The sequence below is a fragment of the Azospirillum sp. UENF 112521 genome (assembly GCF_058780665.1).
Genome location: NZ_JBSNCI010000002.1, coordinates 110,949 through 168,285, shown reverse-complemented (window position 1 = coordinate 168,285; position 57,337 = coordinate 110,949). Strand labels below are relative to the sequence as shown.

45 protein-coding genes, 3 tRNA genes and 1 pseudogene (1 of these 49 running past the window's edge) are annotated in these 57,337 nt (G+C 69.8%); 21 read left to right on the top strand and 28 right to left on the bottom strand.

What is annotated here, in order from left to right; translation table 11 throughout:
* Positions 1-155: 155 nt before the first annotated feature.
* The 7 genes from rpsT to ACWPN8_RS02900 all read right to left on the bottom strand — a co-directional run bounded on the left by rpsT (position 156) and on the right by ACWPN8_RS02900 (position 4,535).
* Positions 156-416, bottom strand: coding sequence for a 30S ribosomal protein S20 (gene rpsT / locus ACWPN8_RS02930; RefSeq protein WP_109095874.1), 261 nt, complete (start codon positions 414-416; stop codon positions 156-158).
* Positions 417-611: 195 nt separating this feature from the next.
* Positions 612-1,388: an enoyl-CoA hydratase gene (locus tag ACWPN8_RS02925; protein WP_109095875.1), complete on the bottom strand. Its 777-nt coding sequence runs from the start codon at positions 1,386-1,388 to the stop codon at positions 612-614.
* Between the two features lie 130 nt (positions 1,389-1,518).
* Positions 1,519-1,983 (bottom strand): hypothetical protein, encoded by a 465-nt coding sequence (locus ACWPN8_RS02920; protein WP_492239858.1) that lies wholly within the window; start codon positions 1,981-1,983, stop codon positions 1,519-1,521.
* Between the two features lie 12 nt (positions 1,984-1,995).
* Positions 1,996-2,838, bottom strand: a complete 843-nt coding sequence (gene mutM / locus ACWPN8_RS02915) for a bifunctional DNA-formamidopyrimidine glycosylase/DNA-(apurinic or apyrimidinic site) lyase (RefSeq protein WP_492239857.1) — start codon at positions 2,836-2,838, stop codon at positions 1,996-1,998.
* 249 nt (positions 2,839-3,087) lie between these two features.
* Complete coding sequence (gene pip / locus ACWPN8_RS02910; protein ID WP_492239856.1) at positions 3,088-4,038, bottom strand: prolyl aminopeptidase; 951 nt, start codon at positions 4,036-4,038, stop codon at positions 3,088-3,090.
* A gap of 145 nt (positions 4,039-4,183) precedes the next feature.
* Positions 4,184-4,260: transfer RNA gene (locus ACWPN8_RS02905), tRNA-Arg, on the bottom strand.
* Between the two features lie 198 nt (positions 4,261-4,458).
* Positions 4,459-4,535, bottom strand: a tRNA-Arg gene (locus ACWPN8_RS02900).
* Positions 4,536-4,767: 232 nt separating this feature from the next.
* Between ACWPN8_RS02900 and gpt the strand changes: the two genes are divergently transcribed.
* Together gpt and ACWPN8_RS02890 are read left to right on the top strand one after the other, a co-directional pair.
* Positions 4,768-5,262, top strand: coding sequence for a xanthine phosphoribosyltransferase (gene gpt, locus ACWPN8_RS02895; protein ID WP_012975236.1), 495 nt, complete (start codon positions 4,768-4,770; stop codon positions 5,260-5,262).
* Between the two features lie 172 nt (positions 5,263-5,434).
* On the top strand, positions 5,435-7,102 hold the full coding sequence (locus ACWPN8_RS02890) for a hypothetical protein (RefSeq protein ID WP_109095878.1): 1,668 nt from the start codon (positions 5,435-5,437) through the stop codon (positions 7,100-7,102).
* A gap of 19 nt (positions 7,103-7,121) precedes the next feature.
* On the opposite strand, the gene ACWPN8_RS02885 is transcribed toward ACWPN8_RS02890, so the two are convergent.
* From ACWPN8_RS02885 to ACWPN8_RS02870, 4 genes are all read right to left on the bottom strand, one after another.
* On the bottom strand, positions 7,122-7,949 hold the full coding sequence (locus ACWPN8_RS02885; RefSeq protein ID WP_492239855.1) for an ABC transporter permease: 828 nt from the start codon (positions 7,947-7,949) through the stop codon (positions 7,122-7,124).
* Positions 7,946-8,896, bottom strand: a complete 951-nt coding sequence (locus ACWPN8_RS02880) for an ABC transporter permease (RefSeq protein ID WP_492239854.1) — start codon at positions 8,894-8,896, stop codon at positions 7,946-7,948. Before ACWPN8_RS02880 ends, ACWPN8_RS02885 begins: the two co-directional genes overlap by 4 nt.
* 37 nt (positions 8,897-8,933) lie before the next feature.
* Entirely contained in the window at positions 8,934-10,430 is a 1,497-nt protein-coding gene (locus tag ACWPN8_RS02875; RefSeq protein ID WP_492239853.1) for an ABC transporter substrate-binding protein, read from the bottom strand.
* A gap of 112 nt (positions 10,431-10,542) precedes the next feature.
* Positions 10,543-12,372, bottom strand: coding sequence for an extracellular solute-binding protein (locus ACWPN8_RS02870; RefSeq protein ID WP_492239852.1), 1,830 nt, complete (start codon positions 12,370-12,372; stop codon positions 10,543-10,545).
* A gap of 164 nt (positions 12,373-12,536) precedes the next feature.
* Between ACWPN8_RS02870 and ppa the strand changes: the two genes are divergently transcribed.
* Positions 12,537-13,094: an inorganic diphosphatase gene (ppa, locus tag ACWPN8_RS02865; protein ID WP_012975242.1), complete on the top strand. Its 558-nt coding sequence runs from the start codon at positions 12,537-12,539 to the stop codon at positions 13,092-13,094.
* A gap of 26 nt (positions 13,095-13,120) precedes the next feature.
* On the opposite strand, the gene ACWPN8_RS02860 is transcribed toward ppa, so the two are convergent.
* Complete coding sequence (locus tag ACWPN8_RS02860; protein ID WP_492239851.1) at positions 13,121-14,167, bottom strand: NAD(P)H-binding protein; 1,047 nt, start codon at positions 14,165-14,167, stop codon at positions 13,121-13,123.
* A gap of 100 nt (positions 14,168-14,267) precedes the next feature.
* Between ACWPN8_RS02860 and ACWPN8_RS02855 the strand changes: the two genes are divergently transcribed.
* Positions 14,268-15,203 carry a LysR family transcriptional regulator gene (locus ACWPN8_RS02855; RefSeq protein WP_492239850.1) on the top strand — a complete coding sequence of 312 codons (936 nt, stop codon included), beginning with the start codon at positions 14,268-14,270 and terminating at the stop codon, positions 15,201-15,203.
* 2 nt (positions 15,204-15,205) lie between these two features.
* Here ACWPN8_RS02855 and ACWPN8_RS02850 read toward each other — a convergent pair whose 3' ends face one another.
* Positions 15,206-16,156 (bottom strand): L-lactate dehydrogenase, encoded by a 951-nt coding sequence (locus ACWPN8_RS02850; RefSeq protein WP_492239849.1) that lies wholly within the window; start codon positions 16,154-16,156, stop codon positions 15,206-15,208.
* A 287-nt stretch (positions 16,157-16,443) separates the two neighbouring features.
* Here ACWPN8_RS02850 and ACWPN8_RS02845 point away from each other — a divergent pair, with 287 nt between their 5' ends.
* Positions 16,444-19,155 carry a bifunctional acetate--CoA ligase family protein/GNAT family N-acetyltransferase gene (locus ACWPN8_RS02845; protein WP_492239848.1) on the top strand — a complete coding sequence of 904 codons (2,712 nt, stop codon included), beginning with the start codon at positions 16,444-16,446 and terminating at the stop codon, positions 19,153-19,155.
* Between the two features lie 318 nt (positions 19,156-19,473).
* On the opposite strand, the gene modD is transcribed toward ACWPN8_RS02845, so the two are convergent.
* From modD to ACWPN8_RS02820, 5 genes are read right to left on the bottom strand one after another with little or no spacing between them, the layout of a single operon-like run.
* Entirely contained in the window at positions 19,474-20,304 is an 831-nt protein-coding gene (gene modD / locus ACWPN8_RS02840; RefSeq protein WP_492239847.1) for a ModD protein, read from the bottom strand.
* Between the two features lie 28 nt (positions 20,305-20,332).
* On the bottom strand, positions 20,333-21,328 hold the full coding sequence (locus ACWPN8_RS02835; protein WP_109095887.1) for a magnesium transporter CorA family protein: 996 nt from the start codon (positions 21,326-21,328) through the stop codon (positions 20,333-20,335).
* Entirely contained in the window at positions 21,325-22,230 is a 906-nt protein-coding gene (folD, locus tag ACWPN8_RS02830; protein ID WP_376958039.1) for a bifunctional methylenetetrahydrofolate dehydrogenase/methenyltetrahydrofolate cyclohydrolase FolD, read from the bottom strand. The genes ACWPN8_RS02835 and folD overlap by 4 nt, the downstream gene beginning before the upstream one ends.
* A gap of 1 nt (position 22,231) precedes the next feature.
* On the bottom strand, positions 22,232-22,585 hold the full coding sequence (locus ACWPN8_RS02825) for a DUF167 family protein (protein ID WP_174474097.1): 354 nt from the start codon (positions 22,583-22,585) through the stop codon (positions 22,232-22,234).
* Between the two features lie 2 nt (positions 22,586-22,587).
* Positions 22,588-22,872 (bottom strand): YggT family protein, encoded by a 285-nt coding sequence (locus tag ACWPN8_RS02820; RefSeq protein ID WP_492239846.1) that lies wholly within the window; start codon positions 22,870-22,872, stop codon positions 22,588-22,590.
* Between the two features lie 306 nt (positions 22,873-23,178).
* Between ACWPN8_RS02820 and ACWPN8_RS02815 the strand changes: the two genes are divergently transcribed.
* Positions 23,179-23,254 (top strand) — tRNA-Ala (locus ACWPN8_RS02815).
* Between the two features lie 41 nt (positions 23,255-23,295).
* On the opposite strand, the gene ACWPN8_RS02810 is transcribed toward ACWPN8_RS02815, so the two are convergent.
* The 6 genes from ACWPN8_RS02810 to trpB form a co-directional block, all read right to left on the bottom strand.
* The gene (locus tag ACWPN8_RS02810) at positions 23,296-23,538 is read right to left on the bottom strand and encodes a hypothetical protein (protein WP_492239845.1); all 243 of its coding nucleotides are present in this window, start codon (positions 23,536-23,538) and stop codon (positions 23,296-23,298) included.
* Between the two features lie 272 nt (positions 23,539-23,810).
* Complete coding sequence (locus tag ACWPN8_RS02805; protein ID WP_492239844.1) at positions 23,811-24,635, bottom strand: DUF3800 domain-containing protein; 825 nt, start codon at positions 24,633-24,635, stop codon at positions 23,811-23,813.
* 311 nt (positions 24,636-24,946) lie between these two features.
* On the bottom strand, positions 24,947-26,320 hold the full coding sequence (locus ACWPN8_RS02800; RefSeq protein WP_492239843.1) for a bifunctional folylpolyglutamate synthase/dihydrofolate synthase: 1,374 nt from the start codon (positions 26,318-26,320) through the stop codon (positions 24,947-24,949).
* Between the two features lie 38 nt (positions 26,321-26,358).
* The gene (gene accD, locus ACWPN8_RS02795; RefSeq protein WP_109095892.1) at positions 26,359-27,393 is read right to left on the bottom strand and encodes an acetyl-CoA carboxylase, carboxyltransferase subunit beta; all 1,035 of its coding nucleotides are present in this window, start codon (positions 27,391-27,393) and stop codon (positions 26,359-26,361) included.
* A 155-nt stretch (positions 27,394-27,548) separates the two neighbouring features.
* Positions 27,549-28,409, bottom strand: coding sequence for a tryptophan synthase subunit alpha (trpA, locus tag ACWPN8_RS02790; RefSeq protein ID WP_109095893.1), 861 nt, complete (start codon positions 28,407-28,409; stop codon positions 27,549-27,551).
* Between the two features lie 20 nt (positions 28,410-28,429).
* On the bottom strand, positions 28,430-29,647 hold the full coding sequence (gene trpB / locus ACWPN8_RS02785; protein WP_109095894.1) for a tryptophan synthase subunit beta: 1,218 nt from the start codon (positions 29,645-29,647) through the stop codon (positions 28,430-28,432).
* Positions 29,648-29,874: 227 nt separating this feature from the next.
* Here trpB and ACWPN8_RS02780 point away from each other — a divergent pair, with 227 nt between their 5' ends.
* On the top strand, positions 29,875-30,747 hold the full coding sequence (locus ACWPN8_RS02780; protein ID WP_492239842.1) for a response regulator: 873 nt from the start codon (positions 29,875-29,877) through the stop codon (positions 30,745-30,747).
* Positions 30,748-30,762: 15 nt separating this feature from the next.
* On the opposite strand, the gene ACWPN8_RS02775 is transcribed toward ACWPN8_RS02780, so the two are convergent.
* A complete protein-coding gene (locus ACWPN8_RS02775) occupies positions 30,763-30,972 on the bottom strand; it encodes a cold-shock protein (protein ID WP_109095896.1) in 210 nt (69 codons plus the stop codon).
* A 335-nt stretch (positions 30,973-31,307) separates the two neighbouring features.
* On the bottom strand, positions 31,308-32,723 hold the full coding sequence (locus ACWPN8_RS02770; RefSeq protein WP_109095897.1) for a sigma-54-dependent transcriptional regulator: 1,416 nt from the start codon (positions 32,721-32,723) through the stop codon (positions 31,308-31,310).
* A 236-nt stretch (positions 32,724-32,959) separates the two neighbouring features.
* On the opposite strand from ACWPN8_RS02770, the gene coaBC reads away from it, so the two are divergent.
* The 4 genes from coaBC to ACWPN8_RS02750 all read left to right on the top strand — a co-directional run bounded on the left by coaBC (position 32,960) and on the right by ACWPN8_RS02750 (position 41,136).
* Positions 32,960-34,195, top strand: a complete 1,236-nt coding sequence (coaBC, locus tag ACWPN8_RS02765) for a bifunctional phosphopantothenoylcysteine decarboxylase/phosphopantothenate--cysteine ligase CoaBC (protein ID WP_492239841.1) — start codon at positions 32,960-32,962, stop codon at positions 34,193-34,195.
* Positions 34,196-34,241: 46 nt separating this feature from the next.
* A complete protein-coding gene (dut, locus tag ACWPN8_RS02760; protein ID WP_109095899.1) occupies positions 34,242-34,709 on the top strand; it encodes a dUTP diphosphatase in 468 nt (155 codons plus the stop codon).
* 160 nt (positions 34,710-34,869) lie between these two features.
* On the top strand, positions 34,870-38,667 hold the full coding sequence (locus tag ACWPN8_RS02755; RefSeq protein WP_492239840.1) for a hybrid sensor histidine kinase/response regulator: 3,798 nt from the start codon (positions 34,870-34,872) through the stop codon (positions 38,665-38,667).
* A gap of 174 nt (positions 38,668-38,841) precedes the next feature.
* On the top strand, positions 38,842-41,136 hold the full coding sequence (locus ACWPN8_RS02750; RefSeq protein ID WP_492239839.1) for a PAS domain-containing sensor histidine kinase: 2,295 nt from the start codon (positions 38,842-38,844) through the stop codon (positions 41,134-41,136).
* Between the two features lie 97 nt (positions 41,137-41,233).
* Here ACWPN8_RS02750 and ACWPN8_RS02745 read toward each other — a convergent pair whose 3' ends face one another.
* The gene (locus ACWPN8_RS02745) at positions 41,234-42,271 is read right to left on the bottom strand and encodes an NAD(P)/FAD-dependent oxidoreductase (RefSeq protein ID WP_492239838.1); all 1,038 of its coding nucleotides are present in this window, start codon (positions 42,269-42,271) and stop codon (positions 41,234-41,236) included.
* 341 nt (positions 42,272-42,612) lie between these two features.
* Here ACWPN8_RS02745 and ACWPN8_RS02740 point away from each other — a divergent pair, with 341 nt between their 5' ends.
* From ACWPN8_RS02740 to trxA, 7 genes are all read left to right on the top strand, one after another.
* Positions 42,613-43,065, top strand: coding sequence for a hypothetical protein (locus ACWPN8_RS02740; protein ID WP_492239837.1), 453 nt, complete (start codon positions 42,613-42,615; stop codon positions 43,063-43,065).
* 67 nt (positions 43,066-43,132) lie between these two features.
* Complete coding sequence (tsaE, locus tag ACWPN8_RS02735) at positions 43,133-43,618, top strand: tRNA (adenosine(37)-N6)-threonylcarbamoyltransferase complex ATPase subunit type 1 TsaE (protein WP_492239836.1); 486 nt, start codon at positions 43,133-43,135, stop codon at positions 43,616-43,618.
* On the top strand, positions 43,615-44,643 hold the full coding sequence (locus tag ACWPN8_RS02730) for an aminoglycoside phosphotransferase family protein (protein ID WP_492239835.1): 1,029 nt from the start codon (positions 43,615-43,617) through the stop codon (positions 44,641-44,643). Before tsaE ends, ACWPN8_RS02730 begins: the two co-directional genes overlap by 4 nt.
* Before the next feature lies 1 nt (position 44,644).
* On the top strand, positions 44,645-45,379 hold the full coding sequence (locus ACWPN8_RS02725; RefSeq protein WP_492239834.1) for a nucleotidyltransferase family protein: 735 nt from the start codon (positions 44,645-44,647) through the stop codon (positions 45,377-45,379).
* 75 nt (positions 45,380-45,454) lie between these two features.
* Complete coding sequence (gene addB / locus ACWPN8_RS02720) at positions 45,455-48,418, top strand: double-strand break repair protein AddB (protein ID WP_492239833.1); 2,964 nt, start codon at positions 45,455-45,457, stop codon at positions 48,416-48,418.
* A gap of 172 nt (positions 48,419-48,590) precedes the next feature.
* A complete protein-coding gene (addA, locus tag ACWPN8_RS02715; RefSeq protein ID WP_109095908.1) occupies positions 48,591-52,112 on the top strand; it encodes a double-strand break repair helicase AddA in 3,522 nt (1,173 codons plus the stop codon).
* A 148-nt stretch (positions 52,113-52,260) separates the two neighbouring features.
* Entirely contained in the window at positions 52,261-52,584 is a 324-nt protein-coding gene (gene trxA, locus ACWPN8_RS02710; protein ID WP_098740783.1) for a thioredoxin TrxA, read from the top strand.
* A 93-nt stretch (positions 52,585-52,677) separates the two neighbouring features.
* Here the strand turns inward: trxA and ACWPN8_RS02705 are convergent, their stop codons facing one another.
* On the bottom strand, positions 52,678-53,523 hold the full coding sequence (locus ACWPN8_RS02705) for a tetratricopeptide repeat protein (protein WP_492239832.1): 846 nt from the start codon (positions 53,521-53,523) through the stop codon (positions 52,678-52,680).
* A 122-nt stretch (positions 53,524-53,645) separates the two neighbouring features.
* Here ACWPN8_RS02705 and ACWPN8_RS02700 point away from each other — a divergent pair, with 122 nt between their 5' ends.
* The 3 genes and pseudogenes from ACWPN8_RS02700 to dnaN all read left to right on the top strand — a co-directional run.
* Positions 53,646-54,521, top strand: coding sequence for an SDR family oxidoreductase (locus tag ACWPN8_RS02700; protein ID WP_492239831.1), 876 nt, complete (start codon positions 53,646-53,648; stop codon positions 54,519-54,521).
* Positions 54,522-54,690: 169 nt separating this feature from the next.
* Entirely contained in the window at positions 54,691-56,472 is a 1,782-nt protein-coding gene (locus tag ACWPN8_RS02695) for a hypothetical protein (RefSeq protein ID WP_492239830.1), read from the top strand.
* A gap of 181 nt (positions 56,473-56,653) precedes the next feature.
* Positions 56,654-57,337, top strand: a pseudogene (gene dnaN / locus ACWPN8_RS02690) (DNA polymerase III subunit beta); it runs 446 nt beyond the window's last position.

Genomic DNA, 57,337 nt, shown 5'->3' with positions numbered 1-57,337 from the left:
GTTCTCATTGACCGCATGACCGATCCCGAATCTCATACGCGATCCCAAGAACAATCTAAGACAATTGTCGAGCATCCGCACATTTACTTTAAACGCAAAAAGCCGCGCCCCGAGTCACGGGCGCGGCTTTTTGAAAGCAGCGTATGAAAGCTCTATCAGAGAGCCTTGATCGCAGCCGACAGACGCGACAGCTTGCGCGACACAGTGTTCTTGTGCAGCACGCCCTTCGACACGCCGCGCATCAGCTCCGGCTGAGCGGACTTGAACGCCTCGGCGGCGGCGGACTTGTCGCCGCTCTGGATCGCGCCCTCGACCTTCTTGACGAAGGAACGGATGCGGCTGACGCGGGCACGGTTGACTTCCGTGCGACGCTCGGTCTGACGAATGCGCTTTTCAGCGGACTTATGATTGGCCATGGAAACCCTACTCCGAACGACACGGCTGTCGTGATGCGAGCGCGCCTTATACGCGGCAGCGCACCGCGAGTCAAGGCGTGGACGCCCGATGATTTTGACTAATCGTACTTCAACGACATCTTGATGGGATCTGGACCGTCCCCCGCAAGATGCAGGGGACGGCTCCAGCGGCAGAGTCGAAGCTGGCGCGACGACTCAGCGGTTCTTCCAGCCGGCCTGGCGCTTCTCGGCGAATGCGGCCATGCCTTCCTTCTGGTCTTCGGTGGCGAAGGTCGAGTGGAACAGGCGGCGCTCGAAGCGGATGCCCTCGGCCAGCGTCGATTCATAGGCGACGTTGACCGCCTCCTTCGCCATGGCGATGACCGGCTGCGACAGCGAGGCGATCTTGGTGGCGACCTTCACCGCCTCCTCGACCAGCTCGGCGGCCGGGACGATGCGGGAGACGAGGCCGCAGCGCTCGGCCTCGGCGGCGTCGATCATGCGGCCGGTCAGCACCATCTCCATCGCCTTGGACTTGCCGACGAAGCGGGTCAGGCGCTGGGTGCCGCCGGCGCCGGGGATGGTGCCGATGGTGACCTCGGGCTGGCCGAACTTGGCGGTGTCGGCGGCCAGGATGAAGTCGGCCATCATCGCCAGCTCGCAGCCGCCGCCCAGCGCGAAGCCGGCGACCGCGGCGATGGTCGGCTTGCGGCACTTGGCCAGCCGCTCCCACTTCGCGGTGATGAAGTTGGAGTTGTAGACATCCATATAGGAGAAGCCGGCCATCTCCTTGATGTCGGCGCCGGCGGCGAACGCCCGCTCCGACCCGGTGACGACGATGGCGCCGATGGCTTGATCGGCCTCGAAGGCGTCCAGCGCCTGGCCCAGCTCGGTCACCAGCTGGTCGCACAGCGCGTTCAGCGCCTTCGGACGGTTCAGCGTAATCAGCCCGACCGGGCCGCGCGTCTCGACGAGGATGGTTTCATAGGACATGGTGGCGGACATGGCTGCAGCACTCTCCCGATGGGGCGAGCCCGGTTGCTTCCGGGACTCGTGGTTGTTGAGGGTGTTCGATGGCGACGAATGGCAAGGGCTGCCGCGAGTATGGCGGGTGTTCCCGCGATCAGCGCGGCGTCAAAGTGAAGCGGACGGCTGTCCCGGTGGCGGTCCCAGTGGCGGTCCCGGTGGCGGCTTTCGCCTTCTGGGCGGCCTGCGGGAACTCCAGCCGCAGCTCCTCGCCGTCGCGGACGAAGACGCGGTCGGCGGTCCGGCGCCAGCCCAGCTGCGGCAGGGTCTGGTCGTAGAAGGCCAGCACCGCCTGTCGCGGCACCTCGCCCGACAGCACGGCCTGGACGATCCGCCCACCCGGCTTGTCGAAGACCAGCGGCTCCGATTCGGCGGACGCCAGCCCGGGCATCACCGGCACATCGGTGGTGCCGGGGACGAAGGGCCCGGACTCGGCTGCGGCAAGCTGGGCCGCCAGTGCCGAAGGAATGGGAATGAGGAAGCTCCCCAGGCCCGCAACTGCGGGGCCGGCAAGGAGGAAAGCGGCGGACGCCGCCCGGAGCATGGCCGGTAGAGCCGTCATGCCCCAGCTATATCACCGTTGGCGCGCCGCACAAAAGAAAGTCGAGCGGCCCGACTGTACAATCCGCTGAACGCCCCCCGTCCGGGCACGGTCGCAGTCGCAGTCGGGGCAACCCTCCCCCTCCCGGTCGTAGACGGCGAACTGGTGCTGGAAATAGCCCAGCTCTCCCGACGCCTGCCGGTAGTCGCGCAGCGACGAGCCGCCGGCGGCAATCGCGCGCTCCAGCACCTCGCGCACCGCGACGGCGAGGCGGTCGACCTCTGCGGGCGTCAGGCTGGCGGCGGTCCGGGTCGGCAGGATGCCGGACTGGTAGAGCGCCTCCGACACATAGATGTTGCCCAAGCCGGCGACGATGCCCTGGTCGAGCAGGGCGGCCTTGATCGGGGTGATCTTGCCGGCCAGACGGCGGGCGAGGTCGGGGCCGGAGAATTCGTTGCCGAGCGGCTCCGGCCCCAGGTTGCGCAGCATCGGGTGGTCGCCCAGCGCGTCGGCCACCGTCAGGTCCATCAGCCCGAAGCGGCGGGCGTCGTTGAAGGTGACGATGGTGCCGGCATCGGTCTCGAACACCACATGATCGTGCTTGTCGAAGGCGTCGGGGCGTTCCGGCGCGATGATCATCCGGCCGGACATGCCGAGATGGGCGATCAGCACGCCGCCGTCGTCCAGATGCATCAGGATGTATTTGGCGCGCCGCCGCACCGACGTGACCACACGCCCGGTCAGCCTTTCGCAGAAGCGCGGCGGAAAGGGGATGCGCAGGTTCGGCCGCCGCTGCTCCACACGGACCAGCCGCCGGCCTTCGAGATGCGGGGCGAGGCCCCGGCACACCGTCTCGACTTCGGGAAGTTCAGGCATCGGCAGAGTGTGGGGTGGGAGGGGGATTGGTGCAAGGGCGGTTGCCTGAAGAGTGCGGGAGCGGCGGGCAAGATCTCCACGGATTTCACGGATTGAAACACGGATTTCACGGATGTGGCGTCCCGAAGCCGCTGCTGCCGGAACAGTCCCAAGCGGCGCCAAGCTCAAAAAAAATCCGTGAAATCCGTGTCTAAATCCGTGAAATCCGTGTCGATCTTGCCCCACCTCAGCGATTCCCCGAAGCTCCCGTCACCGATACTCTTTAAACCGCTCCGTCGCCTGGATCAGCGCGGCGCGGATGCCGGGCTCCATGGCGGAATGGCCGGCGTCGGGGACGATGCGGTAATCGGCTTCCGGCCAGGCGCGGTGCAGCGCGTCGGCGGAGATCACCGGGCAGACGATGTCGTAACGGCCCTGGACGATCACCGCCGGCAGATGGCGGATGCGGTCGACGTCGCGCAGGAGCTTGTCCTCCGGCGTGAAGCGGTTGGAGCGGAAGTAATGCGCCTCGATCCGCGCCAGCCCCAGGGCGTGGCGGTCCTCGCCGCTGGCCGCGATCAGGTCGGGCGACGGCAGAAGCGAGGAACAGCTTCCCTCATAGATGCTCCACACCCGGGCCGCGGCCATGCGCACCGCCGGGTCGGACGAATCGAGCCGCTTCCAGAACGCCTCCAGCAGGTCGCCGCGCTCGTCCTCCGGGATATGGCCGGCGAAGGCGGCCCAGGCCTCGGGGAAGAGGATGCGCATGGAATAGAGGAACCAGTCGATCTCGCTCTTCCGCATCAGGAAGATGCCGCGCAGGATCAGGCCCAGGCAGCGGTCCGGGTGGGTCTGGGCATAGGCGAGCGCCAGGGTCGAGCCCCAGGAGCCGCCGAACAGGTGCCAGCGCTCGATGCCGAGATGGCGGCGCAGCGTCTCGATGTCCTCGACCAGCCGCTCGGTGGTGTTCTCGCGCGTTTCGCCCAAGGGCGTGGAGCGGCCGGCGCCGCGCTGGTCCATCACGATGATGCGGTAATGGGCGGGATCGAAGAAACGGCGGTGGGTGGGCGAGGCGCCGGCCCCCGGACCGCCATGCAGGAACATCACCGGCACGCCGCGCGGGTTGCCCGCCTGCTCCCAATAAACCGTGTGGATCCCGTCGACGGCAATCGTGCCGGTCTGGAACGGGTCGATGGGCGGATAGAAGTCGCTGCGGGGCATGGCCATGCATCCAGTGGTGCGGGCCCCGAGTGTAGTGGAGCCACCGGGGCTTGCGCCAGCGCGACGAGGCTCATCGGCGAACCCCCAAACGACAAAGGCCGCCCGGAGGCGGCCTTGGGTGTCGATCACTGTGCTTTTGGGAGGATGGCGCGCCCGAAGAGATTCGAACTCCTGACCCTCAGATTCGTAGTCTGATGCTCTATCCAGCTGAGCTACGGGCGCCTTATCCACAGAACTTGTCTGCCAAGCATCTCGCCGTCGAAGTATCCCCCGGCGTCGAGGCGCGCAACCTACTCAAATCCGTCATCGAAGGCAAGCGGTTTTCGCGAAGAAAAACACCGGAGCCCAGCGGCGGATTTCGACGATGTCCCAGACGACAAAGGCCACCCAGGAGGTGGCCCGTGCGTCGAACGGGAAGGATGGCGCGCCCGAAGAGATTCGAACTCCTGACCCTCAGATTCGTAGTCTGATGCTCTATCCAGCTGAGCTACGGGCGCTTTATCCATCGTCTGTCCCGGCGTCGGCGGCAGGCCGTCGGCGTCGAGGCGCGCAACATACTCAGAAGCCCCCTGCCCCGCAAGCGCTTTTTTCACGAATTTTCGCCCCGCCAGCAAGCCCCCTGCGGCAGCCCCTGCGACCGCGGGGCCCGGACGGCCGAATCGCCCCGGATTGCCGGGCGGCGGCGGCTGGGTTATACAGTCCACTTGCTGTTTTTGGAGAGTCAGTACCGTGGCCGAAGCCCCCTTCAACAAGCATTTCCCGGTGTCCTGGGAAGAGCTCCACCGCAATGCCAAGGCGCTGGCCTGGCGCCTGATCGACCGCGGCCCGTGGAAGGGCATCATCGCGATCACGCGCGGCGGCATGGTTCCCGCGGCGATCATCGCGCGCGAGCTTGAGATCCGCATGATCGACACCGTCTGCGTCTCCAGCTACGACCACCAGCAACAGCGCAACGCGACGATCCTGAAGGGCGTCGAAGGCGCCAAGGCCGGCGACGGCGAGGGCTGGCTGATCATCGACGACCTGGTGGACACCGGCAAGACGGCGGAGATCGTGCGCAAGATGCTGCCGAAGGCGCATTTCGCCACCGTCTACGCCAAGCCGGCCGGCCGGCCGCTGGTCGACACCTTCATCACCGAAGTCAGCCAGGACACCTGGATCCACTTCCCCTGGGACATCGAGCTGCAATTCTCGCAGCCGATCGCCAAGCAGCGGAACGGCTGACCGGCCCCCTGGACCGGCCCCCGACCGGGGCGCGCCCTTCCCGTCCGGTCCCATCCGGCCGGGGAAGGCGCGCCCGGTTCATTACATAAAAATTTACAGTTTGCGTCCTAAATGACGCGCGGCGGAGCGCCTGCGCCCGCCGACGCCTTCAACATCGCGTGGCGGCCCGCGCATGAGCGACGATTTGACCGGCGACCTCCGCCCGGACGAGCTGCACCCAGACGAACTGCGCCAGGACGAGTTGCGCCAGAAGATCGACGCCCTGGTGACGCGGCTGCCGGCCAGCCTCGTCTACAGCCTGCTGAGCGAGATCGAAGGCATGGACAGCGAGCCGACCGACCGGGTCCAGCTCGTCCGCCAATATGTCATCGAGTATCTGAACCGCCAGCGCACCAACCGCGCCCGCCGCCTGTTCACCAACCTGTTCGAAGCCTTCCTGATCGACGACGACGTGCTGTACCACTCCGGCGTCTCGGTTCCCGGCATGCTGCAACGGGTCGATGTCGGCGCCCTGTGGGAGGCGCTGAGCCGCGACGCCTTCCCCCTGCTGGCGGTCGAGGCACAGGAAACGCTGGACGAGATGGCGCGCGGCGACGTGATCGACCGCATCCTGCGCTCCCCCGTCGCCATGGTGATGAAGGAGCGGATGCGCGTCGCGTCGGTGAAGCATCTCGACGCCGTGCTGGCGAACAAGAAGGCGGTGGACGAGCTGCTGGCCGGCATGTCGCGCAACCGGCCGCGCCGCACCCGCCTGATGTCGGGCTTCCTGGAAAAGACGCCGCACATCGACCTCGCCACGCTGCGGCTGATGCATCTGATCCTGACCAACGCCGAGGGGCCGGTGAAGCCGGTTGCCGACCGGCTGGAGGATTTCCCCGCCAGTTGCAGCGGCGAGACGGAGGCGAACCGGCTGGCCGACCTGCTGCTGGACGCCACCGAATCGCTGCGCGACCGCTGCGGCGACGATCTGGCGGCCATGCTGCCGCTGTCGGTGCTGTCGGTGAAGCGCAACTATCCGGTGGCGGCGCTCTATATCCGGCAGAGCGGCGTCGATCCCGGCCGCGGCGACGCCATGACCGCGGCGCTGACCGGCCATTTCATCGGCGTCACCCGCGCGCTGACCGCGGCGCTGAGCGTCGTCCTGAAGCTGAACGAGCGGGTCCCCGGCTCCGCCATCCGGCCCAGCGCCAAGGAAAAGGCGCGGCTGGAGGCGCTGGTGCAGCGGCTGGACCAGCTGGTCCACGCCGCGACCTCGGCCGGGCTGATGGAGGATCGGCGCAGCGAGCCGGCCTTCCGCAACGCCTGGACCCAGGCGGCGAAGATCATCGGCAGCCGCGTCGCCGCGGTGGCGATGGAACGCTCCGCCCAGGCCGCCGCCGCCCGGCGCCAGCCGGTGATCGACCATGCCGACATCGTCTGGCTCGACCGGCTGCTGTGGCGCTGGCAGGCGATGTCGCGCGACTTCGGCTTCGAGACCTACGATCTGGTGAAGTGGCGCGAAACCCTGCTGGAGGAGCTGCGCGCCAACGTCGAGAAGGCGATGAAGTTCGAGGAAACCGACCCGCTCGACGAGCGGATGGAGCATCTCCTGCGCATCAACGCCATCGCCGGCGTGTTCGGCCAGCGGGTCAGCGCCTGGATTCCCACCTTCAGCCACAACATGACCCGCCTGCTGTCGCACCGTCTGGAGCGCGGCGGCGCGCTTGGCGACGACGAGCAGGCGATCATCGACGACCTCGTCGCCACGGCGCGCACCGAGGTGGGCAAGTCGCGCTATTGGAAGAGCAACGAGCTGATGGACCTGATCGAACTGTCGGAGCGGACGCGGCAGGCGGGGTGAGGGGTCATATCAGCCCGGCTCACATCACTCCCGAAGACCGGTGCCGCGGGTCGAGCCAGTCGCGCAAGCCGTCGCCCAGCATCGTCAGCCCCATGACACTCAGCGCAATCGCGACGCCGGGAAACACCGCCTGCAACGGGGCGGTGAACAGGTGGGTCTGGGCATCGCCCAGCATCTTGCCCCAGCTGGGACTGGGCGGCTGGATGCCGAGGCCGAGATAGCTCAGCGCCGCCTCGTTGACGATGGCGACGGCGAACAGGACGGTGGCCTGGACCACGACGATGCCGGCGATGTTGGGCAGCACATGCACCAGCGTCACCGACAGCGGTCCCCGCCCCAGCGCCAGCGCCGCCCCGACGAAGGGCCGCCGCCACACCGCCAGCGCGGCGCCGCGGGTGACGCGGGCCAGCACCGCGGCGTTGAACAGCGCCAGCGCCACGACGACGTTGACCGCCCCGGCGCCCAGGGCGGCGGTCAGCAGGATCGCCGTCAGCACGGCGGGAAAGGCGAAGACCAGATCGCCCAGCCGCGCCACAACCTCGTCCCCCCAACGTCCCAGCGCGGCGGCCAACAGCCCCAGCGGCACCCCGGCCAGCAGCCCCAGCCCGACCGCGGCGGCGCCGACGGCCAGCGAGTTGCGGGCGCCGACCATGATCATCGACAGCACGTCGCGCCCGAAATGGTCGGTGCCGAGCCAATGGGCGGCGGTGGGCGGCTTCAGCCGGGCGACCACCCGCACCTGCTCCGCCGGGTAGGGCGTCCACAGCAGCGACAGAAGCGCGATGGCGACCAGCAGCAGGGTCAGCCCGGCGCCGAGATGGAGGGAGAGCGGAAGGCGGCGCCTCATGACGCCCCCCCTTTCGGGCGCGGGTCGGCCAGCGCGCAGGCGATGTCGACCAGGGCGTTCACCAGCACGACGAACAGCGCCAGCAGCACGACCACCCCCTGCACCACGATCAGGTCGCGCTGGCCGATGGCCTGATAGAGCAGCCGGCCCAGCCCCGGCAGGGTGAAGACATTCTCCACCACCACGGCACCGGCCACCAGGAAGGAAATCTGCAATCCCAGCACCGTCGCCACCGGGATCAGGGCGTTGGGCAGGGCATGGCGCAGCAGGACGGCCATGCGGCCCACCCCCTTGGCGCGGGCGGTGCGGATATGGTCCTCGCCCAGCGTGTCGAGCACGGCGGTGCGGGTGACGCGGGCGAGGATGGCGGCCTCCGGCACCGCCAGCGCCAATGCCGGCAGCAGCAGGGCGTGCAGCGCCGGGCCGACGCCGCCGCTCCAGCCGGGAAAGCCGCCGGCCGGAAACCAGTGCAGGGTCAGCGAGAACAGCAGGATCAACAGGATGGCGATCCAGAAGCTGGGCATCGACACGCCGAGCTGCGCGAAGCCCAGCACCGCCCAGTCGCTCCCCCTGCCCCGCCGCGCCGCCGCCAGCAGCCCGAGCGGCAGGGCCAGCATTGTGCTGAGGACCAGCGACAGCAGCGACAGCGGCAGGGTGACCGCCAGCCGCTCCGCCACCAGATCGGCCACCGGGCGGGCATAGGTCAGGCTGACGCCGAGGTCGCCGCGCGCCAGCCCGCCGGCCCAGTGCAGGTAGCGGGTAAGGATGGGCTGGTCGAGCCCCATCTGGCTGCGCAGCGCGGCCAGCGTGTCGGGCTGGGCATTGACGCCCAGCATCAGCAGCGCCGGGTCGCCGGGAACCAGTTGCAGCACCGTGAAGACCACGATGCTGGCCAGCCAGACGGTGACGATCAGGCTGGCCAGCCGTCGCAGCAGGAACGCAAGCACGCGGGTCTATCCTTACCTTGGCCTTACTTGCCTTGCGTTATTTCCAGGACACGCCGGTGACGTCGTTGGCCTGGACCGGGCGGTTCACCCACATGCCGGTCAGGCCGGCCTTCTGCACCGTCACCGACGGCAGCATGAAGAGGAAGCCGTTGACCGCATCCTCCGCCAGGACCTTCTGCTGCTCGCCGTAGAGGGCGTTGCGCCGGCCCGGGTCCTGGGTGCGATTCAGCTCGTCGTTCAGGGCGTTGAAACGCTCGCTCTTGTAATTGAAGTAGTAGTCGGGCCGGGCGTAGATGTCGATGTCCAGCGGCTCGGTGTGGGCGATCATGGTCAGGTCGTAATCCTTGCCCTTGAACGTCTTTTCCAGCCAGGCCGCCCACTCCACCGGCTCGATCTTCGCCCGGATGCCGACTTCGGCCAGCATGGCGGCGACCAGCTCGCCGCCGCGGCGCGCATAGGGCGGCGGCGGCAGGCGCAGCGTGGTGTCGAAGCCGTTCGGATAGCCCGCCTCGGCCAGCAGCGCCTTCGCCTTGGCCGGGTCGTAGGGATACATCCCGGTCAAATCGACATAGCCTTCGCGGTGCGGCGGGAAATGGCTGCCGATGGCGACGCCGTTGCCATAGAGCACGCCCTCGATCAGCGTCTGGCGGTCGATGGCATGGGCCATGGCGCGGCGGACGCGGACATCGTCGAAGGGCTTGCGGGCGTTGTTGGTCGACAGCAGCGTCTCGCCCTCCGTCGAGCCGACCATGACCGTGAAGGCCGGGTCGTTGCGGAATTCCGGCAGGGCTTCATAGGTGCTGAACAGGGTGAAGGCGTCGATGTCGCCGGCCTTCAGCGCCGCCACCTGGGCGGCCGGGTCGCTGATGAAGCGGAAGGTGACGCGGTCGATCTTCGGCTTCGCCCCGTCATAGTCGGGGTTGCGCACCAGCACGACGCGGTCGCCGGCGACCCAGCGGTCGAACTTGAAGGGGCCGGTGCCGACGGGCTTCTGCTTGTTGGTCGCCGCCGATTCCGGGGCGACGATGGCGGCGTCGCCGCTCGCCATGTGGAACAGGAACAGGCCGTCGGGGCGCGACAGGGTGACGACCGCCGTCTGCGGGTCCGGCGTCTCCACCTTGGCGATGGGGGCGAAATAGGCCTTCTGCGCGTTGACCGACTCGGCGGCGCGGGCACGGTCGAGCGTGAACTTCACGTCGGCGGAATCGGCGGTCGTGCCGTCGTGGAACTTGGCGTTGGGACGCAGGGTGAAGCGGTAGGTCAGCCCGTCTTCCGACACGCTCCAGCGCTCCGCCAGTCCGGGCACCAGCTTGCCGTCGGCATCGACGCGCAGCAGCGGCTCGAACAGGTTGGCGTAGGTGACCTCCTTGATCGCCCCGGCCGCACCGGCGGTCGGGTCCAGATGCGGCGGCTCCAGCGCCATGCCGACGACGAGGTCGGTGCGCGGCTGGGCCAGCGCCGCCTGCGATGCGGCGGCCAGCGCCATCATGGCGGCGAAAGCGGCAAGGGTGACGCGCTGCTTGGCGGTCGGCATGGTTGGCAAACTCCCCCGTCTCGTCGTTACCGACGTTGTCTTTGCCGCGATGATGCGGTGCGGCGAGGGAGAGCGCAAGGGAAGCCGCCAGCCGTTTTCATTGTCTCTTCCGCTATTCCACCCACCAGCTTTCAATCATCGGGCCATAGAGCGGGGTGATGGCGGGGCGGTGCAGGGTCGCCCAGCGGGCGATGCGGTCGACCGGGCTGTGATAGAGCGGAACCATGTAATGCCCCCACAGCAGAACCCGGTCGAGCGCCCGCACCCGGCCGACCAGGGATTCCCTCGTGGTGGCGGCGGCGATGGAACGGGCCAGCGCATCGACCACCGGGTCGCGGATGCCGGCAAGGTTGCGGCTACCCTCCTGCCCGGCCGCATCGGATCCGTAATAATAGAGCTGCTCGTTGCCCGGCGACAGGCTGGACGCCCACCAGCGCATGGTCATGTCGAACTCGAAACGCTCCAGCCGGGCCTGGAACTGGGCGCTGTCCACCGTACGGACGCGGGCCGCGATCCCCAGCGGCTCCAGCGAGCGGGCGAATTCCAGCGCCACCCGCTCCTCCGACGGATCGGACAGGAGGATTTCGAAAGCGAAAGGATTTCCCGCATCGTCGGTCAGCCGGCCGTCGCGCACCCGCCAGCCGGCCAGCTCCAGCAACCGCAGCGCCTCGCGCCGGTTGGCGCGCAGGCCGCCCGGCCCGTTGCCACTACCTTTGCCGCTGGCGTTGCCGCTACCGTTGCCGGCTTCCGGCAGGGTGACGGGCTTGGTGAAGAGATCGGGCGGCAGGCGGTCGCGGAAGGGCGCCAGCGCCTGCAACTCCTCCCCCTCCGGCAGGCCCCGGGCGGCAAGCTCGGAATTGGGATAGTAGCTGGCGGTGCGGGTCAGCAGGCCGTGGAACAGGCTGCGGCCGATCCAGTCGAAATCCGGCGCCATCCCCAGCGCCCGGCGGACCCGGACATCGGCGAACAGGGGACGGCGGGTGTTGAAGATCAGGCCGCGCGCCGGTTCGGGGCGGTGGTTGGGCAGTTCCTCCCGGACGATGCGGCCGTCACGCAGGGCGGGACCGTCGTAGCCGGTGGCCCATTTGGCCGGATCGCTTTCGTAACGAACGTCTCCCTGCCCGGCCTTGAAGGCTTCCAGCGCCACCGAATCGTCGCGGTAATAGTCGAACTCCAGCCGGTCGGCGTTGAACTGCCCGACCCGCACCGGCCGGTCGCGGCCCCAATAATCGCGCACCCGCTCATAGACGATGCGGCGGCCGGGATCGACCGACGCGACGCGGTAGGGGCCGCTGCCCAGGATCGGCTCCAAGGTCGTGCGGCTGAAATCGCGCCCCGCCCAGAAGGCCTTGGAATGGATCGGCATCAGCCCCATCAGCAAGGGCATCTCGCGGTCGATGGTTCCGTCGGGGTTGGCGGCGAAGGCGAAGCGGACGGTCTGGGGGTCGGGCGCCTCGGCCGCCGTGACCTTGGCGTAGAACAGGCGGCGGTTGGGGGTGCCGTCCCGCCGTTGCGCCTCCAGCGAGAACAGCACGTCGGCGGCGGTCAGCGGCGTGCCGTCCTGCCAGCGCGCCTTCGGGTCGATGTGGAAGGTGACGGCGGAGCGATCGTCCTCCACCTCGACCCGGTCGGCCAGCAGCCCGTAGAGCGAGAAGGGCTCGTCCCACGAGCGCGTCAGCAGCGTCTCGAAGACGTAGCCCATGCCCAGCGCCGGCACGCCCTTGACGATGTGCGGGTGCAGGCTGTCGAAGCTGCCGGTCACCGCCTGCCGGATGGTCCCGCCCTTGGGTGCGGCCGGGTTGACGTAGGGAAGGGCGGTGAAGTCCGCCGGCAAGGCCAGATCGCCATGCATGGCGATGCCGTGACTGGGCTGGCCGGCCAGACCCGGATAGGGCGACAGCAGGGCCAGAAGGGTGAAAAAAAGAAGGATCGGACGGGGCATGACCGGCAGGGTTGCCGCTTTGCCGCACCTGCGCAAGAGCCCGCGCAAGTTCCTTGGACTCAGGGTGCGTTCCGCCTAAACTCCCGCCCCGCGTGGCGCCGGACCGGGCATCGGCGCCAAAACAAGAACGTGCCCTGAATACGCCAGTCGAAGGAACGCGATACATGGATCTGAGCAAGCTCGCCGCGGGCAAGAACGTGCCCTGGGACGTCAACGTCGTCATCGAGATTCCGATCGGCGGCCAGCCGGTGAAGTACGAGGTCGACAAGGACTCGGGCGCAGTGTTCGTCGACCGCTTCCTGCACACCGCGATGTTCTATCCCTGCAACTACGGCTTCATCCCGCACACCCTGTCGGGTGACGGCGACCCGGTCGACGTCTGCGTCGTCGGCCAGCACGGCGTCGTCCCGGGCGCGGTCCTGCGCTCGCGTCCCATCGGCGTCCTGTACATGGAGGACGAGGCCGGCGAGGACGAGAAGCTGCTGGCCGTTCCGGTCGACAAGCTGCACCCGTTCTACACCGACGTGAAGAACTACACCGACCTGCCGGCCATCGTGACCGAGCAGATCGCCCACTTCTTCGAGCACTACAAGGATCTCGAGAAGAACAAGTGGGTGAAGGTCCGCGGCTGGGGCAACGCCGAAGAGGCCGCCAAGAAGATCGAGGAAGGCCTCGCCCGCGCCCTGGAAGCCAACAAGGGCAACCCGGGCCCGGTGGTCTGAGGGTTGATGGTTTGAACCTTGCGGCCTCAGCCTTGTCGGCTTGAGGTCGCAAGGTCGGGTATGCGTCTCCCCGTCTCCGGCATAGCCGCCGGCTGAGCGGGGAGATGCCCCAGCCCTTCGAGGGTCCGGCGCACCGCGAGGTCCAGGGGCGTGTGCGGTTCCCCGCCCAGGAAGGCCAGCAGGCGCCGGTTGTCCAGCCGCACCGGACGTTGCCAGAGATAGCGCATCTCGCCGAGTTCGCGGAACAGCGGCACCGCCACGCCGGCCAGCCGCAGCAGCCACCAGGGCATGCGCCGCACCGGCAGATCCGGCTTGCCAAGGGCATGCGCGATGGCCGCGACCATCCGGCTTCCATCGGCATCCCAATGGCCGTCCATGTGAAACATCGCGTCGTCGCCCAGCTCCGCCTCGCGGTCGAGCAGGCGCATCGCCGTTTCCGCCACGTCGGGCAGATAGGCCCACTGATGGCCGACCCCCGGCCGGCCGGGCTGGTTGATGCGGGTCGGCGGCTTGCCGGGCGTCAGCAGGCCCTGGCTGAACCAGCTGTTGGCGGCCCTGGGTCCGAAGAAGTCGCCGCAGCGTAGGATCAACAGCCGCGCACCCTGTTCCACCGCAAGATGAAGACGGCGCTCCATCTCCACCCGGATGGCGCCCTTGCGGGTCAGCGGGGCCTGCGCCGCGGTTTCCGGGATCAGCGGGAAGACGTCGGGACCGTAATTGTAGACGGTGCCGGGCAGCAGGATGCGGGCATTGTTGGCGACGGCGGCGGCGATGCTGTTGTCGACCATGGGTAGAACCAACCGATCCCAATCCTTGTAGCCGGGCGGGTTCACCGCATGGACGATCAGCGCCGCCCCCTCGGCCGCCGCCCTCACGTCGGCGGCGTTCATCGCGTCACCGACCACCCATTCGATGCCGTCCGGCTGTGGCTGCCCTTGTTTGGCCGGCTTGCGGCGCAACCCGCGCACGGTCCAGCCGCGCGCCGCCAGTGCCCGCGCCAGTTCGCCGCCGATCCCGCCGGTCGCCCCCAAGACCAGAGCGGTCCTGCCTTTACCGGTCATCTGTCCTGCCATCGCTGCCTCCATCGCCTTCCGCTTGGTGATGGAGAAGGATGGACCTGGGGGCGGGCTGAACGGAATTGTCGAACTGCGGCTAACCGCTATACTGAAATCGATGAGCCATCCGCCGCCCAATTGGGACCTTTACCGCAGTTTCCTGGCCGTGATCCGCGAGGGGTCGCTGTCGGCGGCGGCGCGCGCCCTGGGGTTGACACAACCGACGCTGGCCCGCCATGTCGCGGCGCTGGAGGAGGCGGTCGGCGGCCCGCTGTTCGTGCGCTCGCCACGCGGGCTGGACCCCACCGACGCGGCGCTGGCGCTGAAACCGCAGGCGGAGGCGCTGGACGCGGCGGCGGCCAGTCTGTGGCGCACCGCATCGGGCTATGGCGGGAAAGGCAGTGGGACGACGGGTGGCGGGGCGGAGGTGCGCGGCACGGTGCGGGTCACCGCCAGCGAGGTGGTGGGCGCCCGCATCCTGCCGGCGATCCTGGCAGACCTGCGCGACCGCCATCCAGCATTGGAGATCGAACTGGTGCTGTCGAACGCCGTCGACGACCTGTTGCAACGCAACGCCGATGTGGCTGTGCGGATGGTGGAGCCCGACCAGCAGGCATTGCTGGTGAAGCGGATCGGCGTCATCGCGCTCGGCATGTACGCCCACCGCGACTATCTCGACCGCCACGGCAGTCCGCAGTGTCTGGAGGATCTCGGCCGCCACAGCCTGATCGGCTTCGACCGCGAGACTCCCGACATCCGTTCCATGATGCGGCGGACGCCGGGCCTCGTCCTGCCCCGCTTCGCCCTGCGGTCCGACAGCCATCTGGCCCAGCTGTCGGCCATCGAGGCCGGGTTCGGCATCGGCATCTGCCAAGTCCCGCTGGCGCGGCGCAATCCCGAACTGGTCAGGCTGCTGGCCGACGCCTTCGACATGCCGATGGGCATGTGGGTCGCCATGCACGAGGATCTGCGCTCCACCCCCCGCTGCCGCGCCGTCTTCGACGGGCTGGCGGCGGGTCTACGGGATCATGTGTCGACGGATCATGCCGGGTAGCGTCAACCGGCCCAGCCCATCCGGCGTTCGACGCCGTCGGCGGCCTCCTTCAGGATTTCGGCACTGCGGCGGAGCGCCGTCTCCTCCTCCGCCGACAGGTTGGGCAGAACGGTGTCCACCACGCCGCCGGCACCGATGACGCGCGGCAGCGACAGCACGATCTGCGGCACGCCGCAGACGTTGTCGGTCAGCATGGCGCAGGTCGCCACCATCCGTTCGTCGGCGCCGATGGCCGCGACCAGCCGGGCCAGCCCGCCGCCGATGCCGAAGGCGGTGTGGCCCTTGCCGTTGATGATCCGGTAGGCGGCGCGGCGCACGCCCTCGTCGATGGCGGCGCGGTCGTCCGCCGTCAGGCTGCGGCGGAGCTGGGCGGCCGCCTGCTCGACGGGCAGGCCGGCGACGGTGGCGCTCGACCACAGCAGAACCTCCGAGTCGCCATGCTCGCCCACCACATGGGCGTGGACGGAGCGCGGCGTCACCGCCAGCTGTTCGGCCAGCAGGGCGCGGAAGCGCGCGGTGTCCAGCACGGTGCCGGAGCCGATGACCCGGTTGCGCGGCAGGCCGCTGATGCGGGTGGCGATCTGCGTCATCACGTCCACCGGGTTGCTGGCGACCAGCAGCACGGCGTCGGGGGCCGCCTTCAGCACCTCCGGGATGATGGCGCCGAACACCTTGGCGTTGCGTTCCAGCAGCTCCAGCCGGGTTTCGCCCGGCTTCTGGGCGACGCCGGCCGACAGCACGACCACCCCCGCCCCCTCCAGCGCGGCGTAGGAGCCGGCGCGGACGGTGACGGCATGGGTGAAGGGCACGGCATGGGCGATGTCCTGCGCCTGGGCCTGGGCCAGCGCCTCGTTCATGTCGACCAGCACGACCTCGCTGGCCGCTCCGGTGGTCACCATGGCGAAGGCGGCGGTGCTGCCGACGAACCCCGCCCCGACGATTCCGACCTTCATGAACAGGCTCCCTTGCGCAAGTTGGCGTACGGACGATCGACAGCTTGGGGGGTGTCGGCGCCCCTCCGCAAGGCGCAACACGACAACTCCCCCTTGTTTTCACTCCTTTCCCGTTTTCAATAGGCGCGACGAAACGCCCCCTTGCCCAATGGTCATACCAGCCCGTAATGTTGCGCCGCAGCAAATGGCGGGGATGAAAGTCCGGGCCCACGCTGTTCGTCATCAAAACCGTCGGCATCCCGTGGCAGACTGGGGGCCGGCGCCTTATCCCAGCCCCGGATCCGGTCATGACCGTTCGCAACCTCGACAAGCTGTTCAAGCCCGCCTCCATCGCCCTGATCGGCGCCAGCCGCAAGCCCGGCACGGTGGGGGCGGTGGTGGCCCGCAACCTGTTCCAGGCCGGCTTCGACGGGCCGGTGATGCCGGTCAACCCGACAGAGCGCGCGGTGGAAGGGGTGCTGACCTACAAGACGGTGGACAGCCTGCCGATCACCCCGGACCTGGGCGTCATCTGCACCGCCCCGGACACGGTGGCGGCGACCATCGACGCGCTGGGCAAGCGCGGGACCAAGGCCGCCATCGTCATGACCAAGGGCATGTCGGCCGACCAGACCCAGGCGATGCTGGACACCGCCAAACCCTATCTGATGCGGGTGCTGGGCCCGAACAGCCTGGGCGCCATGGTGCCCGGCCGCGGCATGAACTCCAGCTTCGCGCCGGTGGCGCCGCGCAAGGGCGACGTGGCGCTGGTGGCGCAGAGTTCCATGGTGCTGACCTCGGTCGCCGACTGGGCGACCTCGCGCGGGATCGGCTTCTCGCATCTGGTGTCGCTGGGCGACCGCGGCGACGTCGATTTCGGCGACCTGCTGGACTATCTGGCCTCCGACGTCACCGTGCGCGCCATCCTGCTCTATATCGAGAGCATCACCCAGGCCCGCAAATTCATGTCGGCCGCCCGCTCCGCCTCGCGCCAGAAGCCGGTGATCGTCATCAAGGCCGGCCGGTCGGACGAGGCGCAGGAGGCCGCGGCCAGCCACACCGGCGCCCTGGCGGTGTCGGACGCCGTCTATGACGCGGTGTTCCGCCGGGCCGGCGTGCTGCGGGTCAACGATCTGGCCGAGCTGTTCGACGCCGCCGGCACGCTGGGCACCGGGGTGCCGATCACCGGCGACCGGCTGGCGATCCTGACCAACGGCGGCGGCATGGGGGTGATGGCCACCGACAAGCTGATCCAGGCCGGCGGCCGGCTCGCCGCCATGGCGGATGAGACGCAGGAGGCGCTGGCCAAGGCGCTGGGTCCGCAGCCGGGTGGGGGGCAGCCGGGCGGCACCCCCTTCCGCAACCCGCTGCGCATCGGCGCCGACGCCACGCCCAAGCGCTATGCCGAGGCGCTGAACGCGCTGATGCAGGACACCGGCAACGACGCCGTGCTGGTCCTGCACTGCCCGTCCGCCCTGACCGACAGCGAGGCCATCGCCCAGGCGGTGGCGGAGACGGTGCAGGCCAACAAGGCGCGCCGCCATCCGGTGCTGACCAGCTGGATCGGCGACCAGTCGGCGGTGGAGGCGCGCAAGCTGTTCGCCGAGGCCCGCATCCCGACCTACAGCGGCCCGTCCGACGCGGTGCGCGCCTTCATGCATCTGGTGCGCTACCGCCGCAGCCAGCAGCTGCTGATGGAGACCCCGCCGTCGGTGGCGGAGGATTTCCAGCCCGACGAGATCACCGTGAAGAAGGTGATCTCCCGCGCCATGGCCGAGAAGCGCGAGTGGCTGAGCGAGTATGAGGCCAAGCGCGTGCTGGCCGCCTACGGCATCCCGGTGGTCGACACCCGCGTCGCCCAGACGCCGGAGGAGGCAGCCGCCGCCGCCCGCGTCATCGGCGGGCCGATCGCGCTGAAGATCCTGTCGCACGACATCACCCACAAGTCGGACGTCGGCGGCGTCGCTCTCGGCCTGACCAGCCCGGAGGACGTGAAGGCCGAGGCCGAGGCGATGCTGGCCCGCGTCGCCGAGCTGGCGCCGGAGGCGAAGATCGAGGGCTTCACCGTGCAGGAGATGGCGGTCCGCCCCGACGCCTACGAGCTGATCGTCGGCATGACCGAGAACGAGATGTTCGGCCCGGTCCTGCTGTTCGGCGAGGGCGGTATCGGCGTCGAGGTGGTGGAGGATTACGCGCTGGCCCTGCCGCCGCTGAACATGAAGCTGGCGGCCGAACAGATGAGCCGCACCCGCATCCACCGCCAGCTCCAGGGCTACCGCTCACGCGCGGCGGTCGATCTGGACGCGGTGGCGCTGACGCTGAACAAGGTCAGCCAGCTGGTCGTCGATTTCCCCGAGATCGCGGAGATGGACATCAACCCGCTGCTGGCCGACGCCGACGGCGTGACGGCGCTGGACGCCCGCATCAAGGTCGGCGTGCCGGCCCTGGCCGGGGCGGCGAGGCTGGCGATCCGCCCCTATCCCAAGTCGCTGGAAGACCGCATCACCATCAAGGACGGCCGCCAGTTCTTCGTCCGCCCGATCCTGCCGGAGGACGAGCCGCTGGTGCACCATCTGGTGGAGAACCAGACGGCGGAAGACCTGCGCCTGCGCTTCTTCGCCCCGCTGAAACGGCTGTCGCACCAGGCGGCGGCGCGGCTGACCCAGATCGACTACGACCGCGAGATGGGGCTGATCGCCGTCGGTCCCGACCCGCAGACCGGCGACACCATCATGTATGGCGTGGTGCGCATCACCGCCGACCCCGACAACCGCCGCGCCGAATATGCGGTGATGGTGCGGTCCGACATGAAGGGCCAGGGTCTGGGCTACATCATGATGAACAAGATCCTCGATTACGCCCGCTCGCGCGGCATCAAGGAGGTCTATGGCGAGGTTCTGCGCGAGAACACCAACATGCTGAACATGTGCCGCGCGCTGGGGTTCGTCCGCAAGGAGAACCTGGACGAGCCCGGCGTGGTGGAGGTCCGCATCGAACTGGGCGGCGGGCTGGCGGCGTAGAGGTTTCTATACCGCCGGTTGACTACAGGCACGGATGGGGCAATATCAGGCTTGGCGGGCAGGGGCTGCTATCCCCTGCCCGCCGGCCCGATCCTTACCGGTAGAGGTCAAGCAGCCGCTTGACGATCTCCAGCAGGAGGATCAGGAGCTTGAGGATATGCAACATCCTCTTCACTCCTCGTAAGCGGCGGGGATGGCGGCCGGTCCGCCATCCCGTCCGCGCCGCCACTGTGGCGCACGCATAGGTATTGCGGAAGCGCTTTCACTCGCAAAATCAGGAATTCCGGTGACTGCGACCTGCCGTCGCGGGCTTCGCTTTTACGCCGGCCCCAGCACGACCTTCACGTCGGCGGGCTGGCCGAAGAAGGGGGCCGAGGTGATCAGCAGGCGGCAGCCGGCCGCGGCATAGGCGGCGGCGTTCGCCTCGGTCACCCCGCCGGCCGGAGCCACCACCGGCGGCGGCGTCAGGTGCCTTGTCGCCTCGATCACCGCGCGGGCGGCGGCGGGCGGCAGCTTTTCCAGCTGGATCACGTCGGCGCCGGCCTGGGCGAAGGCCACGGCCTCCTCCATCGACCCGACCTCCACCACGATCTTCTTTTCCGGGGCCTTGCGGCGCAGCGCGGCGATCCAGGCCTCCGGAGAGTCGCTCAGGAAGGCGCGGTGTTCGGGGAAGACCAGCAGCGTTTCCGACAGGCCCAGCCGGTGCATCACTGCCCCGCCCGCCTGCACCGCCTTGACGCTGAGATCCTTGGCACCGGGGAAGTTCTTGCGGGTGCAGGCGACGGTCACGCCGGGAGCCGCCTCGACGATGCGGCGGGCCCGGGTGGCGATGCCGGAGGCGTATTCGACCAGGGTCTGCGCCACCTTCCAGGCATGGTGCAGCGCCCCGGCCGGGCCGTCCGCCTCGAGGAAGAGCGCTCCGGCCTCGACGGCGGTGCCGCTGGGCTCGACGCGCAGGACCCGGCCGCCGGCCCTCTCCACCAGACGCGCCGCCTCCTCCGTCCCCGCCAGCACCATGGCGCCGCGGGCGGCGAAGCTCATGCGGGCATGACGGGCGGCGATGCCGAGCGAGCCGGTGGTCAGGTCGCCGTAGGGAACATCCTGCGCCAGAAGCGCGTCGAGGGCGGCGTCGGGCAGGATGGTCGTCATCGGCGGGATTTCCCTGTTGAAGGTGGGTTTACAGCCAGCCGCGCCGGCGGAAATACCAGAGCGGGACCACCGCCGACAGCACCATCAGCAGGATGGCCATCGGGTAGCCAAACTCCCAGTCCAGTTCCGGCATGTGCTTGAAGTTCATGCCATAGGCCGACGCGATCAGCGTCGGCGGCATCAGCGCCACCGAGACGACCGAGAAGATCTTGATGATGGCGTTCTGTTCGATGTTGATCAGGCCCAGCGTGGCGTCGAGCAGGAAGTTCGCCTCGTGCGCCAGGAAGCCGGCGTGCTCGGTCAGGGACCGCAAGTCGCGCGTCATCGTCTTCAGCGCGGTCTTCTGGTCCTTGTTCAGCCGCCCGCCGCTGACCGAGGTCATGAACACCACCAGCCGGTCGAGGCCGGCCAGGCTGTCGCGCACCTTGTGGGTCAGGTCGCCGGCCCGGCCGATGCCGCGCAGCACGTCCTGCAGCTCGTCCGGCTTCTTGGCCGCCTTGCCGAAGCCGCCACCGTCCAGCGAATCGTCGAAGACGCGGGCCGACAGCTCGTCGATGCGGCCGCCGACCAGCTCCAGCACGTCGGCGACCCGGTCGATCACCGCGTCCAGCAGGCCGAACAGCGCGCTCTCTCCCGTCGCCAGCAGTTCCGGCTGGCGGACGCAGCGGGCGGCGAAGGTGATGACCGGCAGCGGTTCGGTGTAGCGCAGCGTGATCAGGTGGCGCGGGGTCAGCACGAAGGTCAGCTCGCCCTGCTCGGGATGCGGCGAGGTCGCGCGCGAGATGATGGGAGAGGTCATGTAGATCCCCTCCCCCTCGACATAGAGCTGGCTGGAGGCCTCGATCTCCTTCATCTCCTCGCGCGTCGGCAGGTCGCAGCCGGTCAGCGCGCCGACATGGGCGCGCTCCGCTTCGGTCGGACGCAGAAGGTCGATCCAGACGGCGCCGCCCGGCAAAGGCTCGCCGAGGTCCAGCGGCTGGCGCACCACCCGCCCGTCTTCGGCACGGGCATGGACGGTGATCAAAGGGCAGCCTCTTCCGGCACCGGCGCGCCGGCGGCGCGGCAGGCCGCGGCCAGCGTGTTCAGCATCAGGCAGGCGATGGTCATCGGGCCGACGCCGCCGGGGACCGGCGTGATGGCGCCGGCGACCGTCACCGCCTCGTCGAAAGCGACGTCGCCGACCAGACGGGTCTTGCCCGGTTCCGCCGCCGGAACGCGGTTGATGCCGACGTCGATCACGGTGGCGCCCGGCTTGATCCAGTCGCCGCGCACCATCTCCGGCCGGCCGACCGCCGCCACCAGGATGTCGGCGCGGCGGCATTCGCCGGCCAGATCGGCCGTGCGGGAATGGGCCAGCGTCACCGTGCAGTCGGCCTGCAGCAGCAGCTGGGCCATCGGCTTGCCGACGATGTTGGAGCGGCCGAGCACCAGCGCCCGCTTGCCCTTCAGGTCGCGGCCCAGCGTGTCGCGGATCAGCAGCAGGCTGCCCAGCGGCGTGCAGGGCACGATGGCGCCCGGCTGGCCGGTGGCGAGCAGGCCGGCATTGACGACGTGGAAGCCGTCGGCGTCCTTTTCCGGGACGATGCGGGCCAGCACCTTCTGGGTGTCGATGTGTTTGGGCAGCGGCAGCTGGACCAGGATGCCGTGCACAGCGGGGTCGGCGTTCAGCCGGTCGATCAGCGCCAGCAGGTCGGCTTCGGCCATGTCGGCCGGCTCGTGATGGTCGAAGCTGTTCATGCCCAGCTCGACCAGCGCCCGCTCCTTGGAACGGACATAGACCTGGCTGGCCGCATCCTCGCCCACCAGCACGACGGCCAGACCGGGGGTGACGCCGTGGCTGGCCTTCAACGCCGCCACGCCATCCGCCACCCGCGCACGCAGGCCGGCCGCAAAGGCCTTGCCGTCGATGATCTTCGCGTCCGCCATGCTACTCTCCACCCTCGCTGCCCACATCGTCGATCAGGGGCGACAGCCGCGCCAGCAATGCCGCCGGGTCGCCCGCCACATGCAAAATCTTGTTCCGGTCGGTGGCGCCGGCCACCACGGTCAGGCTGGTCTTGGGCAGTTTCCACGCCTTCGACAACAGTTTTATGACGGCCTCGTTGGCCTTGCCGTTTTCCGGCACCGCCGTGACCGCCAGCTTGAGCACCCGTTTGCCCTCCCCCTTCGCGTCGACCGCATCGGCCGTGCCGGTCACCGCGTTGCGCGACGCCTTGGGCGTCACCCGAAGCGCCACCCGCAGCCCGTCGGCCACCGCCTCGAAGGGGGAGGAGGATGCCACGGTCAGAAGCGCGGCCAGTATTGGGCCATCAGGTTCTGGATGAAGGAGATCGCCAGCAGCACGACGATGGGCGACAGGTCCAGCCCGCCCAGGTTGGGCAGGACGCGGCGGATCGGGCGCAGCACCGGCTCGGTGATGCGGTACAGGAAATCGCCGATCAGGTAGACCACGCGGTTGCGCGTGTTCACGATGTTGAACGCCACCAGCCAGCTGAGGATCGCCGACAGGATCAGGACCCAGAAGAACAGATCCAGGATGGTGTTGATGAGCAAATACAGCGCGATCATGCCGGGCCAGCTCCAGTGCGGTTTTTGCGACGGCCGCGCGCAGAGGGTTGCGCAGCGGGCGCCAGCCTTTTCCGGGCACCCTAAGCATAAGCGGAGAGGCCTGTCCAGTACGGCGGCCCGCCGATCGGCCGGCCGGCCTGCGGCGGATCGGCCGTCCTATGCCCCGCCCTGCGCTCCATCCCGAGCCCCCTCCGACGTCATCGCACGCACACGTCATTTTTTCTGAATCAAGCGCTTGACAGCACCCCCCGCGATGGACAATATCCGCGCCACGCCGGGGCGACGAAGACGCAACGGTGTGAGTGTGGGGCCGTAGCTCAGCTGGGAGAGCGACGCGTTCGCAATGCGTAGGTCGGGAGTTCGATCCTCCTCGGCTCCACCATTTTCCCCTTCCCTGGAAGGGTGAGACAAGTCGGTAGAAGGTCAGCGGGCGTTGCCGGGAACGGCATCTGGCCCGCTTTTTCGTTTTGGGCCTTGCGCGTTCAGCAGACGTTGCCGACGGACCCGATGGCCCGCCGGCGGTTCCGCCGCGACTGCCATTTGAATACCACTCTCTTGAAGTGCTAAGGCTTCCTCGATCCTGTATCCGACCTCATGCCGGATTATGATCTTGGCCAATAGGATGCTGTCGATCAGCACGATGCGGATGCCCAACTGGTCGGCCATCACTCTGGCCGACGCGGTGAAAGCGGAGATGGTCGCGAACAGCCCCTTGGTCGCTTCGATCAGGTTCGAGGATCAGGCTCGGGCTGCCAAAGAAGTCGCGGATCGGCTCCACTCCCCAGCGCGAGACCGCTCCGTCCCCATGCGCAGCGTTACATGTTACGATATATCTTGACGGACGCACCCGGATTTTACTATATATCTCGCAAATGGTTCGGGCTTTCTCGAACGGCGTTGAGGCTCTGGAGTGATCCAGGGCCTTTTCGCTTTTCAGGCTAGGGGAAGATTTTCAATCCGATCCCCTCATAACCTTTGACGCGGGATGTCGGGCGGTTCAGGCGAGCCATCCCGGTCAGGCCATCGGTCATCAGCTTTTTTTCCACGATGCCGAAGGCGCGGTTGAATTGATCGGGCGCCAAGACATGACGGGCGACCGGATGCGCCGCCAGATCGGCCAGTTGCAGCCCCACCGAGTTGCAAGCTTTCGACGCGAAGCGCAACTCGAAATGATGATCCCAGTCTTCATACTCATCGAGAATACGGCGGAACTGTAATTCCAAATCCCTGTCTTCCGCCTTGCCCCGCGATTCGGCGATGATATGGGTGCGCTTTCCCTGCTGCCCCTGAGCGATCAGGAAGGGATAGGTTCGTTCAAGGCAGTATTCCAAAGACAGGTGATAGGGGTTGTATGGGTTCTTGTATTTTTGCTTATGCCTGATCTTGTCGATCGCTGTGACGCAAAGGGTGAAGGGCGCTTCCTCGATTACGGCGGACAGACCATCCAAGAACGCGGTGCGCCTTCCGGCATCGCGCAACACGGCGAAATCCCCCTGCTGCTTGCGGATGTCGCGGCTGTGCAACACAGTCAGGTCGTGGCCGAACGTGTCGAACTTCAAGCTGTCGAGCGCTGGCGCGACCTTGGTCGCGTAATCCGTTTTTCGCAGGATGCAGAAGGCCAGGGCGAACAGGGGAAATTCTGGGTTGATCGAGGTCAGGTTGTGATCGCCGCTCTCGTCCACGAAGACGATAAAGTCGCTGAAATCGCTATCTGTTTGGCTCAAAATCTCATCCCCGAAGAATGCGATCCGCTTGGCCTTCACCTCGCGCCAGGATCGTTTTCTACTATGAAATCTCCCGCATAAAATGCAGAGAGAATTTCAAAATCATCTTAAAGGGGTTGGTGTGAAGGGGGCAACCACTGGGATGAATCGAGGCGCCCCCTGTGCAACAGGCAACAGTCAGGGCCTCGGCGGACACCCCAACTTCGCAATTCCAAGAGCTACCGGACCTTTCCGGCCATCTCCAGATCCTCCTCCCCGGTCAGGTGAACAAGGAAACTGATGCGCCGGCAACAGCCATTGCCGGCGGTTCCGGTGGTCCATGGGTGGTTGCGGTCGGAAATCCCGAAATGTCACCCGTTCTCCGCCAGGACCGTCCCGGCAAGGTAGAGCGAGCCGCAGATCAGCACGCGCGCCGGGCTCTGCCGGCAAGCCACCAGATCGGCCAGGGCGGCGTCCACCCCGTCGGCGGCGGCATGGTCGCGGATGCCGCAGAGATTGGCGGTCTCGCAGGATTCCTCGGCGGTGAAGCTGGCTTCCTCGCCGGGGATCGCCACCGCGCGCAGGGAATGGGTGAAGGGGGCCAGCGGCCCCAGGAACTCGAACGGATCCTTGCTGGACAGCATGCCGTAGATCAGCAGCAGCGGCAGAGGAGAGCCGCCATCCAATCCCTCATCCGCTTGCCCCGCATCCGCTTGCCCGCGCGACCAGTCGACCGCCTGGCGGGCCAGAACCTCGCCCGCCGAATCGTTGTGGCCGCCGTCCAGCCACAGCTCCCACCCCGCGGGCAGGCTCTCGGCCAGCGGGCCGCGGGTCAACCGTTGCAGGCGGGCCGGCCATTCGACGGCGGCGAGGCCTCGGCGCACCGCCTCGTCGTCCACCGCCAGCGGCAGATGGTCGAGACAGGCGATGGCGACGCCGGCATTGGTGATCTGGTGGGCGCCGGCCAGTCCGGGCATCGGCAGGTCGAGCCGCCGCTTGGCGCTCTCGAAGCGGAAACCGTCCGGACGCTCCTCGACCGACCAGCTCTGGATCGGCGCGGCGATGGCGTTGGCGCGCAGGTTCAATGCCTTCAGCGCGTCGGCTTCCGGTTGCGGCGCCAGGACCACCGGAACGCCGGGCTTGAAGATGCCGGCCTTCTCGCTGGCGATCTCCAGCAGCGAGTCGCCGAGGAACTGGCGATGATCGTAGGAGATGCGGGTGATCGCCGTCACCGCCGGCCTGTCCACCACATTGGTGGCGTCGAGCCGCCCGCCCAGGCCGGTCTCCAGCAGCACCACGTCGGCCGGCACGCGGGAGAAGGCGAGGAAGGCGGCGACAGTCGTCACCTCGAAGAAGGTGATCGGGTTGCCGGCGTTGGCGACCTCGCATTCCTCCAGCAGGGCGGCCAGATGATCGTCGTCGATCAGGCGCCCCGCAAGGCGGATGCGCTCGTGGAAGCGGACGAGATGCGGCGAGGTGTAGACATGGACGCGATGCCCGGCCGCCTCCAGCATCGCGCGCAGGAAGGCGACCGTCGATCCCTTGCCGTTGGTGCCGGCGACATGGACCACCGGCGGCAGCTTCCGCTCCGGATGGTCCAGCGCCGCCAGCAGACGGTGCACCCGGTCCAGCGACAGGTCGATGACCTTGGGGTGAAGCCCCTTCAACCGATCCAGCACCGGATCGGAACGGGTCGCCGCCAGCCTTGCGGACGGATTGGCCAGCGGGGTCGGGGCGTCGCTCATGATCGTCTCTGGTCGGATTGTCGCAGGGGTATGGACGGTCAGTCGCCGGCCTGGACCGGCTCCGCCGTAGAGGCCGGCTGGGCCGCGGTCGCCTGGGTGGCAGGCGGCAGCGGCGTGCCCGGCTGGGACACCGCCCCCTGAGGCAGCTGGACCGGCTCACCGCCGACGCCCTGGGCAACACCCTGGGCGGCGGTCAGGTCGATATCCTCGACCACCGCGTCGATCCGCGGCGTCATCAAGAGGCCGATGGTGCGGACAAGCGTCGGGCGCAGGTCGCGGCGGTGGACGACCATGTCGACCATGCCGTGCTCCAGCAGGTATTCGGACCGCTGGAACCCTTCGGGCAGGGTCTCGCGGATCGTGCTCTCGATCACGCGGGCGCCGGCGAAGCCGATCTGCGCGCCCTTCTCGGCGATGTGGATGTCGCCCAGCATGGCGAAGCTGGCGGTGACGCCGCCGGTGGTCGGGTCGGTCAGCACCACGATGTAGGGCAGGCCGGCTTCCTTGACCATCTCCACCGCGATGGTGGTGCGCGGCATCTGCATCAGCGACAGGATGCCTTCCTGCATGCGGGCGCCGCCCGAGGCCGGAACGACGATCAGCGGGGCGTTCTTCGCCACCGCCAGGCGGGCGGCGGTCAGCAGCCCCTCGCCGACGGCGATGCCCATCGACCCGCCCATGAAGCCGAAATCGAAGGCGGCGACCACGGCGGCATGGCCGCCGATGCGGCCCTCGCCGACGACGATGGCGTCGGTGCGGCCGGTCTTGGTCTGGGCTTCCTTCAGGCGGTCGGTGTAGCGCTTCTGATCGCGGAACTTCAGCGGGTCGGCGACCGACTTCGGCAGCTCGACGCCCTCATAGGCGCCGTCGTCGAACATCGTCTCCAGCCGCTTGACCGGGTCGAGCCGCATGTGGAAGCCGCAATGCTGGCAGACGTGCAGGTTCTCTTCCAGCTCGCGGTGGAACAGCATCGACTCGCAGCTCGGGCACTTGTGCCAGAGGTTGTCGGGCACTTCCTTGCGGGCATAGAGCGCGCGGATCTTGGGACGGACGTAGTTGGTAAGCCAGTTCATGGAACGCCTTTCAACGACATGGCGGTACGCCGAAGCCCGGCGGCGGCCGGACATCGGGTCCGTGCCGCACCGGGCTCTTCAGCCGGTCGTCGCCATGAGCGATCGTGTTGCAGGTGTCGTAAAGCGGTTTGCCGTCGTTGTAAACCGTCCGTCCCTCAGCCCCGCGCCGCGCGCACGCCCTTGGCAAGCTCGCCGACGAAGCCCAGAACGTCCTCGACCGTGCCCGGCCTGACGCTGCCGGCCCCGTCAACTCCATCGGCCAGCCCATCGGCCAGACGGGTGACGATGGCGGAGCCGACCACGGCGGCGTCGGCAACGCGGGCGACCTCGGCGGCCTGGTCCGGCGTCTTGATGCCGAAGCCGACGGCGACCGGCAGGCCGGTGTGGCGCTTCAGCCGGGCGACCGCCGCGTCGATGGCGGTGTTGGACGCGCTGGCGGTGCCGGTGATGCCGGCGATCGACACGTAATAGACGAAGCCCGAGGTGTTGCGCATCACGGCGGGCATGCGCGCCTCGTCGGTGGTCGGCGTGGTCAGGCGGACGAAGCTGACGCCGGCCTTCAGCGCCGGGAGGCACAGCTCCTCGTCCTCTTCCGGCGGCAGGTCGACGACGATCAGGCCATCCACCCCGGCTTCGCGCGCGGCGGCCAGGAAGGGCTCCACCCCATAGGCGTGGATCGGGTTGAAATAGCCCATCAGGATGATCGGGGTGTCGGCATCCAGCTTGCGGAAGCCGCGGACCATCTCCAGCGTCCTGCGCACCGTCATCCCGGCCTTCAACGCGCGCAGCGAGGAGGCCTGGATCGCCGGGCCGTCGGCCATCGGGTCGGTGAAGGGCATGCCCAGCTCGATCAGGTCGGCGCCGGCGGCCGGCAGGCCGTTCAGCACCGCCTGGGACACGGCGGGATCGGGATCACCGGCGGTGATGAAGGTGACCAGGCCGGCGCGGCCTTCCGCCTTCAGCGCGGCAAAACGGCGGGCGATGCGGCCGTCGGCCAGGACGTCCACGCTCTTCATGACGGCACTCTCCACGGCGCTCACAGTTCCACTCCCAGATGCTTGGCGACGGAGAAGATGTCCTTGTCGCCGCGGCCCGACAGGCACAGCACCATCAGGTGGTCCTTGGGCAGGGTCGGCGCGCGCTTGATCACCTCGGCAAGGCCGTGGGCGGATTCGAGCGCCGGGATGATGCCCTCGGTGCGGGCGCAGAGCTGGAAGGCGTCCAGCGCCTCCTGGTCGGTGGCATAGGCGTAGTCGACGCGGCCGACGTCATGCAGCCAGCTGTGCTCCGGCCCGATACCGGGATAGTCGAGACCGGCGGAGATCGAGTGGCCTTCGAGGATCTGGCCGTCCTCGTCCTGCAGCAGATAGGTGCGGTTGCCGTGCAGAACGCCGGGACGGCCGCCGTTGATCGAGGCGGCATGGTCGAGCGGCCCCTTCTCGATGCCGCGGCCGGCGGCCTCGACGCCGATCATCTGCACCGAGGGATCGTCGAGGAAGGGGTGGAACAGGCCGATGGCGTTGGAGCCGCCGCCGACGCAGGCGACCAGGCTGTCGGGCAGCCGGCCTTCCAGCTCCTGCATCTGGGTGCGCACCTCGTCGCCGATCACCGACTGGAAGTCGCGGACCATGGCGGGATAGGGGTGCGGGCCGGCGGCGGTGCCGATGATGTAGAAGGTGTCGGAAACGTTGGTGACCCAGTCGCGCAGCGCCTCGTTCATCGCGTCCTTCAGCGTGCCGCTGCCGGACGTCACCGGCCGGACCTCGGCGCCGAGCAGCTTCATGCGGAAGACGTTGGGCTGCTGGCGGGCGATGTCGGTCTCGCCCATGTAGATGACGCAGGGCATGTTGTAGAGCGCGCAGACCGTCGCGGTCGCCACGCCATGCTGGCCGGCGCCCGTCTCGGCGATGATGCGGGTCTTGCCCATGCGCCGGGCCAGCAGGATCTGGCCGATGCAGTTGTTGATCTTGTGCGCGCCGGTGTGGTTCAGCTCCTCGCGCTTGAAGTAGATCTTGGCGCCGCCCAGCTGTTCGGTCAGGCGTTCCGCGTAATAGAGCGGGTTGGGCCGGCCGACATACTGCTTCAGCTGCTGGCGCATCTCCCCTTCGAAGGCGGGATCGGCGCGTGCGTCGCGATAGGCCTTCTCGACCTCCAGGATCAGGGGCATCAGCGTCTCGGCGACGAAGCGGCCGCCAAAGATTCCGAAATGCCCGCGCTCGTCGGGACCGGAGCGGTAGGTGTTCAGTTTGGTCATCGTCTGCGGCACTGCCTGAAGTCGAAGGGAAGCTGTTTGTCAGGTGGGCGGCATCGGGTCCGGACACCGGCCAAGCGCGACACCATACCGGCGGGACGCGCCGATTTGAAGCGCCGGACGGCGGGACTCCGTGAATACCACCCGTCCGCATACATGGAGCGGGGCTTTGCAGCGGCAAGGCCGCGCCCTATACACTGGCGCCTTCCTCATTGCGGAGCATGCGTGCGATGACTGAGCGGACGCCGCCGTCGCTTCTCCCCACGGACGGTCAGCCGGCGCCCTGCCGGATTCTGGTGGTGGAGGACAGTCCGCTGAACCAGATGCTGGTCACCGCCATCCTGGCGCAGGCCGGGCACCGCGCCGACACCGCCAACAACGGGCTGGAGGCGGTGATGGCGGCGCAGGCCGGCGGCTACGACCTGATCCTGATGGACCTGTCGATGCCGGAGATGGACGGGCTGACCGCCACCCGCCTGCTGCGCGAGCTGCCGGGGCCGGCCGGCCGGGTGCCGGTGGTGGCGATGACCGCCGACACCGAAGAGGCCGACCGCATCCGCTGCCAGAATGCCGGCATGAACGACCATGTCGCCAAGCCGGTCGACCGGCTGCTGCTGCTGGAGACGGTGGAGAAATGGCTGCGCATCGCGACGGCGCAGGCATCGGCGGACCCGGACATGCCGGCCGGCTTCGGCCTCTGCGCATCGGCCGCGCCGGCGGAGGCGGGGGAGGTGCTGGACCGCGAGGTGCTGGCCCAGCTGGCGCAGGATCTGGATGCGGAACTGCTGACCGACGTGCTGCGGCAGTTCGTGGAGGAGACCCGCGAACGGGTGGCGCGCATCGCCGGGGAGACCGACCGCGCCATCCTGACGCGCGAGGCGCACACGCTGAAAAGCACCGCCGGGACCTTCGGCGCCACCACCCTGTGCAGCGCCGCCCGCGCGCTGGAGATGGCCTGCCGGGCATCGCCGGCGGAGCGGGAGGAGGCCGGAAAAACGGCTGGGGACGGGTCGGCGGACGCGGTGGAGAGGCTGCGCGGCGACATTCCCCGGCTGGCCGGGGACGCCATCGCGGCCTACCGCGCCGCCGGGTATCCGGTCTGATTCAGCGCGGGCCCGTCACTCGACGACGCTGATGTTCACGGCGGAGTCCTTGCCGTTGTCGCCGCGGGCGACCTCGAACTGGACACGCTGGCCCTCCGACAGGGCATGCAGGCCGGAGCGCTGAACCGCGGTGATGTGCACGAACACGTCCTTTGAACCGGCCTCCGGCGCGATGAAGCCGTAACCTTTGGTGGTGTTGAACCATTTTACGGTACCGTTGGTCATGGGCCTCCCCTTTGGTCACTGCAAGACAAGTCTTTGGCAAACGGCTGGGTCCAAGATCGCCGGCATCGGCCGCGCCGTGAGGCCTGCCGGGCAAGCGGAACCAAGACATTGTGCGGGGAGGCTAGCCGCATGCTGTGGTTGCGGGCAATTCCATCTCACGGCATAGGACGAACGACGGCCAAATCCGGAGTGGAATTACGACCAAGGCGACGGAGCTTTGTCGAAGGGTATTAGCCCGTTTCTTGGCGGATTCCAGGCGTGAGGCGGATTTTCTTGCCGAAATAAAGGGTTAGATCAAAGCCGGTCTGATGCGTCGGTCCGGTCGCCGGCCGAGGCTACAGCTTCCCCTCGGCCTGCCAGGCCAGACGCTTGCGGTAGATCGTGGAGGCGCTGATCTGCAGCAGGGCGGCGGCGCGCGGAATGTTGCCGTCACAGGCCGCGATGGCGTCCTCGATGGCGTCCTTCTCGACCTCCCACAGCGGCTTGATGGCGTCGGGGGAGAGCGGGACATGGGGCCGCGGGGCTGCGGCGCCGCCGGCCGGCGCGGCGGCGGCCAGCACCTGCAACGGCTGCGGCGTGCCGAGAGGCGACGGCAGCATCTCGGGCGTCACGGTGTCGCCGTCATGCAGGACCGCGACGATGCGCACGACATTCTGCAATTGGCGGACGTTGCCCGGCCAGTGGTAGTGGCGCAGCGCATGTTCGGTCTGGGGCGAGAAGCGGGTGAAGCCCTTCTTCTCCTCCTTGGCGAACTCGGCCAGATAGTGGCGGGCGATCTCCAGCACGTCGTCCTCGCGCTCGCGCAGCGGCGGCAGATGGATGGGGATGACGTGCAGGCGGTAATAGAGATCCTCGCGGAACCGCCCCTCCTCCACCTCGCGCAGGGGATCGCGGTTGGTGGCGCAGACGATGCGCAGGTCGACCTTCTCCAGCTTCGACCCGCCGACGGGGGTGAAGGTGCCGGTCTGGATGAAGCGCAGCAGCTTGGTCTGGAGATCGGGCGCCAGCTCGCAGATCTCGTCCAGGAACAGGGTGCCGCCGTCGGCGCGGGCCGCCGCCCCCTCGCGGTCGGACACCGCCCCGGTGAAGCTGCCCTTCACATGGCCGAAGATCTCGCTTTCCATGAGATCCTTCGGGATGGCGCCGCAGTTGATGGCGATGAAGGGGCGGGCCGCCCGCTGGCTCTGGCGGTGGATCGCCTCGGCGCAGACCTCCTTGCCGGTGCCGGACTCGCCGGTGATGAAGACGGTGGCGCGCGAGGAGGCGGCGCTGTCGACGATGCGGTAGACCGCCTGCATCGCCAGCGACGAGCCGATGAAGCCGTGGTAGCGGGCGCGGTTCAGGTCCTTCTCGAAGGTGTCGACCAGCTGGGCCAGCCGCAGCCGCTCCATCGCGTTGCGGACCGTCACCACCAGCCGGTCGGCGGAGAAGGGCTTCACCAGGAAATCGTAGGCACCGTAGCGCATCGCCTCCACCGCCGCCTTCACCGAGCCGTGGGCGGTGATGACGATGACGGCGCAGGGCAGCGCCTGGGCGTCGATGCGTTTCAGCACCTCCATCCCGTTCATGTCCGGCAGCTGCAAATCCAGCAGAACCACCATCGGCGCGCCGTCGTTCAGCTGCGCCAGCGCGTCGGCCCCGGTTTCCACCGAGATGACGGCGTGGGATTCCTTTTTCAGGTATTCTGCATAGACACGGGCCAGCGAGGGCGTGTCTTCGATCAGCAGGACGGGGATGGAACCTGGCGGCATGCTGTGTGCGACACGCGAAGGTAGGGACGGGACAGCTCCTATTGTCTAACAGATAATTCTGAAAATCCCACCCCTCCGCGCATGCGCACGGTCACGAACGGATCGAAATCGTCGCCGGACCGGAAATGTCGCGGCCCGGCCGCTTGCCGGGGGCGGCGCGATGAACTATCAGCAGCGGGCATGAGGCGTCGGGAAGCGGGTCTTGGGAAACGGGCGCCGGAAAGAGGGGGGTTCGCATGGCCGATCACGCCAGTCTGGCCGGCAAGCGCGTTCTGCTGGTCATCGCCGGCGGCATCGCCGCCTACAAGAGCCTGGAGCTGATCCGCCGCCTGCGCGAGCGCGGCGTGACGGTGCGGGCGGTGCTGACCGAGGCCGGCGCCCGCTTCGTCACCCCGTTGTCGGTACAGGCGCTGACCGAGGATACCGTCTACCGCGACCTGTGGTCGCTGACCGACGAGTCGGAGATGGGCCACATCCGCCTGTCGCGCGAGGCCGACCTGCTGGTCGTGGCGCCGGCCACCGCCAACCTGCTGGCGCGGATGGCCGCCGGCATGGCCGACGATCTGGCCGCCACCGTGCTGCTGGCCACCGACAAGCCGGTGCTGGTCGCCCCCGCCATGAATGTGCGGATGTGGCAGCATGCCGCGACCCAGGCCAACATGGCGCTGCTTGAAAGCCGCGGCGTGCTGCGCGTCGGCCCCAACGAGGGCGTGATGGCCTGCAACGAATACGGTCCCGGCCGCATGGCCGAGCCGATGGAGATCGTCGACGCCATCGCCGGTTTCTTCGCGCAAGCCTCCCACCGGCCGCTCGCCGGACGCCGCGCCATCGTCACCAGCGGCCCGACCCACGAGCCGATCGACCCGGTGCGCTACATCGCCAACCGCTCGTCCGGCAAGCAGGGCCATGCCATCGCCGCGGCTCTGGCGACGCTGGGAGCCGAGGTGACGCTGGTCAGCGGCCCGACCCGCCTGCCCGACCCGGCCGGATGCCGCGTCACCCATATCGAGACGGCGCGCGAGATGCTGGCGGCCTGCGAGGCGGCCTTGCCGGCCGACATCGCCGTCTGCGCCGCCGCGGTGGCGGACTGGCGCGTCGACGGTGCCGGCGACCGCAAGCTGAAGAAGGACGGCGGCGGCCCGCCGGCCCTGGCGCTGACCGAGAACCCCGACATCCTCGCCACCCTGTCCCGCCCCGGCGACCGCCGCCCGGCGCTGGTCGTCGGCTTCGCGGCGGAAACCGGCGACGTGCTGGCCTATGCCACCGCCAAGCGCGCCCGCAAGGGCTGCGACTGGATCGTCGCCAACGACGTCTCCCCCGGCACCGGCACCTTCGGCGGCAGCGACAACACCGTCCACCTGATCCGTGCCGACGGCGTCGAGTCCTGGCCCACCATGGCCAAGGACGCCGTCGCCTCCCGGCTGGCCCAGGCGGTGGCGGAGCATTTCACCGAGACCCTCAAGGCGAAGTAGCGTCTACCCGGCGACCGTCCGGCCATCCGACCACAGGAACCGCATCATGTCCCCCGCCCCGACTCCCACCGTCGCCTTCCTCCGCCTGCCCGGCAACGACGACCTGCCGCTGCCCTCCTACGCGACCGAAGGTGCGGCCGGGTTCGACCTGCGCGCCGCGGTGCCGGCGGACGCCCCCGTCACGCTGGAGCCCGGCAAGCGGGTGCTGGTGCCGACCGGCTTCGCCGTCGGGCTGCCGGCGGGGTGGGAGATGCAGATCAGGCCGCGCTCCGGGCTGGCGGTGAAGAACGGCGTCACCGTGCTGAACACGCCGGGCACCGTCGATTGCGACTACCGCGGGCCGGTCGGCGTCTGCCTGGTCAATCTGGGCGAGGAGCCCTTCGCCATCGCCCGCGGCGACCGCATCGCCCAGGCGGTGATCGCCGAGGCGCCCCAGGCGGTGCTGGTCGAGGTCGCCTCGCTGGACGAGACCGCGCGCGGCACCGGCGGCTTCGGGTCCACCGGCGTCGCCTGAAGGCCCGTCCCCCGACTGAAACCCCGCCCGCGACTTCGCCCCACCCCTCCCCCGCTTTCTATGGCATGATCGGCATGCTGATGGGGGTGGATCGGCAACGGGCGAGGGGGTGGGCATGCGAAGTCCCCGGCGGAACCTGGGGCTCAATCTGGGGCGGAGCGTGGCGTTCCGCATCCTGGCGGGGTTGACGGTCATCGGCGGGCTGGCCGCGGCGACCAGCGTCGTCGCCGTCTCGCTGTTCTCCCGCTTCCACCAGGGTTACGAGCAGATCGCCACCGCCAAGGTGCCGGGGCTGGTCGCCGCCGCCCAGCTGGTGCAGCAGAGCGGCGCCGTCGCCGCCATCGCCCCCGCCCTGGTCGCCGCCCAGGACCAGACCGCGCGCGAAGCGGTGATGGCGCGGATGGGCGACCAGATCGTCCGGCTGGAACAGCTGATGGCCCGGCTGATCGCCCATGGCGGCGCCGTGCGCTTCGCCGATCAGCCCGGCGCCAGGACGGACGGCAGGGCCGGCAACAGCCGGGCCGAAAGCAACAGGGCGGAAAACAGTCGGGCGGATCTGGGCGAGCTGGACCGCCGCAAGAACGAGCTGGTCGGCACGCTGCTGACCCTGAACGCCCAGGTCCGGCAGCAGCTGGCCCTGACCGCCGAGACCAGCGCCCGCGCCCAGGCGCTGGCCACCCTGACCGGCCGGCTGGGCGCCGCCGAGTCGCAGGAGGCCGAAGGCGCCTGGACCATGGAGCTGCGGGCCGGGGATCAAGCCTCCTTGCCCGATGCCGAGGCGGCGGAGCGCAGCCGCGCGGCGCTGGAGCGCTGGCGCCGCGAGCTGACCGGCGCGGCGACCACGCTGCTGGCGGCGCTGCGCGCCGACCGCGACAGCCAGCTGGACCGTCTCCAGGCCGACACCCGCACCGCGCTGGACAATGCCGCGGAGGCGCTGGCACTGCTGCCGGCCGGACAGGCCGCCCGGCTGGAGCCGTTGCAGCGCGAGCTGGTGGAGCAGGCGTCCGGCCGCTCGCCGCTGTTCTCCCTGCGCGAGGCGGAGCTGTCGCTGCAACGGGCGATCAAGCGGTCGGCCGCGCGCAACCAGGCGGTCTCCGACCAGCTGGTCGGCATCGTCTCCGACTATTTCCTGGCGGTGGAGCAGGATGTCGCCCACCGGTCCGGCGAGTTCGAGCGGGTGATCCGCGACGGCGAGCGGGCGGTGATCGCCATGGCCGTGCTGTCGATCCTGGGTGCCGCCGCCATCTTCGCCTACATCCACCGCAATGTGGTGGCGCGGCTGCGCCGCCTGCGCAGCGCCATGCAGGCGGTGGAGACGGCCGAGCCGGCCAAGATGCCGGGCCTGATGCCCGGCACGATGCCCGATCCGCTGTCCCATCTGGACCTGCCGGCCGCCACCCCGTCCGGCAGCCGGGACGAGATCGGCGAGATGGCGCGCGCGCTGTCCTATTTCGTCACCACCATCCGCGCCCGGGAAAGCGCGCTGGCCGACGGCGAGCGCCGGCTGCGCACCATCCTGGAACAGAGCCCGGTCGGCGTCTCCATCGGCCGCGCCGACGGCAGCGTCGCCTTCGCCAACGCCCGTGCCGCCGAGCTGGCCGGCCGGCCGCCGGAGGATTTCATCGGCAGCCGCCACGCGCTGGCCCTGCCCGGCGCCAGCATCAGCCGGGGCGGAACCGGGCAGGACTGGGAGGCGGAGAGCGGCGGCGTGCTGGTGCGCGATGCCGAGGTTGCGGTCGACCGCCCCGACGGCAGCCGGGTCTGGGCCTTGCAGACGCTCCAGCGCACCAGCTTCGAGGGCGAGCCGGCGGTGCTGGCCTGGAGCACCGACATCACCGCGCGCAAGCAGGCGGAGGAAGCGCTGCGCAGCGCCAAGGAGCAGGCGGAGATCGCCGCCCGGTCCAAGGCCGAATTCCTAGCGACGATGAGCCACGAGATCCGCACGCCGATGAACGGCGTGCTGGGCATGCTGGAGCTGATGGCCCTGACCCCGCTGGACGAGGAGCAGCGCACGCTGGTCTCGACCATGCGCGACAGCGGGGCGGCCCTGCTGCGGATCATCGACGACATCCTGGATTTGTCGAAGATCGAGGCGGGCAAGCTGGAGCTGGAGGAGCTGGAGCTGCGCCCGGCCGATCTGGTCGAGGGGGTGTCGGACCTGCTGGCGCCCCAGGCCCACCAGAAGGGGCTGGCGCTGATCTGCGCCATCGACCGGTCGGTGCCGGACCGGCTGCGCGGCGATTCCGGCCGGCTGCGCCAGATCCTGTTCAACCTGACCGGCAACGCCATCAAGTTCACCGACCGCGGCCGGGTGGTGCTGCGCGTCGGCACCGCAGGCCCCGACGATGCCGACCCAGCAAAGCCGGGCCATGTCCGCCTGCATGTGGCGGTGGAGGACACCGGGATCGGCATCGGGCCGGAGGGGCAGGCCCGGCTGTTCCAGCCCTTCAGCCAGGCCGACAGCTCCACCACCCGCCGGTTCGGCGGCACCGGGCTGGGGCTGGCGATCTGCACCCGGCTGATCGAGCGGATGGGCGGGCGGATCGGCGTCACGTCGGTGCCCGGCGCCGGATCCACCTTCTGGTTCACGGTGGAGCTGCCGCGTGCGCCGGAAGCCCTGCCGGCGCCGTCCTCCACGCCGCTGGACGGCCTGCCGGTCCTCGTCGCCGACGAGGACGAGGTGCAGCGCGCGGTGCTGGCCTGCTATCTCGAGCAGGGCGGGGCGACGGTGACGGTCTCCTCTTCGGTGGCGGACGCGGCATCGAAGCTGGGGCGGGGCGGCTTCGGGCTGCTGGTGACGACGACGGCGCTGGCCGGACGGCTGGACCCGCTGGCCGGCGCCTGCGCTCCGGGATTGCCGCGTCTCCTGCTCGGCGACGGGCGGACGGCAGGCAGTGGGGCGGCAGGCGGCGGGGCGGTCGCCTCTCCCCACACCGCGTCCGGGGTGGCGGCCGGGGCGGCGGCAGGACTGGTGCAGCCGGTCCACCGCGCCGCCCTGATCCGCGCCGCGGCCACACTGACCGGCCGCACGGCCCCTGATGCCGCCGGCGCGGAGCCGGCCTATCCGCCGCCGGAGCGCAATGCCGGTGCCGCGGCGCCTGGACCGGCGGACTCGGCCGGCCACGGCCCCATCCTGGTGGCGGAGGACCATCCGACCAACCAGCAGGTCGTGCTGCGCCAGCTGCGCCGTCTCGGCTATGCGGCGGAGCTGGCGGCCGACGGCGAGCAGGCGCTGGCGGCCTGGCGCGCCGGCCGGCACCGGCTGATCGTCACCGACTGCCATATGCCGGTGATGGACGGCTACGAGCTTGCCCGCCGCATCCGGGCGGAGGAACGGGACGGGCGCCGGCGCACCCCCATCGTCGCCATGACCGCCAATGCCCTGTCCGGCGAGATGGAGCGCTGTCTGGCCGCCGGGATGGACGACTACCTCGCCAAGCCGGTGACGCTGGCGCAGCTGTCCCATATGCTGGTCCTCTGGCTGGAGGCCCGCCCCCTGCCCCTCCCCCTGCCGGCGGAGGCGCCGGCACCGGCTCCGATACCCGCTCCGGCGGCCGCGGAGGAGGTGCTCCCGGTTCTCGACCTCGACCATGTGCGGGAAACTTTCGGCGGCATGGATAACGGCGGCCTGGATGACGGCACGCTCGACATGATGGACTTCTTCATCGAGACGACGCGTCCGACGCTGGAGCGGGTGCGCCACGCGCTCGACGCCGGCGACCGCGAGGAGGCGCGGGCCGCCGCCCATTCGGCCGCCGGGGCGGCGCGGACCGCCGGGGCGAAGGCGCTGGCCGCCGCCTGCACGGCGCTCGAACGCGCCATCGTCGAGGGGCGCGAGACGGACGCGGCCCGCCATGCCCAGACCATGGCTGCGGCCTTTCCCGAGGTCGAAAAGGCGATTTGCGCCCTGCGCCACACGAAAGAGACGGTGCCCAGCCCGGAAGAGAGCATGGCGTGACCGGACGTGTTGGAGCGAAATCTACCTGGGCGGGAACGGCAATCCGAAAAGGCGCAAGGTCGGCGGGTGTCGCTTGTCGGTGGGAAAGGGCTGAACTACTCTGCGCATCTTGAATCATTCTGACAGATTCAGCCGGGCAGTCACCAAGCACCGGCAGTCCCGGGGGTGAAGAGCGTGGTCGGTCTCGCTGGCTTCTTTTGGAACAAGGAACCCCGGCGCCAAGCCGATCACGCCGCCACAGACCGCGACCGCTGGCGGGCGATGCTGGCCGCAGCGCCGCAGCCCTGGTGCGCCTGGACCGACCGGGGCGAAGGCCTTCTGTCCGACGAGGCGGCGGCCCTGCTGGGCATTTCCGATTGCGCTTCATTCGCCGACTCCCTGACGGCCCCCGACCTCGGCCCCGCCCTGGCCCGGCTGCGCCGCGACGGCGAGCCCTTCCGCTGCGAGGCGGCGGCCCCCGACGGCCGGCGGCTGGTGCTGACCGGCCGGCGCGGACGGGCCGGCGACACCCACTGCGACGTGGTGTGGATCGAGGATGTGACCGTCGCCCGCGACGCCGCCAAGGATGCCACCCAGCGCCAGGAGCAGGCGGCCGGGGCGGCGCGCATCCGCCTTGCCGAGTTGCAGGCGATGGCCGACGCGCTGCCGCTGCCGGTGTGGATGCGCGACCGCTCGTTACGGCTGTCCTGGTGCAACCGCGCCTATGCCCGCGCCGTCGACGGCGATCCCGGGACGGTGGTGGCGGAGGGGCGGGAACTGACCGCCACCGGCCGGGCGCTGGCCGAACGGGCGCGCAGCGGCGGCTTCGCCCAGTCGGACCGCGCGCCGGTGGTGATCGGCACCGAGCGCCGGCTGCTGGAGGTGACGGAGGCGCCGCTGCCGCTGACCGACGGCGGCGGCACGCTGGCGGTCGGCTACGCGCTGGACCTCACCCCGCTGGAGGAGCTGCGCGGCGAGTTGGACCGCCACCTGACCGCCCATGCGGAGGTGCTGGAGCGGCTGGGCACCGCCATCGCCATCTTCGGCCCCGACACCCGGCTGACCTTCTTCAACCAGGCCTATGCCCGGCTGTGGGATCTGGACGAGGCGTGGCTGCGCGGCGAGCCGACCAACGCCGAGCTGCTGGAGGAGCTGCGCGCCCGCCGCCGCCTGCCGGAATATGCCGACTACCAGACCTTCAAGCGCGAACGGCTGACCCGCTACACCCATCTGGTCGAGCCGGTGGAGGAGATGCTGCACCTGCCGGACGGCACCACGCTGCGCCATCTGGCGGCCCCGCATCCGCAGGGCGGGCTGATCACCATCCTGGAGGACGTGACCAACACGCTGGCGCTGGAATCCTCCTACAACACCCTGATGGCGGTGCAGCAGGAGACGCTGGACAATCTGGCGGAGGGCATCGCCGTGTTCGGCGGCGACGGCCGGCTGAAGCTGTCCAACCCGGCCTTCGCCCGCATCTGGGATCTGGAGGACGGCGACCTGCATGGCGAGCCGCACATCGCCGACGTCATCGAACGCATGCGCCCGCTGCTGGAAATCGCGGCGGCTGACAGGGGGGCGGACAAGAGCGCCGACCGGCCGGGCGAGGCCGCGACCTGGGATGCGGTGAAGGAGGAACTGGTCGGCGCCACGCTGGAGCGCAGCGTCCGCTCCGGCCGGGTGGAGCGCAGCGACGGGTCGGTGGTGGAGTTCTCCACCCTGCCGCTGCCCGACGGGGCGGTGCTGAACAGCTATCTCGACGTCACCGACGGCGCCCGGCTGGAGACGGCGCTGCGCGCCTCCAACGCCGCGCTGGAAGCCGCCGACCAGCTGAAGAGCGAGTTCATCGCCAACGTCTCCCACCATCTGCGCACGCCGCTGAACGGCATCATCGGCTTCGCCGAGGTGCTGGCGAACCAGTATTTCGGCGAGCTGAACGCCCGGCAGATGGAGTATGTCCGCAGCATGCTGGCCGCCGGCCAGCGCCTGCTGGAGCTGATCGACGACGTGGTCGACCTGACCAGCCTGGGCGCCGGCGTCACCACGCTGGAACGCGGGGCGATCAGCCTGCCCGACCTGCTCGACTCGGTGGCCGGCCTGACCCGCGACTGGGCGCGGCGCGAAGGGCTGCGGCTGGAGGTGGTGGCGCCGGACGCGCTGGGCGAGATGGAGGGCGACGGCAAGCGGCTGAAGCAGGCACTGTTCACCCTGGTGGTCGGCGCCATCCGCAACCCGCCGCCCGACCGCCGCATCCGCCTTGCCGGCGAACGGCTGAACGGCAGCATCACCCTGTCGGTCAGCGGCGCCGCGGCGCCCGATGCCGACCCGCAGGGTGCGGCGGCGCTGGGTGTGTCGCTGGCCCGCAACGTGGTGGAGCTTCACGGCGGCCGGCTGGAGCTGGACGAGACCGGCAGCGCCGGCTACCGCAGCGCCCATGTCCGCTGCATCATGCCGGTGCGGGCGCCGGCAAACGGGGTGAGGGCGGGGTAGAATTACCTCCCTCTCCCGGGCTCTCAGCGGATCTTCGATCCGCCTGACGCCGTCAGCACAAACAAAGTTTGTGCGAGAGGCGGGAGAGGGCGTTCACTCACGCCGCGCCCGGCACGCCCTTCGAGGTGGAATATTCGAAATGCAGCGCCTCCCCCGGATAGACCAGCGGGCGGATGGCGTGGGCGGCCTGGGCCGCTTCGGCGAAGCCGCAGAGGATCAGCTTCAGCTTGCCGGGGTATGTGGCGATGTCGCCGATGGCGAAGACGCCCGGCACGTTGGTGGCGCAGCCGGGCTGGGCCACCGCGATGTGGCTGCGCTCCAGGTCCAGCCCCCAGTCGGCGATGGGGCCGAGATTCATCGACAGGCCGAAGAAGGCCAGCAGGGCGTCGGCCGGCAGCGCCTTCTCCTCGCCGTCCAGCGTGGCGACGCGCACGGCGGTCAGCCGGCCGTCCGCACCGTCCAGCCCGGACAGCTGATAGGGCACCACCATCTCGACCCGCCCCTCGCGCACCAGCGCTTCCATGCGGGCGACGCTTTCGGGGGCGGCGCGGAACTTCGGACGGCGGTGGACGACATAGACGCGCTCCGCCACGTCGGCCAGCGAGATGGCCCAGTCGACGGCGCTGTCGCCGCCGCCGGCGATCACGACCTTCTTGCCGGCGAAGTCCTGGCGGCGGCGCACCATGTAGAAGACCGACTTGCCCTCATAGGCCTCCAGCCCGTCGAGCGGCGGGCGGTTGGGACCGAAGGCGCCGCTGCCGGCGGCGATGACGACGGCCTGGGTGTCGATCCTCGTGCCGATGCTGGTCTCCACCAGCCAGCGCCCGTTGTCCTGGCGGGTCAGCTTTTCCACCTGCTGGCCCAGGTGATAGGTGGGCGAGAAGGGGGCGGCCTGTTCCGCCAGCCGGTCGATCAGGTCGGCCGCCTCGATCGAGGGATGGGCCGGGATGTCGTAGATCGGCTTTTCCGGGTAGAGCGCCGTGCACTGGCCGCCGACCATGTCCAGCGCGTCCACCACATGGCAGCGCATCTTCAGCATGCCGCATTCAAACACGGCGAACAGCCCGACGGGGCCGGCGCCGACGATGACGACATCGGTGGTGAGGACATCGTTGCTGGAAGCGGTCTGCGACATGAAAGCCAATTCCTTGAGACGGGGCGCCGGGGAAAGGAAGCCGGTTGACGGTTGCGGGAGACTGGTCGGCGAACGGTCCTTCCATTGTCCGCATTTGCCATCCGGGTCAACCCCCAGCAAGGGGAAGGCGGTGCTGTGCCGCGCGCGGGGGGCGCGCGACGGACGGTCCCGGCAGCAAATCCCGGCAGCCGATCCCGGCAGTAAAACAATTTCGCTTAAATTCGCTTAAATTTGTCGATTGCACGCGGCAGTGGCGAAGCCGAAAGTACAGCGATGCGGTGGATATCCGGGCCATCCGGTTCGGACATCGGCCCGCATGCCGGTTTGGGTGGAGGCCTGGGATGAAGGAACTTCGCTGTCTGGTCTTCACCGACCAGGAGGTCGTGCGGGCCGTGCTGGATCGCCGGCGCCGGGTGAAGGACACGCTGCCGGTCGGCACCGTCTCCAAGATCGCCTACCACCGTCCCGAAGGGTCGGAGCCGGATGGGATCGAAACCCGCCTGACCATCACCGACGACAACGGTGCGGTGACCGAGCTGGGGTTGCCCGACACCGAGGTGACGGCGGCGCTGGTCGGCTACTGCATGGGCCGGCGCATCCCCCTGCCGGTGGCGTCCGACAAGATGCTGCACCTGATCAACGGCGCGCTGACGCTGATGATCACCATGAACTTCAACAAGGCGCCGCGGCTGGTGGTCACCGCCGGAGCGGACGGCGCCGGATCGGGGCCTGGAGCGGGGCCTGGATCGGGAGCGGCCGACCGGCTGTCGCCCAAGCGGCGGATCGGCCGCTGAGCCTGTTGCCAACCCACTCTTCTTTCCGGCTTGCGGGCGGGCGGCGGCTTCGCACAGTATCCGCGCCATGCCGGACACTCCCCTCCACACCGTCACCCTGCCCCTGCCCGACGAGGCCGCCACCGCGGCGCTGGGCCGCCGGCTCGGCGTCCTCCTGCGGCCGGGCGACCTCGTGGCCCTGCGCGGCGACCTCGGCGCCGGCAAGAGCGCGCTGTCGCGGGCACTGATCCGCAGCGTCACCCATGAGGACGCCGAGGTGCCGTCCCCCACCTTCACCCTGGTGCAGACCTACGACACCGCCATCGGCCCGGTCTGGCATTTCGACCTCTACCGTTTGTCGGGACCGGACGAGGTCTATGAGCTGGGCTGGGACGACGCGCGGGCCGAGGCGGTGGCGCTGGTCGAATGGCCGGACCGGCTGGGTCCGCTGCTGCCGCCCGACCGGGTGGAGGTGACGATGGAGCATGACGGGCATGATGCCCGCCGCGCCACCCTGACCGGCCATGGCACGCTGGCGGCGCGGGTGGCCGCCGCCGACTGGACGCTGCGATGACGGCCGTGTCCCAGGCGCGGCAAGCCGGGATCGCCGCCTTCCTGGCTGCCAACGGCCTGTCCGATGCGGTGCGGGAGCCGCTGGCCGGCGATGCCTCTGCAAGACGGTACGAGCGGCTGCGCAAGGCCGATGGCGGCACGCTGATCCTGGTCGATACGCCGGCCCCGGCCGAGGACCTCGTCCCCTTCATCGCCATCGGCGCCGAACTGGCCGCAATCGGGCTGTCGGTTCCCACCGTGCTGGCGGCGGATGTGGAGCGCGGTCTGGCGATCCAGGATGATTTCGGAAGCGAAACATTTACGCGCCTGCTGGCCGCCGGCGCCGATCCGCAGCCGCTCTACACAATGGCGACCGATGCGCTGATCGCCATCCATCGCGGCTGGCCGGAGGGGGCGGCGCAACGCCTCGCCCTGCCGGTCTACGATCCCGACCTGTTCATCGCCCAGACCCGGCTGTTCCTCGACGCCTATGTGCCGGTGGTGCTGGGTCGCCCCCTGAGCGAAGAGGATCGTTCCGATTTCGATACGGCTTGGCGCGCGGTGCTGGAGCCGGTCTGCGCCGGGGCGCCGTCGCTTCTGCTGCGCGACTACCATGTCGACAATTTGATGCGGTTGGACCGGCCGGGGGCGAAGGCGGCCGGGCTGATCGACTTCCAGAGCGCCGGCTGGGGGCCGCGGGCCTACGACCTCGTCTCCCTGCTGGAGGATGCGCGGCGCGATGTGGCGGCCGATCTGGCGGACGCGATGGTTGCCCGCTATCTCGCCGCCTTCCCCGAGACCGACGCCGCCGCCTTCCGCCGCGCCATGGCGGTGCTGGGGGCGGTGCGCCACACGCGGATCGTCGCCATCTTCGTCCGTCTGGCGCTGGGCCAGGGGCGGCGGTCCTACCTTGTCCATCTGCCGCGGGTCTGGCGCCTGCTGGAGGCCCAGCTGGCGAAGCCGGAGTTGGCCCCGGTCGCCGGCTGGTTCGACCGCCATCTGCCGCCCGCCGCCCGTTCCGCCTTCGTCGTTCCGGAGACGCTCTGAGATGACCATTCCCGATACCGCAATGGTCCTGGCCGCCGGCCAGGGCCTGCGCATGCGCCCGCTGACCAACCACCGGCCGAAGCCGCTGATCCCGGTGCTGGGCAAGCCGATGCTGGACCATGCGCTCGACCGGCTGGCCGAGGCCGGCGTCGGCCGGGCGGTGGTCAACAGCCACTATCTGGGCGCGATGATCGGCGACCATCTGAAGGACCGGACGACGCCGGCCATCACCCTGTCGCCGGAAGAGACATTGCTGGAGACCGGCGGCGGGGTGAAGAAGGCCCTGCCCCATCTCGGCAGCGCGCCGGTCTATACGGTGAACGCCGACATCTTCTGGCTCGACGGGCCGGTGCCGGCCCTGCGCCGGCTGGCCGCGCATTGGAACCCGGCGGAGATGGACGCGCTGCTGCTGCTGATGGCGACGACCAAGTCGGTCGGCTATGACGGGCTCGGCGACTATCACATGGACCCGCTGGGCGGGCTGACCCGCCGGGGCGAGCGCGAGCTGGCGCCCTTCGTCTATGCCGGGGTGCAGATCGTCAAGCCGGAGCTGTTCGCGGCGGACACCCCCGACGGCGCCTTCTCCACCAACCTGATCTGGGACCGCGCCCAGGCGGCGGGCCGGCTGTTCGGCCTTGCCCATGACGGGCTGTGGTTCCACATCGGCACGCCGGCCGGGCTGAAAGAGGCCGAGGAACTGCTGGCCATCGGCGGCATGCGGGCGGTGGCGCATTGAGGGCGGGGCTGAGGTATACTCAAGCCGCGCTATACTCAATCGCACGTAGCCAGCACCGGAACTGATCGCAAACCCATGACCCTCCCCAAAGTCTACAGCATTCCCGCGGGCGCGCCCTTCGTCGACATGCTGGCGGCGGGGATCATGGAGCGGGTCGGCGGCGATCCGATGGCCCTTGCCGGCGTCACCGTCCTGCTGCCGACGCGGCGTGCCTGCCGGGCGTTGCAGGCGGCCTTCCTGCGGCGGTCGGGCGGGCAGCCGACGCTGCTGCCGCGGATGGCGCCGCTGGGCGAACTCGATGCCGGCGACCTCAGCCTGACCGAGGAGGAACTGCCCGACGTCCCGCTCGACCTGCCGGAGGCGATCTCGCCCTTGAACCGGCAGATGACGCTGGCCCGGCTGATCCTGGGGGCCGAGGGGCTGTCGGCGACCACGGCGCAGGCGGTGCGGCTGGGTGCCGATCTCGGCCGGCTGATCGACGCGGTGTGGACCGAGCGCGCCGGCTTCGAGAAGCTGGAGTCGCTGGTGCCGGCGGATTATGCCGAGCACTGGCAGGTCACGCTGAAATTCCTGCGCATCATCACCGAGGTCTGGCCCGCCATCCTCGAGTCGGGCGGCCAGACCGACCCGGCCAAGCGCCGCAATCTGGCGCTGGAGACGCAGGCGGCCCTCTGGCAGGCGGCCCCGCCGCCGGGCATGGTGATCGCCGCCGGCTCCACCGGCTCCATCGTCGCGACGACGGAACTGCTGGCGGTCATCGCCCGGCTGCCGCAGGGGGCGGTGGTGCTGCCCGGCCTCGACACCGGGGCCGACGACACGATCTGGGACGCCATCGCCGAGGATGAATCCCACCCGCAGCACGGGCTGTCGCAGTTGATCCGCCTGCTGGAGGTGGAACGGCACGAGGTGCTGCCCTGGACCGACGCGCCGGAGCCGCGCGGCGCCCGCGCCCGCCTGATCGCCGAGGCGATGCGCCCGGCGGCGACCACCGAGGGCTGGCGCGAACTGTCCGGGGTGGACGCCGCGGCGCTGGACGGGCTGACCCGCATCGACGCAACCACCTCGGAGGAAGAGGCGCAGGTCATCGCGCTGCTGATGCGCCATGCGCTGGAAACCCCGACCAGGACCGCGGCGCTGATCACCCCCGACCGCAACCTGGGACGCCGGGTTGCCATGGCGCTGGCGCGCTGGGGCATCCTGGTCAACGATTCCGGCGGCCAGCCGCTCGCCCACACCGCGGTCGGCACCTATCTGCGGCTGACGGCGGAGCTGGCGGCGAGCCGCGTCCATCCGCTGGCGCTGCTGGCGCTCGCCAAGCACCCGATGGCGGCGGGCGGCCGCGACTCCGCGGATTTCCGCGCCGCCGCCCGCGCGCTGGAGCGCGTCGTGCTGCGCGGCCCCCGCCCGGCGGAGGGCTTCGACGGCGTGCTCGCCGCACTGGAGCAGGCCGAGCGCTTCGACCATGAGGAGCAACAGGAGTTCCTGCGCACCTGGCTGGTCGACATCGGCCAGCGCGCCGCTCCCTTCCTTGAGGCGCTGGCCGGCGAGACGCCGCTGGCCGACCTCGTGCGCGCCCATGTCGCCTTCTGCGAGTCGCTGGCCGCCGACGATGCGCTGACCGGGGCGGAGCGGCTGTGGCGCCAGGACGACGGCGAGGAGGCGGCGCGCTTCGTCCACGACCTGCTGGATGCGGCGGACGGCTTCCCGGCCATCCCGGCCAAGGATTACCCGGCGCTGCTCGACGCGCTGATGAGTGCGCGGGCGGTGCGTCCGCGCTATGGCCTGCACCCGCGCCTGTTCATCCTGGGTCCGATGGAGGCGCGCCTCCAGCATCTCGACCTGACCATCCTGGGCGGGCTGAACGAGGGAACCTGGCCGCCAGCGGCATCCGCCGATCCCTGGATGTCGCGGCCGATGCGGCGCGATTTCGGCCTGCCCAGCCCGGAACGGCTGGTCGGCATGTCGGCCCACGACTTCGCTCATGCCTGCGGCGCGCCGGAGGTGGTGCTGACCCGCGCGGCACGGGTGGAGGGCACGCCGACGGTGCCGTCGCGCTGGCTGCTGCGGCTGGAAACCGTGCTGAAGGCGCTGGATCTGGACGGCGTGATCGAGGAGCGCGGGGCCTGCTGGCTCGGCTGGGCGCGCGGGCTGGACGAGCCCGACCGGGTGCAGCCGGTGGCCGCACCGGAGCCGCGCCCGCCGCTGAGCGCCCGGCCGCGCAAGCTGTCGGTGACCGAGATCGAGACCTGGATGCGCGATCCCTACGCCATCTATGCCCGCCACGCCCTGCGGCTGCGGGCGCTCGACCCCATCGCCGCCGATCCGGGCGCGTCCGACCGCGGCCAGATCATCCACGACACGCTCGACGCCTTCGTCCGCGAGCATCCGGGGCCGCTGCCGCATGACGCGCTCGACCGGCTGATCGCGCTGGGGCGCGAACGGTTCGGCCCGCTGCTGCGCAGCCATCCCGACGTCTGGGCCTTCTGGTGGCCGCGCTTCGAGCGGGTGGCCGGCTGGTTCGTCGATCTGGAGCGCGAGCGCCGCCCCCGTCTCCGCCCGCTGGGAACGGAAGTGCCGGGCCGGCTCGAGCTGTCCGGCCCCGGCGGTCCCTTCGCCCTGACCGCCAAGGCCGACCGCATCGACCGCGGCCCGGACGGGCTGGTGGTGATCGACTACAAGACCGGCACCCCGCCGAGCGCGCGCGAGATCGAGCTTGGCTTCGCCCCGCAGCTGCCGCTGGAGGCCGCCATCGCCGCGGCCGGCGGGTTCAGCGGGGTGGACAAGGGCGAGGTGGCCGAGCTGACCTTCTGGCGCCTGTCCGGCGGCGACCCGGCCGGCGAGGAGAAGCCGGTCAAGGGCGACCCGGCAGCGCTGGGCGAGGAGGCGCGGGCCGGGCTGGAAGCGCTGATCGCGCAGTTCGACGACCCTCAGACGCCTTACCGCTCCCGCCCACGCCCGGCGATGGCGCCGCGCTACACCGACTACGCGCATCTGGCCCGCGTCCAGGAATGGTCGGCGGGCGGCGGGGAGGGGGAATGATGGGGTTCGCTCGATTCGGGGACAATCCCCCTCTCCCCCGGGGAGAGGGTCGGGGTGAGGGGGACGCATTGCGTGCCTGCCCCAAAGGTCCTGCTACGCATCCCCCTCACCCTAACCCTCTCCCCGGGGGGAGAGGGGATAAGCGCCTGCTCCGGCACCGGAAGCCCCGTTCATGACCATGACCGATCTGCCCACCCGCACCCTGCCGCTCGATCCCAATGTGGCGCAGCGGCGGGCGTCCGATCCGACGGCGTCGGTCTGGGTGGGGGCGTCCGCCGGTTCGGGCAAGACCAAGGTGCTGACCGACCGGGTGCTGCGGCTGATGCTGTCGGGCACGCCGCCGGCGCGCATCCTCTGCCTGACCTTCACCAAGGCCGCGGCGGCGGAGATGGCGATCCGCATCAACCGGACGCTCGGCCTGTGGGCCACCCTGCCCGACGACGCGCTGGAGGACCGGCTGGCCGACCTCTGCGGCGAGCGGCCGTCCATCGAGGCGCGGCTGAACGCAAGGCGGCTGTTCGCCCAGGTGGTGGACTGCCCCGGCGGCATGAAGATCCAGACCATCCACGCCTTCTGCCAGTCGCTGCTGCGCCGCTTCCCGCTGGAAGCCGAGCTGGCGCCGCATTTCGACGTGATGGACGACCGCACCGCCGATGGGCTGCTGACCGAGGCGCGCGACGCCGTGCTGCATGCCGGCCGCACCGAGCCGGACAGCCCGCTCGGCCGCGCCATGGGCCGGCTGACCGGCGAGCTGAATGCCGAGGATTTCGCCGGGCTGCTGGCCGAACTGGCTGGCCAGCGCGGGCAGGTGGAGAAGCTGTTCGAGCGCTTCCACGGGCTGGACGGGCTGATCGACGCCATCCACGACACGCTGGAGGTGCCGCCCGGCGTGACCGAGGAAACGATCCTCACCCATGCCTGCCATGACGACCAGTGCGAGCCGCCGGCCCTGCGCGAGGCCTGCCGGGCGCTGTCGGGCGGCAGCGCCAGCGACCAGGAGCGCGGCATCGCCATCCAGCACTGGCTGGACGCCGCCGACCGCCGGGTGCGCGCCTTCGACGCCTACAGGCGCCTGTTCCTGACCGCGGACGGCAGCCCGCGCAAGACACTGATGACCAAGAAGCCGGCCACCGCCTACCCGCAGGCGCTGCTCTCCCTGCAAAAGGAAGCGGAACGGCTGGTCGAGATTTCGGAGCGGGTGAAGGCCGCCGGGGTCGCCGCCTCGACCACCGCGCTGCTGACGCTGGCGCAGGCGATGCTGGAGGCCTACCGCGAGCGCAAGGCGGCGCGCGCTCTCTTGGATTACGACGACCTGATCCTGGCGGCCAACCGGCTCTTGAGCGGCAAGGACGGCACGCCGCGGGTGCCCTGGGTGCTCTACAAGCTGGACGGCGGCCTGGACCATATCCTGATCGACGAGGCGCAGGACACCAACCCCGACCAGTGGGCCATCGTCGCCTCGCTGGCCGGCGAGTTCTTCGTCGAGCTGGAGGCCGCCGCCCCCGACGGCAAGATCCGCACCGTCTTCGCGGTGGGTGACGAGAAGCAGTCGATCTTCAGCTTCCAGCGCGCCGATCCCGCCGAATTCGCCCGCATGCGCCGCCATTTCCAGGACAAGGCGGAGGTGGCGCAGCGGACATGGGCGGGGGTCGATCTCGACATCTCCTTCCGCTCGACGGCGGCGGTGCTGGAGACGGTGGACGCCGTCTTCGCGCTCGACCATGCCCGCGACGGCGTGGCCTCGGACGCCAACCCGACCATCCGCCACCGCGCCTTCCGCCGCGGGCAGGCCGGGCTGGTCGAGCTGTGGCCGCCGGTGAAGCCGGCCGAGACGGTCGAGACGCCGGCCTGGGCGCCGCCGGTGGCGCGCGAGACCGCAGATTCGCCATCCGCCCGCCTCGCCTCGGTCATCGCCGCGACGGTGCATCGCTGGATCGACGGCGGCGAGACGCTGGAGGCCAAGGGCCGGCCGGTGCAGCCCGGCGACGTGATGGTGCTGGTGCGCCGCCGCACCGCCTTCGTCACCGAACTGGTCCGCGCGCTGAAGGACCGCGGCGTGCCGGTGGCCGGCGTCGACCGCATGGTGCTGACCGAGCAGCTCGCCGTCATGGATCTGGTGGCGCTGTCCGACTTCCTGCTGCTGCCCGACGACGACCTGACGCTCGCCACCGTGCTGAAGGGGCCGCTGGTGGGCTTGAGCGAGGAGGCGCTGTTCCGCGTCGCCCATGGCCGGCGCGGCACGCTGTGGCGCTCGCTGGTGGCGCTGGCGGAGACCGAGCCGGAATTCCGCCCGGCCCGGCGCTATCTGGGCGACCTGCTGGCACGGACCGACTTCTCGGCTCCCTACGAGCTGTTCGCCGGCCTGCTGAACCGGCCCTGCCCCGCCGACGAACGGTCGGGACGGCGCGCGATCCTGAAGCGGCTCGGCCCCGACGCGCAGGATCCGCTGGAGGAGTTCCTGGCCGTCTGCCTCGCCTTCGAGAAGACCGAGCCGCCGTCCCTGCAGAACTTCCTGGCCTGGCTGGCGGCCAGCGACGCCGAGATCAAGCGCGAGCTGGAGCAGGGCGGCGGCACCGTGCGGATCATGACCGTCCACGGCTCCAAGGGCTTGCAGGCGCCCATCGTCTTCCTGCCCGACACACTGGGCAGCCCGACCCAGAGCCCGCCGATCCTGTGGCCGGACGACGACTGCCCGGTGCCGCTGTTCGCCGCCCGGCGGTCCCAGGAGGACGGGCTGTGCGCCGAGGCGCGGGCGCGGGCCAACCGGCGGCGCGACCAGGAATACCGCCGGCTGCTCTATGTCGCCCTGACGCGGGCGGAGGACCGGCTCTACATCTGCGGCCACCAGGGCAAGCGCGAGCCGTCCGACGATTGCTGGTACCGGCTGGTCGAGGAGGCGATGCGCGACAACGGCGTGCAGCATCCCTTCGACTTCACCGGCCTGTGCCCCGACGGCTGGGCGGGAGAGGGCTGGCGGCTGGTCGGCGCCCAGACCGCCGTGGTGCCGCGCCATGTCGAGACGGAGGAAAGTGCCGCCGCCGAGCCGCCCCCGCCCTGGATCGGCGAACCGCCGCCGGGCGAGCCGGAGCCATCGCGGCCGCTGACCCCGTCGCGGCCGGACGGCGAGGAGCCGGCGGTGCGCTCGCCGCTCGGCAACGACGACGGCCAGCGCTTCCGCCGCGGCCTGCTGGTCCACCGGCTGTTGCAGACCCTGCCCAACCTGGCCGAGGCGGCGCGGGATGCCGCCTGCCGCCGCTTCCTGGCCCGCCCGGCGCACAAGCTGACGCCGGAGCAGCAGGACGCCATCGCGCGGGAGACGCTGGCGGTGCTGAGCCATGCGGAGTTCGCGCATCTGTTCGGCCCCGGCTCGCGGGCGGAGGTGCCGCTGATCGGGGTGGTGGCGCTCGGCGACGGCAGCCGGGCGCTGGCCGGCCGCATCGATCGGCTGGCGCTGACCGGGGACACGGTGTGGATCGTCGACTATAAGACCAACCGGCCGCCGCCGCGGGATCTGGAAGACGTTCCAATGGTTTACCGTCGCCAGATGGCGGCCTACCGCGAGGCTTTGCGCGCGGTCTATCCGGGGCGGCGGGTGCGTTGCGTGCTGCTGTGGACCGACGGTCCCTACACCATGGAGCTGCCGCCCTCGGTGATGGACGCGGCGGCGGCCGGGCTGGGCCCCAGGGTGGGGTGAGGTGCTGCCGGCGGCTCACCCGAAAGATGGGGTGACTTGACCGGCCGGGCGCCTCCGCCCTACATTTTGCTCAATTCCACTGACGGGGCGATGGCCGCCGGCCTTCCACAACCGGTCCGCGGCGCTTCCGAATCCAGCACGAGGTCACATGAGCACCACCATCAAGGTTACCGACGACAGCTTCGAGCAGGACGTCCTGAAGGCCGACGGCCCGGTCCTGGTCGATTTCTGGGCGGAATGGTGCGGCCCCTGCAAGATGATCGCCCCGGCGCTCGACGAGCTGGCCGGCGAGTATGACGGCAAGGTCACCGTCGCCAAGCTGAACATCGACGAGAACCCCGACACCCCGACCAAGTACGGCGTGCGCGGCATCCCGACGCTGATGCTGTTCAAGGGTGGCAGCGTCGCCGCCACCAAGATCGGCGCCCTGCCCAAGGGTGCGCTGTTCCAGTGGGTCGACTCGGCGCTGTAAGCGTCCGTCCACAGCGGTCCAGACAGGAAAAAGCCCCGCCCGCGGTCACCGCGGCGGGGCTTTTTCTTTTGGAGGCCGTGGGGGAAGCCCCCCTTACTGCACCTTCTTTTCCTTCGCCTTGTCCTTGCCGGCATCCCCCGCGGCCTCCGCCGTGCGGGCGAGGTTGTCGGCGGCGGCGCGGCCCCAGTCGCTGTCGGGGGCGACGCGGCGGGCCAGCGACCAGTCGTCGCGCGCAGCCCCCAGATTGCCGCCCAGCGCCTTGACGTTGCCGCGCAGCAGGATCGCCTCCGGATCGCCGGGCTTCAGCTCCAGCGCCCGGTCGATGTCGGCCAGCGCCTGCCGGTAGTTGGACAGCGCCTTCTGCGCGCTCGCCCGGTAGAGGTAGGCGTCGGCCCGCTTCGGGTCGCGGGTCAGCGCCGCGTCCAGATCGGCGACGGCATCCCAGAAACGCTCGCCCTCCGCACGGGCGAAGGCGCGGTCGATCAGCAGGTCGACGTCGCCCGGCGTCTTGTCGAGGGCAGCGCTGTAGAGCCGTTCCGCCCGCCCCTGGTCGCCCGCCCGCAGCCACGCCCAGCCGGCACGGCCGAGCAGCGAGGCGGCGGCCCTGGGGTCGTCCTTGCCCAGCGTCGGCACCAGCGCCTCCATCTGGGTGCCGGCCGCCTTGAAGTCGCCGGCATGGAACAGCGCCAGCGCCTCGCACAGCTTCGCGGAGTCGCCGCCGCCCTGCTCCTGCCAGCGCTTGGCATCGGCCCGCGCCCCTTCGGGGTTGGCCTCCGCCTTGGCCGCGCAGGCCTGAAGCTCGCGGTTGCGGTCGAGGGTGGAGGGCGGCCCGGAGGACGCGGCCTGGGCAGCAGACAGGGGGGCCGGCACGAATGCCGGAGCGGCGGCGAGAAGCCCCAGCGCGAGAGCGCCGGCAAGGTAAGGATTGCGTCGGGTCATGGTGTCTTTACACTCCGCCATCGCCGGGCGGGGCGCAAGTCCGCAGGCCCGGTCCCGGTGTTACACAGTTCGGTGCTACACAGTCCGCCGCCCCTCCGCCGCTCCAACCGGAACCGCCCGCGATGACCGATCCCCGCCTGTTCGTCTTCGGCCTCGGCTACAGCGCCCGCGTCTTCGCCGACCGGCTGCGCGCCGAAGGCTGGCGCATCGCCGCCACCTGCCGCAGCGAGGAAAAGCGGGCGGAGCTGGAGGCCCAGGGCATCGAGGCCTTCCTGTTCGACCGCGGCCGGCCGCTGGCCGATGCGAAGGCGGCGCTGGCCGGCACCACCCACCTGCTGGTCAGCATCCCGCCCGACGGCAAGGGCGACCCGGTGCTCGACCAGCATGGCCGCGATCTGGCCGACCTGCGCACGCTGGACTGGGCCGGCTACCTGTCCACCACCGGCGTCTATGGCGACACCGGCGGCGAGTGGGTCAGCGAGGCGTCCTGGCTGAAGCCGACCGGCGAGCGCCAGAAGCGGCGGGTCGAGGCGGAGCGCGGCTGGCTGAACCTGTACCGCCAGTATGGCGTGCCGATGCACCTGTTCCGGCTGGCCGGAATCTACGGCCCCGGCCGCAGCGCCCTCGATTCGGTGCGCGACGGCATCGCCAAGCGGGTCGACAAGCCGGGTCAGGTGTTCTGCCGCATCCATGTCGACGACATCGCCGGCACGCTGCGGGCGTCGATGGCGCGGCCGACTCTGGGCGCCATCTACAACGTCGTCGACGACCTGCCCAGCCCGTCGCACGAGGTGGTGGAGTATGCCTGCCGCCTGCTGGGGGTGGAGCCGCCGCCGCTCGTGCCGTTCGACCGGGCGGAGATGTCGCCGATGGCCGCCAGCTTCTACGCCGATTGCCGCCGGGTGAAGAACGACCGCATCAAGCGCCAGCTCGGCGTCGCCCTGACCTATCCCGACTATCGCGCCGGGCTGGACGCCCAGCTGGCGGCGGGGCTGTAGCCAAGAAAAAGGGTGGACAGCAAAGCTAAGGTTACAAAGCAATTCCCTGACATATACCGGTAATCATAAGACTTTTCCGAAGACACGCGTGGAATTGGCAAAAGATATTTAATAATCTCGCGGGATCATAAGCGTCCAGGCGACGATTATCCCGCGAGGTGTTGTGCGCATGAACAGCACGCCGACGGCCACCCTCTCCATAGCCTCTCCCGCCGCATCCCCGGCCTCTTCGCCGGGCGGGAGCTGCACCGACGTCACTGCCTTCCGCCGCCAGATGGACGAGGTCGTCGCCCGCATCCCGATGCACGCCATCCGGTCGGTGCTGGATGCGGTCGAAGGGACGCCCAGCCCGAACGGCGAACGGGCGCGGCACCTGCGCGATGCGCTGGTCGACCATTTCAACCGCCTGCGGCCGATGAAGGCGCGCCGCCTGTTCACCAGCCTGTTCGAGCCCTTCCTGGTCGACGACCCCGTCCTCTACCGCTCGGCCGAGTCGGTGCCGGCGCTGGTCCAGCGGGTGGACATGGGCGGCATCTGGTCGGCGCTGACCCGCTATGCCTTCCCGGGGCTGGCGGCGGAGGTGCAGAGCCGGCTGGACGGCATGGCGCGCGAGGCGATGCTGGATGCCGTGCTGGCCAGCCCCGACGCGATGGCGATGCGCGAGCTGATGCGCAAGGAGGCACTCGACTTCCTCTATGCCATGGCCGGCGACCGCAAGCTGACCGACCGGTTCCTGGCCTTGGCGAACGACGAGGCGCTGCACGACGCCGCGCTCCGCACCCAGTATCTCGGCCGCAAGGCGCCGATCGACAGCGACCTGCTGGGCTTCGTCCGCGCCCTGCTGGAGCACAACGCGGTGCTGGTGCCGCTGACCGAGCGCATGCGCCGCGACATCGACGAGATGCGGATGGGGGACATGCAGGGCGCCGGCGACCCCCGTTCCGCCAATCCATCTTTCGCCACCCCCACTTCCGCCGAGGTGGACTGCCAGTCGGCGCTGATGGTCGGCTTCGTCCGCCGGGTGCGCGACCTCGGCCTGCCCTTCCGCGACCAGTCGCAGCTGCTGGCCTGGTTCGCCCCGCTCTATGGGCTGAACGTCAAGCGGCGCTACGACGTGTTCCTGCGCCATGTGCGCGAGCATGTCGGGTCGGGGGGACCGGCGGTGCGCGAGTCCCACCCGCTGCTGCGCGCCCTGCTCTGCCATTTCACCGCCGCCTGCACCACCATCCGCGAGGTGGTGGACGGCATGTTCGGCGACATGGACATCCAGGATGGCGGCGTGCTGTCCGCCCCCGCCCCGACCCGCGCCCTGCTGCACGAGGCGGTGGAGCGCTTCGACCGGGCGCTGACCGCGCTGTCCGGCACCGGCTTCCTCGCCAGCCGCTCGACCGGCCCGGCCCTGCGGGCGGAGCTGGCGGCGGTCAGCCGCGAGCTGACCGGCACGGTGATGCCGGCGCTGGCCGCCCGGATGCAGGCGGCGATGGGCGCCCGCCATGCCCCGGTGCCCGACCATGAGGACATCGTCTGGCTGCTGGAGCTGGTCTGGCGCTGGGGCCGCACCCTCGGCGCCGCCGGCTATGCCAACCCGGAGCTGAAGTCGCTGCGCCTCTATGCGGTGGAGACCGGCCGCCTCGCCTTCCTCCAGGCGATGAAGGCCGAGCCGCAGGAGAGGCCGGGCCACCGCATGGCCCACATGCTGCGCATCCGCCGGCTGATGGCGGCGATGGGCGAGACGGTGGATGGCTGGATCAGCCCGGTCAGCCAGGGCCTGCACCGGGTGGTCTACAGCTATCTGGAGGCGGATGGCGAGATCGCCGCCGACGAATGGGCGGTGATCGACGCCTTCGTCGCCAGCGTGCGCAGCGAGCTGAGCCGGTCCCGCAACTGGCAGAGCGCCGATTTCGTCGATATCCTGCGCCTGCATGAGGCAAAACGGCGGGGGGAGGCGTGAATCCCCCTCGGCCGAAGGCCTGGGCATAATGATGCCGAAGGCCTTAGCCGCAACAATTTGGTTCGACCCACCCGTCGATGTGGTATGATGCGCGCCCGCTCGGGGCGGGACGGCCGGACAACGGCCCGCAACCCCGGTGGCTCCGCAAGAACAGCTCCCCTCCGGCCGAGACGACGCCAGCATGAACATCACCATCGAACGCGCCGCCCTTCTCCGTTCCCTGGGTCACGTGCAGAGTGTGGTCGAGCGGCGGAACACCATTCCGATCCTGTCCAACGTCCTGCTGCGCGCGGGCGACGGCGAGCTGTCGCTGGCCGCCACCGACATGGATCTGGAGATCGTCGAGACGGTCCCGGCGACGGTCGGGCGCCCCGGCGGCACCACCGCCCCCGCCCACACCCTGTTCGACATCGTCCGCAAGCTGCCCGACGGCAGCCAGGTGGAGCTGGACATCGGCGGCGACGGCACCATCCTGACGCTGCGCGCCGGCCGGTCGCAGTTCAAGCTGTCCTGCCTGCCGGTGGAGGATTTCCCGCAGCTGTCCAGCGGCGAGCTGAAGCACAATTTCTCGGTCGCCGCCGCCGACCTGCGCGGGCTGATCGACCGCACCCGCTTCGCCATCTCCACCGAGGAGACGCGCTATTACTTGAACGGCATCTACCTGCACGCCGCCAAGAGCAAGATGGGCAGCCTGGAGACGCCGGTGCTGCGCGCCGTCGCCACCGACGGCCATCGGCTGGCGCGGGTCGAGATGCCGCTGCCGGACGGGGCCGAGGCCATCCCCGGCGTCATCATCCCGCGCAAGACCGTCACCGAAATCCGCAAGCTGGTCGACGAGGCCGCCGACCGCATCGAGCTGTCGATG

Excerpts from the sequence above, each read along its gene's own strand:
- rpsT (WP_109095874.1), bottom strand. The coding sequence starts at position 416 with ATGGCCAATCATAAGTCCGCTGAAAAGCGCATTCGTCAGACCGAGCGT.
- modD (WP_492239847.1), bottom strand. The coding sequence starts at position 20,304 with ATGACGACCATCCTGCCCGACGCCGCCCTCGACGCGCTTCTGGCGCAG.
- ACWPN8_RS02875 (WP_492239853.1), bottom strand. The coding sequence starts at position 10,430 with ATGCCGACCGCCAAGCAGCGCGTCACCCTTGCCGCTTTCGCCGCCATG.
- ppa (WP_012975242.1), top strand. The coding sequence starts at position 12,537 with ATGGATCTGAGCAAGCTCGCCGCGGGCAAGAACGTGCCCTGGGACGTC.
- ACWPN8_RS02780 (WP_492239842.1), top strand. The coding sequence starts at position 29,875 with ATGACTGAGCGGACGCCGCCGTCGCTTCTCCCCACGGACGGTCAGCCG.
- ACWPN8_RS02820 (WP_492239846.1), bottom strand. The coding sequence starts at position 22,872 with ATGATCGCGCTGTATTTGCTCATCAACACCATCCTGGATCTGTTCTTC.
- ACWPN8_RS02860 (WP_492239851.1), bottom strand. The coding sequence starts at position 14,167 with ATGGCAGGACAGATGACCGGTAAAGGCAGGACCGCTCTGGTCTTGGGG.
- ACWPN8_RS02740 (WP_492239837.1), top strand. The coding sequence starts at position 42,613 with ATGAAGGAACTTCGCTGTCTGGTCTTCACCGACCAGGAGGTCGTGCGG.
- dut (WP_109095899.1), top strand. The coding sequence starts at position 34,242 with ATGTCCCCCGCCCCGACTCCCACCGTCGCCTTCCTCCGCCTGCCCGGC.
- ACWPN8_RS02885 (WP_492239855.1), bottom strand. The coding sequence starts at position 7,949 with ATGAGGCGCCGCCTTCCGCTCTCCCTCCATCTCGGCGCCGGGCTGACC.
- ACWPN8_RS02745 (WP_492239838.1), bottom strand. The coding sequence starts at position 42,271 with ATGTCGCAGACCGCTTCCAGCAACGATGTCCTCACCACCGATGTCGTC.
- mutM (WP_492239857.1), bottom strand. The coding sequence starts at position 2,838 with ATGCCTGAACTTCCCGAAGTCGAGACGGTGTGCCGGGGCCTCGCCCCG.
- addB (WP_492239833.1), top strand. The coding sequence starts at position 45,455 with ATGACCCTCCCCAAAGTCTACAGCATTCCCGCGGGCGCGCCCTTCGTC.
- pip (WP_492239856.1), bottom strand. The coding sequence starts at position 4,038 with ATGCCCCGCAGCGACTTCTATCCGCCCATCGACCCGTTCCAGACCGGC.
- ACWPN8_RS02695 (WP_492239830.1), top strand. The coding sequence starts at position 54,691 with ATGAACAGCACGCCGACGGCCACCCTCTCCATAGCCTCTCCCGCCGCA.
- ACWPN8_RS02850 (WP_492239849.1), bottom strand. The coding sequence starts at position 16,156 with ATGAAGGTCGGAATCGTCGGGGCGGGGTTCGTCGGCAGCACCGCCGCC.
- ACWPN8_RS02800 (WP_492239843.1), bottom strand. The coding sequence starts at position 26,320 with ATGAGCGACGCCCCGACCCCGCTGGCCAATCCGTCCGCAAGGCTGGCG.
- trpB (WP_109095894.1), bottom strand. The coding sequence starts at position 29,647 with ATGACCAAACTGAACACCTACCGCTCCGGTCCCGACGAGCGCGGGCAT.
- ACWPN8_RS02920 (WP_492239858.1), bottom strand. The coding sequence starts at position 1,983 with ATGACGGCTCTACCGGCCATGCTCCGGGCGGCGTCCGCCGCTTTCCTC.
- ACWPN8_RS02845 (WP_492239848.1), top strand. The coding sequence starts at position 16,444 with ATGACCGTTCGCAACCTCGACAAGCTGTTCAAGCCCGCCTCCATCGCC.
- trxA (WP_098740783.1), top strand. The coding sequence starts at position 52,261 with ATGAGCACCACCATCAAGGTTACCGACGACAGCTTCGAGCAGGACGTC.
- accD (WP_109095892.1), bottom strand. The coding sequence starts at position 27,393 with ATGAACTGGCTTACCAACTACGTCCGTCCCAAGATCCGCGCGCTCTAT.
- ACWPN8_RS02700 (WP_492239831.1), top strand. The coding sequence starts at position 53,646 with ATGACCGATCCCCGCCTGTTCGTCTTCGGCCTCGGCTACAGCGCCCGC.
- ACWPN8_RS02730 (WP_492239835.1), top strand. The coding sequence starts at position 43,615 with ATGACGGCCGTGTCCCAGGCGCGGCAAGCCGGGATCGCCGCCTTCCTG.
- ACWPN8_RS02810 (WP_492239845.1), bottom strand. The coding sequence starts at position 23,538 with ATGGCCGACCAGTTGGGCATCCGCATCGTGCTGATCGACAGCATCCTA.
- ACWPN8_RS02870 (WP_492239852.1), bottom strand. The coding sequence starts at position 12,372 with ATGCCCCGTCCGATCCTTCTTTTTTTCACCCTTCTGGCCCTGCTGTCG.
- ACWPN8_RS02725 (WP_492239834.1), top strand. The coding sequence starts at position 44,645 with ATGACCATTCCCGATACCGCAATGGTCCTGGCCGCCGGCCAGGGCCTG.
- addA (WP_109095908.1), top strand. The coding sequence starts at position 48,591 with ATGACCATGACCGATCTGCCCACCCGCACCCTGCCGCTCGATCCCAAT.
- coaBC (WP_492239841.1), top strand. The coding sequence starts at position 32,960 with ATGGCCGATCACGCCAGTCTGGCCGGCAAGCGCGTTCTGCTGGTCATC.
- ACWPN8_RS02855 (WP_492239850.1), top strand. The coding sequence starts at position 14,268 with ATGAGCCATCCGCCGCCCAATTGGGACCTTTACCGCAGTTTCCTGGCC.
- ACWPN8_RS02890 (WP_109095878.1), top strand. The coding sequence starts at position 5,435 with ATGAGCGACGATTTGACCGGCGACCTCCGCCCGGACGAGCTGCACCCA.
- ACWPN8_RS02775 (WP_109095896.1), bottom strand. The coding sequence starts at position 30,972 with ATGACCAACGGTACCGTAAAATGGTTCAACACCACCAAAGGTTACGGC.
- folD (WP_376958039.1), bottom strand. The coding sequence starts at position 22,230 with ATGGCGGACGCGAAGATCATCGACGGCAAGGCCTTTGCGGCCGGCCTG.
- tsaE (WP_492239836.1), top strand. The coding sequence starts at position 43,133 with ATGCCGGACACTCCCCTCCACACCGTCACCCTGCCCCTGCCCGACGAG.
- ACWPN8_RS02770 (WP_109095897.1), bottom strand. The coding sequence starts at position 32,723 with ATGCCGCCAGGTTCCATCCCCGTCCTGCTGATCGAAGACACGCCCTCG.
- trpA (WP_109095893.1), bottom strand. The coding sequence starts at position 28,409 with ATGAAGAGCGTGGACGTCCTGGCCGACGGCCGCATCGCCCGCCGTTTT.
- ACWPN8_RS02705 (WP_492239832.1), bottom strand. The coding sequence starts at position 53,523 with ATGACCCGACGCAATCCTTACCTTGCCGGCGCTCTCGCGCTGGGGCTT.
- ACWPN8_RS02925 (WP_109095875.1), bottom strand. The coding sequence starts at position 1,388 with ATGTCCTATGAAACCATCCTCGTCGAGACGCGCGGCCCGGTCGGGCTG.